The organism is Streptococcus suis, assembly GCF_002960445.1.
Classification (GTDB): domain Bacteria; phylum Bacillota; class Bacilli; order Lactobacillales; family Streptococcaceae; genus Streptococcus; species Streptococcus hyiners.
The window spans coordinates 288,198-344,919 of sequence record NZ_POJD01000142.1; the positions used below are offsets into that span (position 1 = coordinate 288,198).

Sequence of the window (56,722 nt, forward strand, 5' to 3'; positions counted from 1 at the left end):
CGATTTCAGAAAAATCAAGAACCCCCTCGGAAACAGCCTTAAAGATTGCTGTTCTTTCCGCACAATTGGTAAGACCAAAGCTAGCGTTTTCGATATTTACTCCTGTAAATATTTGACCATCTTTAGCAACCAAGACTGCACTTACTGGGAAGTGGGAATAGGGAACATAGGCCTGACGGCTATTTTCTACAACCAAATCAATCAGTTTAGTAGTCGCCATCCGCCTTTTCTCCCTTCATGATTGCAACACCTGATGAAGCACCAATACGAGTTGCACCTGCTTCAATGAAGGCAATTGCATCTTCATAAGAACGAGCACCACCTGAAGCCTTGACACCCATATCTGGTCCAACCGTTTTTCTCATGAGTGCAACGTCTTCAACAGTTGCACCACCTGTTGAGAAGCCTGTTGAAGTTTTGACAAAATCTGCACCCGCTTCTTTTGACAATTGGCAAGCTTTTACTTTTTCCTCTTCTGTCAAGAGGCAGGTTTCGATAATCACTTTGACCAGCTTATCACCGCTAGCAGCCACTACAGCCTGAATATCTTCTAAGACCAATTCATCGTTTTTAGACTTCAAAGCACCGATATTGATGACCATATCAATTTCATCAGCACCGTTTTCAATAGCATCTTTGGTTTCAAAGGCTTTAACAGCTGGTGTGTTTGCACCCAAAGGGAAGCCGATGACGGTACAAACTTTTACGTCACTATCCTTCAATTCTTGGGCTGCGTAGGCTACCCAAGTTGGATTGACACAGACACTAGCAAAGTCATATTCTTTGGCTTCTGCCAAAATCTGAGCAACCTGTTCTTTAGTGGTTTCTGGCTTTAAAATGGTATGATCGATATATTTATTAAGTTTCATACTTTCTCCGTACATTATGAAATAATCTCGATGATTTCTTTCGTTTTTACACTTACTTTATCTATTTTAACATTTTTCTTGAAATTTGTAAGCATATTTTCCGAAATATTTTCATTTGCGTAAATTGTTGCGATTTTTTCACCCTCGGCAATCGCTTCTCCGACTTTCTTATGGAAGACAATTCCTGTTTCATAGTCCAAATCGTCTGTCTTAACAGCCCGACCAGCACCAATTCTCATAGCAAATAGTCCGAATTCCAAAGCAGGAAGTCCAACGATGTAACCATCTTCATCAGAGAGTACGTCAACCTGATTAGAAACTTGAACCGGACGGTACAAGTCTTCCAAATCTCCGCCCTGAGCTACAACCATTTCTTCAAATTTCTTGAGGGCTGCTCCGTTTTCAATATGCTGGCAAACTTCTTCAACCGTTTTTTCAACGTTTGCTAAACTGAGCATGATTTGAGCCAATTCACAGATAAATTCTGTCACATCTGCTCTGCCATTTCCCTGAAGAATTTCCAAGGCTTCCAAAATTTCCAAGCGATTACCAATTGAGGTACCTACTGGCTGGGACATATCCGTCAAGACGGCTACTGTCTTGCGACCAACAGCTTTTCCAAGGTCAACCATGGTTCGTGCCAGAACACGCGCATCTTCGATGTTTTTCATGAAGGCACCTTCGCCAACCGTTACATCGAGAAGAATAGCGTCCGCACCAGCCGCAATCTTTTTAGACATGACCGAACTTGCAATCAAAGGAATGATATCCACAGTTGCCGTCACATCGCGCAGGGCATAAAGTAATTTATCAGCCTTAACCAGATTGTCCGATTGACCGATAACAGCCACACCCGTTTCCTGAACTTGCTTGATAAAGTCTTCTTGACTTATTTCGATTTGGTATCCTTTAATGGATTCCAACTTATCAAGTGTTCCACCTGTGTGGCCCAGACCTCGACCGCTCATCTTTGCAACAGGAACACCAAAACTTGCCACAAGCGGTGCCAAAATCAAGGTAACCTTATCACCTACACCACCAGTTGAGTGCTTATCAACCTTAACACCTGCAATCGCTGAAAGATCAATTTCCTCACCCGAATGCACCATAGCCATGGTCAAGTCTGAAATCTCTCTGGTAGACATTCCTTTAAAGTAGATAGCCATAGCCAAGGCTGACATTTGGTAATCAGGTACACTGCCATCCACATAACCATCAATCAACCACTGGATTTCCTCTGTAGTCAACTCTAAACCATCTCGTTTTTTCTGAATTAAATCAACTGCTCTCATTCTTTCACACTTTCAAGGATATAGTATCCCTTATCCTTTTTAATAATCTGGCAATTTCCAAACACTTCTTCCATCCGTTTTTTAGCGCTCGGTGCCCCTTGTTTTTTCTGGATAACTATTGTTAAGCTCCCACCGTCAACCAAGTGTTCCTTGGCACCTGTAATCACTTCATGCACAACTGATTTGCCAGCTCGAATGGGAGGGTTAGAAATCACATAATCAAAACTACCCTCAACTGCTTCATAGACATCGGATTGGAAAATCGTCGCAGAAACACCATTTTTCTCAGCATTTTTCTCGGCTAGCTCTAAAGCTCTGCTATTGACATCAATCATGGTAACATTTAGGTCATAAACTTTTGCTAAGGTCAATCCCAGAGGTCCGTAGCCACAGCCTACATCCAAGAGAGTTTTTCCCTTCGCTAGTTCTAGGGAATTCAAAAGCACCTGACTTCCATAATCAACCATTTTCTTACTAAATACACCAGCATCTGTTAAGAAAGTCATAGGAGTATCCAGCAAGCTGACACGGAGTTCATGAATATCATGTGCTGCACTTGGATTCTTTTCATAATACATATTAGACATACTCCGATTATACCATTTCTTAAAAACGTTTTCAAGAGTTTTGCAAGATTGGAAAATATGATAAAATGTAAGTATTATGTAAAACGCTTACTTCTATTAGAAAGAGTAAACTATGAAGAATGAATTTTTAAATTTTGAAGAAATCGACCGAAAAACCTGGCAACAGCTCCATCGTAAGACCACTATTCCCCTGAGCCAAAAAGAGCTCAATTCAATCAAGAGTTTCAATGACCGTATCCAACTGCATGAAGTATCTGATATCTATCTACCCCTTATCAACCTTATTCATATTTATCGGAAGGCTCGAAAGGACCTCAATTTCACCAAGAGCCTCTTCCTGCAAAAATCCATCAAACCTCAGCCTTTTATTATCGGTGTTTCTGGTAGTGTGGCCGTAGGAAAATCCACCACCAGCCGCCTGCTTCAAATCCTAATCGCCCGTACCTTTAAACACGCCAAAGTTGAATTGGTCACAACAGATGGATTCCTCTATCCAAATGCCATTCTGGAAGAGCGCCAGATATTGAACAAAAAAGGATTTCCAGAGTCCTATGATATGGAAAAATTGATTGATTTCGTGGACAAGATTAAAAACGGCTACGATTGTCAAATCCCTGTCTATTCTCATGAGATTTATGACATCGTACCGGATCAGCTTCAGGAAATTAAGGCCCCTGACTTTCTGATTGTGGAGGGTATCAATGTGTTTCAAAATCCACAAAACCAACGACTTTATGTCAGTGATTATTTCGACCTGTCCATTTACGTTGATGCCGATGTGGAACATATTGAAACCTGGTACCTAGAACGTTTCCAAAAATTATTAACTCTGGCAAAGAATGATCCCAACAACTACTACCATCGTTTTACTCAGATGACCTATCCAGAAATCATTGCCATTGCCCAAAATACTTGGAAAAATATAAACCTAGCTAATTTGGAAAAGTTCATCGAACCTACCCGAAACCGTGCAGACATTATTCTCCATAAGGCTGATAACCATGAGATTGATAAAATTTATCTAAAAAAATAAATTTCACTTGTCAAAACCTATCTTTTCAGATATAATGGTATAGTTAGTACAAGAAAGGGTGGAGGTGAAACCATTGGCAAACATTAAGTCAGCTATCAAACGCGCTGAATTGAACGTTAAACAAAACGAAAAAAACTCAGCACAAAAATCAGCTATGCGTACGGCAATCAAAGCATTTGAAGCTAACCCATCTGAAGAGCTTTTCCGCGCTGCTAGCTCAGCAATCGATAAAGCAGAAACTAAAGGTTTGATTCACAAAAACAAAGCAAGCCGCGACAAAGCACGTCTTGCATCAAAACTTGCTTAATAAAAAAAGAAACCTTCGGGTTTCCTTTTTTTATCCTCTCATTCTTACCAGCCAGTCACTTCAAACGTATAGGTCTGGTCATTGTAAAAATACTGATAGGTATATACATCTCCCAAGGCATAAAAGAGATTATTGTTGTCACTGCCTGCTAAATTCACCATTTCTTGCAAGGCTTGCTGGTTTGCAAATTGCAGAAAAATCCTCTCTGCCCCCTGCTCTTTCTGCTGACGAACACTTTCTAAGATAGCTAGCTCATCAAAGCTTGGGAAATAGGCTCCCATTTGCATATAATAATTAAGGGAATTGTCTTGAGCAGATGGATAGGCCAAGGGCCTTGACTGAAAAGGGTATTCCTTGCCCCAGTAAGCCAGTAAATCACTATCAGCCTTTCTACTTCTATTTAAAAATTCATCCGTAACACAGAGATAGTCATAAGAGATATCTGATTTCGCTTGACCACCCATGGCTTCTTCAAAGACAGGATCACCCCAGGTCGTGTCAATACCGTAGTACTGACCATCAATCTGAACCAGGTTCCATGCATGGCCGATTTGGTTTCCCTGCTCACTGTTAGCCATGCCACTAACATAGATACAATCTATACCAGCTAATTTACATAAATACTGAAAGGTTCGGCTATAGCCTGCACATACAGATTTCCGTTCAAGAAGAACACTAGTAATCCCCTGTTCTTTCCAAGAAAGACTGTCATTGGACAGGGCCTCTAAATCATAGTCAGTTTGTTTGATAATAGTTTCGTAGAAAAACTTGACCATCTCATAATCTGAACCTTTAGGAGCTTGTTCAATAATAGCTCGGGCAAGATTTTCAAGTTGCCAACTGACTTGCTCAACATCATCAGGATAGATAGGATTTGATAAGTCTGAAAAACCAATGCCATCAACCATGGCATCCGTTAACCAATAGTATTCTGGGAAATCATTGGCAACAGAAAAATAGACACGAGTATAGGTTTCCTGATTGACCGAATCAATCTCAATCCTGCTTTCTCTTTTTCTCAAGCCATTAACAAATTGGAGATAGACACGCTGTTCCCTGTCTGTATCCAACTCTTGAAAATAAAAATTCCCCGCAACTTCTTCCCTTAGCGCAGACAATTCTGCCTCACGTTCATTCTTCTCCTGAACAAATTCAAATTGTAGGTCTTTTAGTTTGTCTGCTACTTGATTAGTTGAACAAGCAGTCAAAGTGATTACCGAAAGACTGAGGAGGCAAATAAGGGTTGATTTTCGGGTATAGAAATACTCTTTCATGGTTCACTCCTAACAACAATTTGCTCTTGAACTAGGGAAAGAACAGAGTTCAGAGCACTTACAGATTAGTATATCATACTTGACAAAAAAGAGGAGTAGGAAACCTGTTTAAAGGTTCCACTACTCCTCTTTTTTATCTCATCTAATAAAATCAAGAACTAATCTAATTAGTATTATTTAGGAAGATGGACTTCAAAAATACTCCCTTTTGGTTGATTATCTTTGACAAGAATTTGACCATTGAGGGATTTGATAATCTGTTGAGCCAAAGAAAGTCCCAGACCAAAACCACCTTTTTGGCGTGTCCGTGCCTTATCAACCCTATAAAAGCGGTCAAATATTTTCTTCTTATCTGCATCTGAGATACCTAGACCATTATCAGCTACAGCGATGGAAACATGGCGCTCCTTCATAGTAGCCGTAATGTGAATGTCACCATTCTCATCCGTGTATTTCATTGCATTATCAAATAATATCGTTAATAATTGCTTCAACAGAACCCTGTCCGTTCGGAAGGACTTTTGAATGAGATTATCAGCCCTAAACTTCTTACCATTTTCCTCAGCAATGATACGGTAGTTTTCAAATACTTCATCCAAGTAGGCAGGGCTCACCTCTACTATATCTAGCTTAAATCCATCGTCACGCCGAGCAAGATTGAGCAGATTGGTCGTCAGTAGGCGCATATTTCGTACTTCTTCCAGACTAGAACCAATACTCTCACTACTGTCCAAAATCGTTGCTTCTGGATGACGGAATAGACTTTCCAAGCGATTTTGCAATACCGCCAGTGGTGTACGCAATTCGTGGCTAGCATTCTCGACAAAATCCTTTTGCTTTTGATAGCTTATTAAAATAGGTTTCATGCTGAGATTAGCCAAGTAAATACTAGCGACAATAGAAATTAACCAAGCTGAAATCATAACTACAGCTACAGTCGATTCATAAGTTCCAATAGAAGACTTTATCTGGCTGACATTGACCAAAATCGTTGCGCAGGTAATGTCATAGTTAGAATAATAGCCCAAATCCTCTGCGGATAATTCAACCGTGATATAGCGGTAATGTTCCTCAGAACCAAATGGAGTTTCAACCGTCAACTCCTTGATTTCCCCCAACTTTTCTTTATCGACTTTCAAATCGGATAAACCTGTAAAATTATCCGGGTTCAAAAGTGCACCACTCTTGCTATAGAGCAAAACATGGGTATTGGTGCCTAACCTCATTGGTTGATCACCTTTCTTATCCTTTGGTGGTGGATCCTCCGATGAAGCAGTCGTTGAGGAGGAATTTGTTGCAGAATGTTGCTCACTTTCATCATGGATAATAAATTCAGAATCTGGCTCATAGGTCCGCGCAATTGCAAAACCAATCATCATAGAGGGTTCATCCTTAATCCGACTTAGTGTATCATCTGTCGTCTGATACATAGTGGAGCGCATGAGCTGAAAGATGATGGCTGTCATCAAACCAAATATCAGGGTAAATACAGCAAAATAGCGAATGAAGAAGGAAAAACTTTCCGTATTGACAATCTTTTTATATCTCTTAAACATTCTTTAGAATGTAGCCGACACTGCGAAGGGTTTGCAGATTTTCCCCGAAGGCCGTTCCTTTCAATTTTTTACGAACTTTTGACACATAAACTTCCACTACTGAAATGGTCGTATCGCTGTCAAATCCCCACAGGCGATCGAAAATCTGTGTCTTAGGTAGGATAACATTTTGATTTTGTAGGAAATAGACCAATAGTTCAAACTCTTTGCCCAGTAGTTCAACTTCTTTACCATCTACCTTTGTGGAATTAGTCGCAAGATCAACTGTCACATCACCGTAGGTCAATTGATTGTCGTTGAATTTACCTGAACGTTTAAGGAGGGCTTGAATACGCATTTTCAACTCTTCCAAATAGAAAGGCTTGGTCAAATAATCGTCCGCACCCAATTCAAATCCATGACCTTTATCTTCAAGACTTTCCTTGGCTGTTGTAATCAGAACAGGGGTTGTCACTCCTTTTTCACGCAATTCTTTCAAGACTTGGAAGCCATCCTTCTCAGGCAACATCAAGTCCAAGAGAATAAGGTCATACACACCTGACTCAGCCTCGTAAATTCCTTCTTCTCCATCAAAAACCTGCATGACATCTGCAAAATCATCTAGGAAGTCAAAAACTGAATTGGATAGGCTTAAATCGTCTTCTACTAACAAAATCTTTATCATGTTTATCTCCTTTTTCTACTATGTGAAATCGTTCAAGGAACTAAGGAAGAACTTGAACTTTGATTTTCTGTCACTTTTATCGAGTTCATTCTGTATGACCAACAAAGCTGGGGCAATTATACCACTTTTTTCTTATTTTTCCTATTGGTTTGATGTCACGGAACTACCTGAAATTTGTGCTTTTATTTCTTTATTTTTCTCTTTTAGGGCATTGACTTCATCAGAGGAAGTATTCGACTGACTAGAACCACTTGTAACATCGGGTGGTATTGTAGCTTGATTAGGTGACATTCTATTGGTATTAGCATTGTGATCAGACGGCACTCCTCGCATTGCTCCATTTTTTCCAGGAGGCATACCTCGTAAACGACCATTAGGTGCTGGAGGAGTTTGGTTTCCAAGGATTGAATGATCTTGGTTTTGCGCCAAAGTGGCTTGACTTTGACTAGTCGCATTTCCTACACTTTTTGCAACTGACATCCCACCAGCAAATCCTACAGTGGCCGCAGTTATAGCAACCGCTGCCAATACTGTTTTCGATTGCGACTTTAATAGATTGATGATTGACATGAAATCCCTCTTTTCAATTTATATTTATCAGAATAATGGTAACCATCTGATGATAAAAATAGTATAAAATGAAAAACTTAAAGCAAACTAAAGGTCGGTAGCACATTCTTATACCATACAAAAAGAAGCCCTTTCGGACTTCCATCTTACAATTCAGTGATGTCGCCTGTTCGTAGGTAAACAACCCACTCACAGATATTTTTAGCATAGTCACCAACACGTTCCAAGTAAGTCAACACTTGGAAATAGTCACGACCAGCAACCAAAGAATCTGGATTTTTCTTGATTTCCTCAGTTGTCAATTCTTGGATAGATGAGTAAAAACCATTGACCACTTCATCACGTGCCGCTACTTCATAAGCACGCTCCATATCCGCATCACCAAGGTAAAGTTCCAAGGTTTGCTCTACTAGTTGACGAACCTCGCGCCCCATTTTCTTGATTTCTTCTTCAACAACAGGAATGCGAACTTCCCCCTTCATACGAATCGCAGCCTTGGCAACTGAAACAGCATGGTCACCCATACGCTCCAAGTCACTAGTAGCCTTCAAAACAGTGATAACACGACGAAGGTCTGTTGAAACAGGTTGTTGTAGGGCAATGATTTCAAGTGATTTTTTCTCTAGTTTCACTTCAAAAGCATTGATTTTCTTATCCGCTTCAATCACTTCTTTTGCTAACTCACGATCATGAGTGGTGAAAGCACGAACAGCATTATTGATTTGTGCCAACACTTCGTTACCCATGGCATAAAATTGATTATGGAGTTTGCCTAATTCTTCTTCAAACTGAGCTCTTAACATACGAACCTCTTTTCTATTTCTTACGGCCTAGCCGAATTTACCTGTGATGTAGTCCTCTGTTTCTTTACGTTTCGGACTGAGGAACATTTCTTTGGTCAAGTCATACTCGATCAAATCTCCGTCCAAGAAGAAACCAGTTCTATCTGAAATACGTGACGCTTGTTGCATCGAACGCGTTACCAAGACCATGGTATATTTGTCCTTCAAACCATAAAGCGTATCTTCAATCTTACCAGCTGAAATTGGGTCCAAGGCTGATGTCGGTTCATCCAACAAGATAATCTTTGGACTGGTTGCCAGTACACGGGCTACACAGACACGTTGCTGCTGACCACCTGACAAACCAACGGCTGAATCATGCAAGCGGTCCTTAACCTCGTTCCAAATAGATGCTCCAATCAAAGAACGTTCTACTGCTTCATCCAGAATTTGCTTATCCTTAATACCGTTAATACGAAGACCGTAAACAACATTCTCATAGATGGACATAGGGAATGGGTTCGGTTGTTGGAAAACCATACCGATTTCCTTGCGAAGGTCTACTGTATCTGTACGAGGACTGTAAATATTTTTCCCATTGTAATCAATGGCACCAGTCAAGGTCACTTCTGGGTTCAAATCGCCCATGCGGTTAATAGCACGCAAGAGGGTTGACTTACCAGAACCTGACGGACCAATCAAGGCTGTAATTTCATTTGGATAGAAATCAATTGAAACGCTATTCAAGGCCTTTTTCTTATTGTAGTAAACAGATAAATCTTTTACTTGTAAAATAGGTGATGTCATAGTTTTCCTTTCTATCCAAAGTGACCAGAAACATAGTCGTTAGTTGACTTGAGTTTTGCATTTTGGAAGATATTCGCTGTCTTGTCATACTCGATTAGGTCGCCAAGATAGAAGAAAGCGGTGTAATCACTTGCACGAGCAGCTTGTTGCATGTTGTGCGTTACGATGATAATGGTGTAGTCTTTCTTCAACTCAAACATGGTTTCTTCCAATTGCATCGTCGCGATTGGATCCAAGGCTGAAGCTGGTTCATCCATGAGCAAGATTTGTGGTTTCACAGAAATCGCACGCGCGATACACAAACGTTGCTGTTGTCCACCTGACAAGGTAAAGGCTGACTTATGCAAGTCGTCTTTTACCTGATCCCAGAGGGCTGCTTGTTTAAGAGAAGTTTCAACAATCTCATCCAAAACTTTTTTATCTTTCACACCCGCACGCTCATGGGCAAAGGTAATGTTACGATAAATTGATTTTGCAAATGGGTTTGGACGTTGAAATACCATTCCGATATGCTTACGAATTTCGTAAACGTTCATGTCAGGTCTGTTGATATCAATACCTTCATAAAGGATTTGGCCTGTTACCTTAGCAATGTCAATCGTATCATTCATACGGTTTAGACTGCGAAGATAGGTTGATTTACCACAACCCGATGGACCAATCAAGGCTGTAATTTTATTTTTTTCGAACTGCATATCAATGCCCTTGATGGCTTCATTTTTACCATAGTAAACATGAACATCTTTTGTCGAAAGGGCAATATTTTCTTCTGGGAAAGTAATGATATGGCGTTCATTCCAGTTATAATCTGCCATTTTTTCTCCTTATAAGTCAGACTTCTAAGCTGCTGAAGTCATTTTCGCATGAAGTTTCTTACCGATATAACGAGCAGAAAGGTTGAAAATCAAGATGAATACCAAGAGGATGGCTGCTGAACCAGCTGACACTTGAGTTGCATCTGGGATTGTCCCTTCGCTGTTGACCTTCCAAATGTGAACCGCAAGGGTCTCTGATTGACGGAAGATAGAAATCGGGCTCGTAACACTCAATGGATTCCAGTTTGACCAGTCAAGGGCTGGTGCTGATTGACCCGCTGTATAGATAAGGGCAGCCGCTTCACCAAAGATACGACCTGATGCCAATACAATACCTGTTACAATACCAGGCAGTGCTTCAGGAATAACTACGTGAAGAACCGTTTCCCAACGAGATAAACCAAGGGCCAAACCAGCTTCACGTTGTGTATGGTGAACGTGACGAAGGCTGTCCTCAACGTTACGGGTCATCTGTGGCAGGTTAAAGACTGTCAGAGCCAAGGCTCCTGACAAGATGGAGAAACCATACTCAAACTGTACAACGAAAATCAAGTAACCAAACAAACCAACGACAACTGATGGAAGAGATGACAAAATCTCAATACAGGTACGGATGAAGTTTGTCAAAGGACCTTTCTTTGCATATTCTGCCAAGTAAATCCCTGCACCTGTTGACAAGGGAACAGAAATCAAGAGCGTTACAACCAATAGGAAGAATGAGTTGTAGAGCTGAATTCCTATACCACCACCAGCTTTATATGAAGATGATTTGCTAGTCAAGAAATGCCAGTCAACATGTGGCAAACCGCGGAGCAAGATATAGAGAATAAGTGATGTCAAAATAACGACAATCACCGTAGCGATGGAGTAAAGAATACCAGTCGCCAATTTATCGAATTTTTTAGCGTGCATAGTTTTTCTTACCCTCTCTCGTAATAAATTTCATAATCATGTTAAAGATAAGGCTCATCAAGAGCAAGACAAGAGCCAAGGACCAAAGAACGTTGTTTTGAACTGTTCCCATAACCGTATTACCAATACCCATGGTCAACACAGAAGTCAAGGTCGCTGCAGGCGTTGTGAGAGAAGTTGGGATAACCGCTGAGTTACCAACTACCATCTGAATCGCCAAGGCTTCACCGAAGGCACGCGCCATTCCGAAGATTACGGCCGTGAAAATACCTGGTTTAGCGGCATTCAAGATAACGCGCCAAATTGTCTGCCAACGAGTTGCACCCATTGCCAAACTTGCTTCACGGTAGTGACGAGGCACCGCACGCAAACTATCGACCGTCATAAAGGTTACTGTTGGTAAAATCATGACAAAGAGGACAAATACCCCTGACAAGATACCAAAACCAGTACCACCGAAGATTGAGCGTACAAAAGGCACAACCACTTGCAAACCAATGAAACCATATACTACTGACGGAATTCCGACTAGAAGCTCGATAACAGGTTGCAAGATCTTAGCACCACGCTTAGGTGAAATTTCTGTCATGAAAACTGCTGCACCGATAGCAATTGGTGTTGCTACGATAGCTGACAAAATCGTAACGATGAAAGAACCTGAAATCATCGGCAGAGCCCCAAAGATTTTAGAGCTTGGTTCCCACTTGCTTCCAAACAAGAAATCAGTGATACTCACACCATCCACAAAGAAAGTCGATAAACCACGCTGCGCAACGAAAATCAAAATCATGGCAACGATAAAGACAATCAGCGATAGGCATAGGAAGGTAATGACCTTACCAAACTTCTCCAAGCGGGAGTTCTTAGACGGAGAAGATAATTCTTTAGCTAGTTGTTCGTTTTTCATGCTTACTCCTTCTCTGTCACTGTGCCATCAGCACTCTTTTCAACCTTCATATCATTGATAGAGATATAGCCCATGCTTTCAACGATACCATCTTGAACTTCGTCTGACATCATGTAGTCCAAGAATTCCTCCGTTAATTCAGTTGGCTCACCCTTGGTGTACATATGCTCATAAGACCAGATCGGCCAAGCATTGGTTGCCACGTTTTCTGCAATTGGCTCAGCACCGTTTAGCTTGATGGTTTTTACTGAGTCATCAAGATAAGCGAATGACAAGTAGGAAATAGCACCTGGTGTTTGAGCTACGATAGACTTAACCATCCCGTTTGAATCCTGCTCTTGGCTTTGTGCCGCTGTATGACCATCCATAATGATACTATCAAACGTCGCACGAGAACCAGAACTTGCTGCACGGTTGATGATGGAAATCTCCAAATCCTTACCACCAAGCTCCTTCCAGTTGGTAATCTCACCAGTGAAAATCTTACGAAGATCTTCTGTAGTAATATCGGCAACTGTTACCTTTTCATTGACAATAACGGCTAGACCTGCAACGGCAACCTGATGGTCGACCAATTTGCTAGCATCGATACCATCCTTCTCTTCCGCAAACACGTCCGAGTTACCAATCTGAACAGCTCCAGACTGGACCTGGGACAGACCTGTACCTGATCCACCGCCCTGTACGTTAATAGATTTTCCGATATTGACACTACCGAATTCATCTGCTGCGGCTTCAACTAGAGGTTGAAGGGCTGTAGAACCGACTGCAGTAATAGACTCTCCACGGTCAATCCATGAGGAACAACCAGCAAGAGCTACACTACTCAAAAGAAACAAAGCTGCAATTCCAAGCTTCTGCTTTTTTTTCATTTCGTTTTTTCCTTTACATTTTTCAGTGGAATCTCCTTATGATTTCCTTGTATTTTACAAGGAATTTACAAGTTATTTCCACTCATCCACTATATCATATAAAAAGACAAGTTGCAAAAAAAATCTGCTTAATTCAACTAAAATCTCAAGCCCTTAGGAAAGGCATTTTTAAGGGTACCAGAAACAATTTTCGCAAATCCTAGACCATTTCCCTGAACTGCTACTTGATACCAACCATTAGGTAGGTCCTTAGAAACTGCAACAGTCTGTCCAGCCACATATGCTACAAAATCATCTGAACTGATATCTACTCTATGCTTGACTTCTGAACTGTGCAGCGCCAGACCCAAGGCGAAACTAGGTTCAAAGCGTTTCTTCTTGAAAGTGCCCAAATGAAGTCCATTCCGTGCAATCTTAACTTTAGACAAATCTGGCAATCCATCAGGCAAGAGATAGAGATTATCTCCAAAAACCTGTAACAGACCGGACAATTGAACAGTTAAATGCTTCTGCTCAAATTCTTTCCAGAGAGCTTGTTGCTCTCTATTTAGGTTTGATTTCCCTGGCTTCATTTTTTTCTGCTTGGCTTCACCTCTATATCTAAACTTGGCTACAAACTGCCCCTCTCCTGCAAAATAATGGGGGTACATGCGAGCCGTTTGAGGGTAGCCAATCCCTTCTGCCATGCCATTGATTTTGGGAATATCAAGCAACTCTAGCTCATAATTCTCCAATAGCCAAGCGACAATTTCTTCATTTTCCTCTGGTGACCAAGTACAGGTCGAGTATATCAACTGACCTTCTGGAGCCAGCATTTCTAAAGCGGATTCTAAAATTTCTCGCTGTAGGCTAGCACACTGGGCTGGATAATCTTTTGACCAATACTGAATAGCAGCAGGATCCTTTCTGAACATACCTTCCCCGGAACAAGGAGCATCTAAGACAATCATGTCAAAATAAGCTGGAAAGACCTTGGCCAAGCGGTCGGCAGACTCATTTGTCACGACTACATTTCTTGCTCCAAACCGTTCAATATTTTCTGCTAGAATTTTTGCCCGTTTGCTTGAAATTTCATTACTCACTAGTAGTCCGGTATTGTCCAGATAAGAAAGCAGGTGGGTTGATTTTCCACCCGGTGCAGCAGCCAGATCCAAGACCTTCATTCCCTTTTCAGGACTAGCAACCTGTCCGACTACTTGGGCAGCTGGTTCTTGTGAATAGACCAAACCAGTCACGTGTTCTGGCGATTTACCTGAAACTTTACCATAGTAAGACCAAGGCATATCTGGAATTGGTTGGTCAAAAGTGACTTGATGTTCCTTCAAGGGATTTGTCCGAAAACCTGAAATAGCTGGCTCATCAAAACTCTCAAAAAATGCTTGGGCTTCTGGACCAAGCAAATCACTATATTTATCAATAAAATCCTGTGGTAATTGCATTAAAATAAATACCTCTTCACTTCCTCTAAGTGTTGATTGGCAACGAGGACAACATGTTCTCTCTTATCAAATGAGGGGACTTCTGCTTCCAAGCTCAGCAAACTAAATCCCAATCCTTGACCTAAGATACTGGCCGCAGCATAATCCCATGGATACAAATAGGAAGCGTAGGCAAATAGCCTTCCTTCTAAAACATGGGTGAAACCAATACCTGCACTGCCAACTGATCGTGTGCCTAAAGTCTGATTTGCTAGGTCAGCCAAGCCATGTTGATTGGCTGCGTAGAGTTGAGCATTCAAGCCCATCAGACTTTGCTGGAGGGGAGCAAATGTCTGTTGCTTTAACGGCTCCTCATTGCAACATACTAGAAAGTTTCCGCCTCCGCGAAACAATTTATTCTGTATAACATCATAAATCAGACCAAACTGTCCAACTCCGTTTTCAAAATAGGCGACCATAATAGCAAAATCATTTTTCTGTGCAATAAAATTGCTAGTTCCATCAATCGGATCTATAACCCATACATTTCCCTGTGAAATAGAACTGACGTCGCCACCTTCTTCACCAAAAATGAAGTCATTGGGATAATTTGTTTTAAGTTTATTAGTAAGGTAATCTTGAACTTCCTTGTCCAAGTGGGTCACCAAATCTCTGGCACTAGCCTTTTCTTCAATTTCCAATTGATCATCTAAATGCTGACGTAAAAAATCCCCTGCAGCCAAAACAAGTGATTGGGCTAAGCGATACTTAGTTTCCAAGACGGACAACCCCTTTCCCTTTCTCCTTAGCAGCCTTGATAACTTGATAAGTGGAATAGCCAGATACTTCTTCAAATTCGCGATCAATCTGGCGCTCCTGCCCCTTACTCTTTACAACATCCTTAAATTCTTTATAGCTGGTAAGGATAGCACTTGCATCCGCACCTTTTTCATAGGCTGCCTCCACCTGATTTAAAAAAGAAAGCACGGAGGAAATCTCCTCTGTGCTCCACGAAAAATCAAGTGGATATGAATAATTTTTGTTCATATCTTCTAAATCTATCTTTCTTATCCGATTTCTGCCCTCAATGTAGCATTTTTTAGTTCTTGCTTGCGGTATTTGCGTGGTAAGAATGCACGAATTTCATCTTCATTGAAACCGATTTGCATCCGTTTCTCGTCCAAAATAATGGGACGGCGCAAAAGACTTGGGTAAAGTTCAATCAGCTCAATCAACTGTTTAATGGACAACTCATCTACATCAATATTCAGCTTTTGAAAAACCTTGGAACGAGTAGAAATCAAATCATCTGTTCCATTTTCAGTCAAAGCCAATATCTTTTTCAGTTCATCCGCCGTCAAAGGGCTGGTCATGATATTGTGTTCAACAAAAGGGACTTCGTGACTGGTCAACCAAGCACGCGCCTTACGGCAACTGGTACAACTCGGTGATAAAAATAACGTAATCATCCACTAATCCCCCCTTCTACATTATCCTACAAGTCTATTATAATGCATTTTAGCTCAGTTTTCAATAGGAATTTTAGTCTAATTCTCTTAATTTTTCTAAAGCTTCTATTTTAGCTTCTAATCGCTTGATTATCTCTGTTTGTTCATCCATTTTTGAAAGCAATAAATCCAACTTGGTTTCTTTTTCTGTTTCAGAGAAAAAGCGGGTAATGGTCGAAGTCACCATACCAAAGGTACTAATTCCGACCAACATCAAGAGGATGGCAATTACTTTTGAAATGGTATCTTGGGGAACAATATCCCCATAACCCACGGTTGTCATGGTAACAATAGACCACCAAACTGCGTCAAAAAAGGATTTGCCTTCAATGGCTGATAACAGGACGCTAGCAGTCAAAACGGCCGAAAGGTTTAACATCAAGACCTTAGACAAACTGTTGGTATGCAAGAGCCTGTTAACCGTATTCCAAAAACGATTGGAAAGGGCAAAAATGCGAGCTACCTTGACCAACCTAAATAGCCGAGCCAAACGCCCCAAACGAAGAAAACTAAAGACGGAATCGAAAGGAATAATCGCAATCAATTCTAAGATATGGGTTTGTATGTAGTCCATACTATCATCTGCATAATAGAGGTTGACAAAGTAGTCACAGACGAAGATAAACCAAAGTAGCCAGTCTAAGGCGTTATAACCAGCCGAACTTGCAATACTGGCATCTATCAGCTCAAGAATAATCAAAAAAACATAAACGATAGCTAGATAGGTCATCCCTTTTTCATATCGGGGATCTTGAATTATTCTTTTAATCATTTTTCCCCCATTGCAAAGCGAATACTTCATCCAACTTCATCTGTTCCATTAGGCTATCAATTCCATCAAATTTGACCATGTCGCGAATTTTTTCGAGCCAGAAAATAGTGATTTTTTCACCATAAATAAATCGGTCAAATCCAAAAATATGGGCCTCAATCCGCATGTCAGTTCCGTCAAAAGTGACATTTTTTCCAACGCTTGTCATGGCACGATAGCGTCTGCCATCCACTTCAACATCGGCTACATAGACCCCTTCTGATGGCAAATGTACTCGGTCAAATGGAGCCAGATTTGCTGTAGGATAGCCAATTGTGCGGCCTCTGGCATCTCCATGCACCACAATTCCTTCCGTCATAAAAGTATAGCCTAACAGACGATTGGCTAATGCAACATTTCCTGCTTGAATGACTTGTCGGATACGGGTAGACGATACCTTTTCTCCATCTAGACCGACTTCTTCTACGATTTCAACCTGCCCATCAAATAGACTGGTCAAATCCTGGACATCTGCTCTGCAATTGCCGAAATGATAATCAAAACCAGCCACCAAGACCTGGGCATTAAGACCTCTTATGTAGCGGTCCAAAAACTGCTGGGGGGTGTTACTGGCAAATTCACTGGTAAATTTGGTCAAAACCAGCTGGTCCACACCGTATGTTTCTAGGAGGCGATAGCGTTCCTCTTGACTGGTTAAATGGAGCAAGAGCTCTGGAGCGAAACGAGCAAAGGCTAGGCGAGGGGACTCTGGAAAGGTCAGTACGGTCACTGACAAGCCCTTTTCATCTGCCACTTTCCTTGCTCGATCCAGGAGCGCCTTATGACCTAGATGAATGCCATCAAAATAACCTAATACCAAAACAGTCGGCTCTTCCTGATGGAGTTCTTGATAATTTTTAATCGTTCTAATCTTCATAGTGTTTATTTTATCACAACTAGGCTAAAACTTCTTCAAGAAAAACCTTCCGAGGCTTATAGACTTGGTCACGTTTTTCTAGGATAGCCGCCAGTTTCTCCTTATGAAAACCTGCCAACAAATTCGCCTGACTATCTAAGGTGATAAAACGACCAAATCTGGCATCAATAACTTGCTCAATCGTCAAATCAACAATAGGCAAATCACCAATTCCTTGTTCAATGGGACGAAGGAAGGAATAATCAGCTTGAGCTACCTTGTCAGCAATTTCGTCAATAGTCAGGGCATCTGATAAATGCATACCAGCTGATCCTGTCCGCTCCAGCTTGGACATATGGCTGGCATAGCCTAATTTAGCTCCCAAGTCAACAGACAGGGTACGGACATAGGTTCCCTTGCCACAACGAACTCGAAAGGTAAATCGGGCACAGTCATCTGCTAACTCAATCGGGCTGGTTCGCTCAAAACTGTATATGTCGATTTGGCGTTGAGGACGTTCGACTTCTTCACCCGCCCGTGCGTATTCGTAAAGTTTGCGGCCCTTGACCTTGACGGCTGAGTACATGGGCGGAATTTGGGTAATGGTCCCTACAAAGCTAGTCATGGCCTCATCAACTGCCTGCTCTGCTATTTCCCGAACAGGGGTCCGCTCGACGATATCGCCCGAAGCATCTTCTGTCGTGGTTGAGTAGCCGAGGGTAATCTCCCCCTCGTAAATCTTGCCCTCTTCCTGCATATACTCAATCATGCGCGTGGCCTTGCCGACTGCGATGGGCAGAACACCTGTCACATCTGGGTCCAAGGTACCACCATGCCCAACCTTCTTCTCCTGCAAAATCTTGCGGAGCTTAAAAACAACATCGTGCGAGGTCATGCCCGCCTCTTTTTTTACGTTAATAATTCCTGAAATCATTCTTCCATTATATCACAAAGGACCGCTCTTGTGGGCGGTCCTGTATGATTTAGATATCCCGATGAAAATCGCTATCAATCTCAAAAAATGGTTGAATATCCTGAACATACTCCAAAACGCCTTGAACCTCTCCTTGGTCATCACGCACTGCCTTATAGACCACATAGACAAATTTGCCCATGCTCTCGGACTTGAACCACATGGTGACCTGGTCTTTTTGCCCTGTGCGGAGTAATTCAAAAATCTTCTTGACCTTATCCACTATTTTGGGAGGATGGCAGAGCTCCACATGACGTCCAATCTGGCTTGGCGTTCGTTTGAAAATCATGTCTTCAACAGGGTGGCTATCATTGTAGTATTGGAAAATATCATCCTTGTTGACAAAGGTGAGTTCCAATGGTAAATGATTGAGGATAAGATTAGCTTGCTCAACAGATAAATAACCGTTGCCGAAGGTCTGCGGACTGGTTCTGTCCTGAACAGTTTCTGACTTTTCCTTGGGTGTGAAGGTAATGGTAAACTGGCCTTCTGGCGTGTCGATAATCTGCTGATTCGGTCCTGCTGGCTGCGGAAAAATGCTATCTGCTACCTGCTCTGCTATTTCTCCAAAAACCTCCCGATGAGGCACCCACTTGGCTGTCGGTTTGACAATGGCGTAGCCGTAGGCATCGCTGTCCGCTGCCACTTGGAGCCAGTCGTCCTGGGTGAAAATCTCCAGCAAAATCATGAGAAGGATGGCCTCTTCCTTGAAAATCATCTCTTCAAATTCCTTGGCAAAGGTTTCAAGATGGGCTTTTGTTGCTGCTAGGTCGCCTGTTGCAAGGGTTTTGCGAGCCGTTTTGAAGAGGTCGCGAATCTCGTCGTCCACACCCCACATGACCTTGGGCGGTGCATCATGACCGTACCGCTCCATAATCGGAAAGAAGACTTTTTCCTTGCGAGTGTAGTGGTTTTCAAACTGCCCCAAGAGGTCAAACTGGCGTGTCAAACCTTGCAGGAGCTGGTCTTTCAGCTCCGCATCCTCTATCTGCTCATACTGGTCAATGATACGGCGGATGCGTAGAAGAGCTGCCCGCAGTGCCAGATTTTCCTGCTTGAAGACATAAACAGGGTGCCCTTCCTGGTCCATATCCGCCACTTCCACATCTGCAATGGCTCCTTTGAAGAGGTTGGCATGGATATTGCAAAGGCTCATGACGTCTTCAAAAGTGATGCCCGTATCACTGGACATGAGCTCATGCTCCATCATGGAGATTTCCAGGGCAGAAACTCCCGTGAAATGCTGATTAAACTGGTCCTGAACAGACTCTGGACTGGCACCATTGTGCAGGTCCAAGAGAATATTCTTCAAAATGTCAATCCGTTGGTCTGTCATGCTTCTCCTCCTATTACCTCATAGCCGTTGCATTCCAAGACCTGTTGAATACGGTCTAACGGAATCTTAGTCATCTTGGAGCCTGTCTTCAGACTGGTCACCTTACCAACAGTGTTGAGCATGGCTGGATTAGCCAAGGGCTTGAAACCAAGCTCCACCAGAATATCCTTGACTTCTGGGTGCTGATTGATAATCTCTGCAACAGGCAGATTTAGGTCGATGGTGTTCATTAAAAATTCCTCTTGAAAAATTGCTTGATAGCTTGAGCCAATTCCGCTGGTTTATGAACATTTAATTCATGTCCTCCGCCCTCTATGATAACTAGTTCAGCCTGTGGTATTAATTTGTTCAGTTCATGTGCAGGTTTCAGATTGGGTTTGTCCGTTGAGCCACAGATTAGCAAGGTGGGCCGACTGAGTTGACTAATTTCTTTCCTTAAATCAAGCTGACGCATGCTTTTCTGCAATTCTAACAACTGAGCCTTATCTAGTCCTTGTTTATTGTAAAAAGACTTGGGAAGCAAGGACATAATCGCGATTTGAAGACCAAACAACCAATTCCCCTCTAAGCGATACTGGGTACCTGAAACAACCAGCCCTCGGCACTTAGGCAAGTGATTGGCTAGTGACAAAGCTAGAACACCGCCTAGCGACAATCCAAAAAGTACAAAAGGACTGCTTTCCTGTCGCAACCTATCCAACAATAGACCACGTAAATGCTCAAAAGTATCTGCTTTTGGAAATTCCAACACATCAACCTCAAAATCGGTCAAAGAGTTTTTCAAGTCATCGTAACTGGCCACAGTCTGACCTAGACCATGTAAAATAATGAGTTTCATCTGATTTTCTCCCGTATTTGCCTCATCTGCTCTTCCACAAATCGTTTTGCTAACTGCCTATCAATTACTGCCTCTAATCGTTCTCCATTGCAAACTGCTAAAGTATCTTCTAGCAGAGTTTGGTACATAGGATGACAAACTGTAAGTTCCCACACCCCACCTTCTCTTTTGGATAGAATGGTATTTTCATCAAGATAGGCAAGCGTTCGACAAAGATTTAGTACCGCGTCAACAGGTCGTTCCAAGACTTTATTCTCGTAATCTTGAATGTCAAACCAAATACTGTTCAAGTAATCTTCTCGCCTTGGTTCTTCAAACAGTTGTTGTATATCTGGACAACATAAATTAATTCCTCTATGCCAGATAACCATAATATGTGCAGTTAAATCTTCGTCCCTTCCCTGCATATTATCACAATATTTTTCTTTATTATCATGGATAGCCTGAATATGCATATTTGAAAAATGTAGTTCATATGGGACAGGATAATCACATGGTTTAAGACAACTTTTCAATACAATACTCATCTCCAACCCTTTAGGAGGAGTTTGGGGCAACAAAGTATAAAGAGATTGAATTATTCTTATTTTTTCTATCTGTGTTAAGGAATGTTCAACAACTACTAGAAAATCTACATCACTATTCTCCCAGATAAAGCTACCTGTTGCAAGAGAACCATGCAGATAGATACCAAGTAAATTCTCTCCTAATTCATTTTGGAATATGGTACAAATTTCATTCAGTAATTCTTGAATATCATTACTCTTTATCATCTTTCAACGCCTCAAACTTCGCCTTCATCGTAGGGTTATTGCGGGTTAGTTTTTTGACAGAAACGTCTTCCAGCTTATTGTTGGCCAGTCGGAGCTGGTTTTCGCTGGTAGTCAGGGCTGCCTTGACCGCCTCCATTCGCTTGATTGCCTTGTCAATTTCATCAATAGCCTTTTGGAAATTGGTGCTGGCTGACTGGTAATTCTTGGCAAAGGCTGTTTTGAAGGTCGCCAAATCTTCTTCAAAATGAGTTATGTCGATATGCTGTTCTCTGACCAAAGCCAACTCCTGCTTGTACTTCAAGCTATTGAGCGCAGCATTTCGCAAAAGCCCTATCAACTGAATAAAGAACTGGGGACGAACCACGTACATCTTCTCGTACTTGTGGCTGACATCCACGATACCTGTGTTGTAGTAGTCGTTGTCCGCCTCCAACATGGTCACCAAAACCGCATACTCGCAGTTCTTCTCCCGACGGTCCTTATCCAGTTCCTTGAAAAAGTCCTCGTTCTTGTGCTTCTTGACCGTATCGTCCGCCTCGTTCTTCATCTCAAACATAATGGAGATGATTTCCACCCCATTCTCGTCCAGCTCCCGATAAATGTAATCGCCCTTGGAACCACGTGCCGACACCTGATTATCCTTCTCAAAGTAAGCATTTGGAAAGGCCAACTGCCGCACCTTATTAAACTCCGCCTCGGCATAGAGCTCCAAACTCTCACCGATCGCCTTGGTCGATTGCTGGGCCTTGAAATTCTTGTAAAATTCCACCTGCTCATCCGCCGCCTTGAGCCGTACCTCGTACTCCTGACGGGTGGTCGCCAGAGCCAACTCCTGCTTCTGCTCCTGCACCGCCAAGGCATTCTGAGCCGCGTCTCGCTCTTTTTCCACCTGAGCCACCGCCTGCTGCAACTCCAAGTCCTTGGCTAGCTCGATTTGCCCCAATTGAGCCTTGAGTTCTTGGATTTCTTGGTCTTTTTTGGACATAGCAGAGCTGATTTCAAATTCTGTCTGACTAGCCAACTTGTCCAAGCGTGCAGTCAGATCAAGAATTTCCTTGTCCTTGTCACCCAGTTTGGCCTGTAAATCATTTTCAGCCTTCTGGGACAATAATTCCCGTTCCCGCTCCAAACGGTCGTGGATTTCCTTATCAAACTCCGCACCACGTACCTGGGCTAAAAGCTGACTGTATTCTGTTTCATTGACCGTAAAAACGGTAGCGCAATGAGGGCAAGTAATATTGTGCATAATTTTTCCTTTCATCAATCAAGCTGCAACAGTTGCAACTATTTCCTCTTCCTGCATATCAACCTTATCAAATTATAACAACCATATACAAGTCCAAGGACAAAAATAAAATAGAAGAAGCGAAAAATATTTCGTGGTTCTAGCCAAAACAGTCGATAGAGGACACAAATAGCCACGACTAGAAACCACCGCCAGCCCCAGGTCATTTTTCTCTTTATAAACCACTCCAACCAATCCTCACCTGAATTGTAGCGTGTTTCATAATATTCTTCTCGTATTTGAGCCCACCATCTCTTCATTTGATGCACCTCATTTTCTACAACTTCAATTCCTTTTCTAAGAAAGCCAACCATTTTTCCTGTAATGGTTGACCTGCAGGCAGGTCCTGACCTTCTAAGAGGTTTTTGATACATTCATTCTGCACCAACCAACCTGTCATATCTTTTTGAGCATCCGCATACTCGTTACCAAAATCGACTGGGATTTCTTCCTCAAAGACAATCAAGGTTCCTTGCTCCTGCTGGCTCAAACCGAAAGAAACCTTGGCAGTGTCCCATGTGTAAGCAATTTTTTCCTGTGGTTGATAGGCCAGCAAGCCCATGGTTTCACGGAAGTCTTCCATTTCAAAAACCAACTTGTCACCCTCAACCCTCAACTGCGGAAACCAGCGAGCAAAGCCACTATCCGTCGCCAACAAATCCCATGCCTCCGCCAAATTAGCTGGAACAGTGTAGCAAATGTTGAGCAGATATTTCTCTGCCTCTTTTTTAACAGCAATCTTCATACGAAACTCCTATTCTATCCTTCTATTATACCAAAAAACACCGGTCTATAACCGATGTTCTCCATTGTCTATAATTTTTTAATCATCAGCAAGCAGGGATTCCATTCATCCCAGAGGGTCGGAAATACCTCTAACTTGACAAAACCACAGGATTTATAAAAAGCAATGGTCTGGTCGTATTCCTTATAATGCCCTTCATCCACTGTCTTGACTTGCAAGTAGGCATAGTCCTTCCGAGCCTCTTCCTCCAAGGCTTGCATGAGCAAACGTCCAATTCCCTGGCGATGATAGGCTTTCTTGATGCCCATACAATGAACATCTCCGCAAGCCTCCGAAGAATTAGTCAGGGTCACAAAACCAACAGCTTCATCAGCATCATAGGCAGCCCATAGCGGCAAGGCAGAGCCATCTTGAATGTAAGCTCTGGTACTCTCAGGCAAACCAAACCATTCTGGCAAGTCCGCCAACACCTCCTCGATAATCCTTGCCTTGTCAGCGACAGTTGATACAGTTACAATCTTCATTTTTACTCCTTTTGGGAGATTAGTTTCTGATAACCTCCCCTTGATACATTTTTTCTACAGCAATTCTATTTTTTAATACTTTCATCTCAATCGCCCCCTTTCTATTTTGTTCTATTATATAGCATTTCTTTTAGTATTTCAATCCGTCCTCTCCCGATTTGTGCTATACTAGATGTATTGGAAACAAGGAGGAATATATGATTAAATTACTCGCCCTTGATATGGACGGAACGCTCTTAAATGAGGAAAAAGAACTGATGCAACCGCAAATCGATGCCATTCATAAAGCGGTTAAAGCTGGTGTGACAGTTGTGCTCTGTACAGGACGGCCTTTGGTTGGCGTCAAACCCTTTGTTCAACAATTAGGATTTGATACAGAAGACGAATACATCATTGTTAACAATGGTTGTTCAACGCATTCGACAAAGGATTGGAGCTTGATTGACTGGGAAGAACTGTCTATTGCTGATATTGACTATCTTGCTACTTTTATTGAGAATGACCATGTACAGATTTCCCTCTTCGATGAGGAAGACTATTTCGTTCTTGCGGAAAAAGCCAATGACCGAGTGAACTTGGATGCTAGTTTAGTCGGTATGACACCTCAGCCAATTGACTTGGACGAGGCAACATCTGGTAAACACCGCTTCTTTGAAGCCATGTTTGTCGGTGAAAAAGAGCATATCGATATCTTTGAAAACCAACATAACTCTGTACTCAGTCAGAAATACTCCACCGTTCGTTCACAAGACTATCTCTTGGAAATTTTACCAAACGGTGCCAGCAAGGCTTCTGGTCTTAAAAAATTGGCAGACCGCCTGGGGATTTTACCTGAGGAAATCATGGCTATGGGAGATGCCAACAACGACCTTGAAATGATTGAATTTGCTGGACTTGGTATTGCCATGGGCAACGCCAATGAACATGTCAAGGCTATCGCCCAAGACATCACAGATACCAATGAAAACAACGGCGTTGCCAAAGCCATTGAAAAACATATTTTAAACAAATAAGGAGACACTATGAAATACCCAACACTCTTAGACCGTTTTTTAGTCTATGTCAAAGAAAATACTCGCTCAGATGAAAATTCGACAACTACACCTTCTACCCAAAACCAAGTCGAGTTTGCACAGAATATCCTTCTGCCTGAAATGAAACGCATCGGCCTGCAGGATGTTCACTACTTACCAAATGGTTTTGCAGTGGGAACACTCCCTACCAACGACCCGAGTTTGACACGCAAGATTGGTTTTATCGCCCACATGGATACAGCTGACTTCAACGCAGAAGGTGTCAATCCACAAATCATCGAAAACTACGACGGCAATCCTATTGCCTTGGGAACTTCTGGCTATGAATTGCATCCAAAAGACTTCCCACAACTGGCTAACTACCAGGGGCAAACCCTGATTACCACTGACGGTACTACCTTGCTAGGCTCTGATGACAAGTCAGGAATTGCAGAGATCATGACGGCTATCGAGTACCTAGTCCAAAATCCCGACATCAAACATTGCGAAATCCGTGTCGGCTTTGGTCCTGACGAAGAAATCGGTGTCGGTGCGGACAAGTTTGATGTGGAAGACTTCGATGTGGACTTTGCCTACACCATGGACGGGGGACCGCTGGGGGAACTCCAGTACGAAACTTTCTCAGCAGCTGCTGCCAAGATTGACTTCCTTGGGCGCAACGTCCATCCAGGTTCTGCCAAAGACCAGATGATCAACGCCTTCCAGATGGCTATTGATTTCCACAATGCCCTTCCAGAAACAGACCGCCCAGAAAAAACTGAAGGCTATGAAGGTTTCTTCCACTTGATGAACATGGAGGGTAGCGTTGATACTGCTTCTACCACCTACATCATCCGCGACTTTGAGGAAGAGGATTTCCTTGCCCGCAAACAGCTCATGCTGGACATTGCTGACAAAATGAATGCCAAGTTTGACACGCCACGCGTTATCGTCAACCTGCATGACCAATACTACAACATGAAGAAAATCATCGAAAAAGACATGACCCCAATCAACATCGCAAAAGATGTCATGGAAAAGCTGGATATCAAGCCACTGATTGAGCCAGTTCGTGGAGGAACAGACGGCTCTAAGATTTCCTTCATGGGCATTCCAACGCCAAATATCTTCGCTGGTGGTGAAAACATGCACGGCCGCTTCGAGTTCGTCAGCCTGCAAACCATGGAAAAAGCTGTTGATGTGATTTTAGGTATTGTAGCTTACAAATAAAAAAGAAAAGTAGGTTTTCTGAAAAAATCTACTTTTTTTGAAAATTGTTCGACATAACTATTGTATTATTTAAATAATACTGCTATAATAGAACCATCAAAAAGAAATGGAGTTTTATTATGACAGAAGAAACATTTGCACAAGGTATTTTAGTTGGGCTTTGGGGAGCCGGTATGATTTTTTCACTCATTTGGTATGTCCTCGTAACTATTTCCAACTTCATCCTCTTTAAAAAAGCTGGCTATGCTGGTTGGAAATCTCTCATTCCTTTCTACAACCTATACGTCCAACAATGTATCACATTTGGCGAAGACAAGGGTTGGTTTATCCTCTTCTTACTCATCCCACTTGCTGGACCACTTTATGGTATTTATTTGACTTACTGCTATGGTAAAGCATTTGGTTTGTCTGATATTCAAGCCATCTTCTATGTCTTGTTTACACCACTTTTCAATGTCTACATCGCCTTCAATGACGGAAGCCGTTACCAAGGTCCACAAACTTTCTTTATTGACTAATATCAAATGAAGCAACTTTTCCTAGCTGGAAGGGTTGCTTTTACTTTTTTAAAAAATATATAAAAAATTTATATAATTACTTGATTTTAGTAAATGATAGGTATATAATTTATATATAAAATAATTACATAAAGATAAAGAGGTGATTTCATGTACTACCCCGTATCCTCTATCTTGATTGAATTTCTGATCTTGGCCATCGTGGAGAAACAAGATTCTTATGGCTATGAAATCAGTCAAACCATCAAGATAGTTGCTGATATAAAGGAATCCACGCTCTACCCTATCTTGAAGAAACTGGAAAAGGCGGGCTACGTCACCACCTATACCCAAGAATTTCAAGGGAGAAAGAGAAAATACTACACCATCACACCTGCTGGACGTGAGCACATCCCCTTCCTGCAAGGTGAATGGAATACCTACAAAGACCATATCGACGGAATTATAGAAGGGAGCCTACGAAAATGACACGCGCAGAGTATTTGAACAAACTAGAACAAGCACTGACACAACTCCATCCAAGTGCTAGACAGGAGGCTTTAGACTACTTCAATGAATATTTTGATGAAAAAGGTGATGACCAGACAGCCATTGCTGAACTAGGTAACCCCCAAGAAGCAGCAAAAGAAATCATCGCCAACCTACCCGAAGATGCCCTAATTGCTAAGGAAGACCAGACCGATCAACATTCATCCAAACCATTTGATTTCAACTTTGATTTTGACTTTCAATTTGACTGGGAGAATTTTTTCAACAATTTCAAACACTCAGCCTATCAAGCTAGGGAAAGAATGGAATTGAAGGCGAAATGCGAAGAATTACCTGATTTTTCAAATCTACTGATTTCGCTCGAAGATCAGGCTCTTAGTGTTCAAACTTATGACGGAGAAACTGTCTTATTGCACAACCCTGTTTCAGAAGATGGCAACTACCAGGCTTTTGACTATCAACTGGTTCAGGATAGTTTGTACCTAACAAGCAATCCTTCCCCTAATCACCTCTTCTTCTCAAATAATCAAACTAGCTCTGCTATTCTCAAAATCCCTAAAAAACTCCTGCCCCTTACCAATCTTAATCTACACACAAGAGATAGCAGTCTAACCATGGTAGATGTGCAAGTAAGTGAACAGTTGGTCCTTAAGGCAACTGACACTAGTCTGACAATGTCGGATCTACAAAGTCCTCTAGCTTCTCTACAGCTAGAAGATACTACCTTATCTATTTCAGGTGGGCAATCAAGGGATTTGACACTGAAAGCTAGTGATTCTATCATCAATCTGACAAGTCTTAACCTGTCACATGCCCGCATAGAATTAGAAGATTGCGTCTGGAAGTTGAAGGATTTTGTCCTTGAAAAGAGCCTAAACTGTCAGGCTGAAGATTCTGTCCTAACCTTTAAACCAAATACAGACATCAGTTTGGACATCTGGGAGGAAGATTCTAGCCTCAAACTTCCAAAGGATAAGGCGTTTACCATGATGAAAGAGGATAACACCACTCATCTCAGCTACAAGCAAGAAAATAGCCCTGCTCAGCTAGTTATTCATTGTCAAGACTGCCAGCTAAATATGGGATAAAGGAGGTTCCTATGAATCGCAAAGAATATTTACAGAAACTTGAAAAACATCTCAAACACTTGCCAAAAGAAGATTTTCAAGATACCTTGGACTATTTCAATGAATTTTTCGATGAGAAAGAAAACGACGAAGAAGCTATTCAAGAATTAGGCAGTCCAAAAGAGGCCGCCCGTGAAATTCTAGCAACCCTCTACGAAAAAGAGCGGACGGAAGATAAGCCAAATACCCGCAATATGGTCTGGTTGACCATCCTCGCCATCCTTGCCGCACCAATAGGCATCCCCCTAGCAATCAGCTTGGTCGCCCTCTTCATTACCCTTCTCATACTCATCTTCAGCGCCTTTCTACTCCTAATCTCACTCTGGATTGTCCTCCTCAGTCTAGCAATCGCCCAGCTTCTCCTCGCCTTCGACCTCTTTACGCTCTCATGGTCCTCCTCCCTCCTCTTCACAGGGCTAGCCCTCGTCTGTTTGGCACTCACCCTCTTGGGTAGTAAATTCACTCTAGACCTTGGAAGCAAAACCTTCTTGCTTGTTTTACACTGGATACAAAGAACCATTCGCAAAGGAGATTATCATGAAAGAGCTTAAACCATTTACGAAAATCATTCTGAGCCTGCTCACTCTTGGAGCCATTCTCAGCCTCATCGGTTTCCTAGCTGGCGGATGGACAAATATGAGAACTGTCTCAGAAAACTACTTCCAGCCACAAACAGCCAGTTTTAGTGACATTAGGGAAATAGAAGTTAATGAACGACTGTCCATCATGCCTTCGCCTGACAACCAATTCCACCTCCACTACTATCGAAATCAGCATAAAGACATCGACCTCCTCAGCCACCAAGTTCAAGATGGAAAGTTAACCATTTCTAGTGCATTTCAAGGTATCGTTTCTTATGATGGTTTACTCGAACCAATCTTAAATCTTGTCAATGACCAAAATGTCGCCTACCACCAACCTGTTTTAGAGGTACCAAAAAATAGCACAATTGAAACACTTTCAGGCAACCTTCAAGGAGATCTGTATCTGGATAAAGTGACCATTCAAAATCTTGATCTCACAGTAGAAGATGGGGATATGTTGATTGAAAACAGTCACATCAGCTTTACTCATTTATCACACCTCAATGGAGAAGTAGCAATCAATCATTCCACATTAACAAGTCCGAAAGACATTTCCAATACTGTTGGCAGTAGCCTAACGATTGAGGATGGGGATTTTAAAGCAGAAAATCTAAAACTAGAAGGAAGACATGACATCAGCAATTACAATGGCTCAATCGACATCTCTCTTCATTCACAAACAAGAACGGACCTCTACATAGATGCCAGTCAAAATAATCTGGGAATTGACCTTCCAACTTATTCCAATCCCCAAGCCACTAATTACCTCCACATCTCTACACTAGATGGTGAATTGAGCATTCGGTAATTGCTAAAAGCCCTCCTGACGGAAGGCTTTTTCGTTTATTTAAACAACAAAATAGAAATTAAGGCCAAGATTGCTGGTCCACCTTGGGTTAAGATGATTTTTGGACTTGCTGTAATAGCACCATAAGCTGCTGCAGCAATAACATATAGAACAAAAATGCTTGTAATTTCTAGATTACCAGTAAAAATACCGTAGAACAAGAAAACCGCCAATAAGCCATTATAAATTCCTTGATTTTTGAACAAGGCAGTCACAGACTTACGTTGTAATTCTTCCTTCTCCATATTGAATACGCGACTGGTAGAGTCTGAGTGGGTTGCAAAAGTTTCCAAATACATGATATATAGGTGCTCAAGCGCTACGATACTCGCTAAAATAGTTGTAAAAATTGACATAAGTTTATTCTCCTTTTTCTTCAATGACAGTTTCAAGCGGCAGGTCTTGAAGACCAGAAACTAATTTCTCCAAAAGATTGCTCAATTGCTCTTCTTCCCTATCAGACAAAATGCTTTCCATTGCAGCTTTCACGGCTAGGTGATGGGCTGGTGGACGAACCTGTAGTTCATTTACTGCATACTGGGTGGGTTGAACCAGCATTTCTCTTTGATTTTCAGGATTGCGCTCCCTTTGAATATAGCCCTTGTCCTCCAAAATTTTTAAATGTCGAGTTATGGCTGCACGGTCAATGCGAAGTTTTTCCTGTAAATCTTGTTGTGAGCAGGGAGCTTGGTCAAGCAAGTTGGTCAAAAGCTGATAACGGGTCAGACTAATCCCCAACCCCTTTTCAAACAAACTAGTGACTGCCTCATCTGCAAGTTTTACCTGATAGAGTAACTGAGAAAGATGTTTCATATTTCTACCCCTTTGTTGACTTGTCAACTGTTGATAAGTCAATTATACCAGAATACGAATAATTTTCAAGAATTTTGCTTAACTTTAGAAAACTCTGTTATGTAAAAAGCAAGTTTTGGTATAATGGTTTTATAGTAGGAAACGGAGGCTACCATGAACGATTCAAAAGAACTCAACTTAGCGATTGATGTGCTCATGTTAGCTGGTGCCATTCTCTTACAAAGTGGTGCTGAAATCCACCGAGTAGAAGATACCATGGTTCGGATTGCCCGTTCACAAGGAATAGAAAATGCGAATGTCTTAGCCATCCCAGCCGCCATCTTCTTTTCTATTGACCATACCAATATCTCTCGAATGAAACGGATTGTCAATCCAGTACACGATATGCAAAAAGTTTGTCTGGTCAATCAGGTTTCTCGTACCTTAACCGCAGGACAAATGAGCCTTGAAACTGCACAAAATGAATTGAAAACTATCCGAAACCTGCCCCTGCCCTATACACAACTCCAAACGATTTTAGCAGCCGCCCTAGCTGCCCCCTTTTTTACCATTATGTTTGGTGGGAGTTTGTTGGATGCAATAGCGACAGTCTTTGCGACCTTGCTGGCTTTTCCCTTCTCCCTCTTGGTAGACCGTCTCATTCGAATTGAGTTTGTATCGAAATTTGCTGGAGCTTTGGCTTTTTCCCTATTCTCTTTACTGCTTGCAAAGTATTCTGACCTACCTATCAATCCCAATATGATAAATGCTGGTGCAGTTATGCCGTTTGTCCCTGGGATTGCCTTTACAAATGCTGTACGGGACTTGATGACCAACCATCTCAATACTGGAATGACAAAAATCTTCCAAACCTTGCTTGTTATCCTCTCCCTAGGAGCAGGAACAGCTGTTGCACTCTTAATTTTGGGGTAAATCAATGAATATACTTTATTTTATCTTGCAAGCTATTGCTTCTCACATTGCGATTGCTGCCTTTCTTATTGTTCTCAATGTTCAGAAACAGTTGCTTATTCCAGGCGGGATATTGGGTATGTGTGTCTGGTTGCTCTACCTACTCCTTCTTGGTCCGACCAATGTTATCATTGCAACACTTATAGCTGCTATTGTAGGATCCTGTATTAGTCAAATATTGAGCATTCTGTATAAAACACCATCCGTTATTTTCTCTTTAGCCATTCTTGCCCCCTTAGTTCCTGGCTATCGAGCCTATTTGGCAACTACGCAATTTGTATCAGAAAACTATAAAGAAGCCTTGGTAAATACGACTACCGTGCTTATGCTCGCACTGGTTATACCAATTGGCATGACCAGTGGAACCATCCTGATGCAAATTTATCGCTATCTTCAAACTAAAAAGTCTATCTGAGTTTCTTGAAAGCAGGTAGACTTTTTGTTAGAATAAATGAATATGTTTAGGAGGAGCTATGAAACAACAAATTCAGAACTTAAAACTTGCCGAACGTGGTGCCATCATTTCCATCACAGCCTATATTGCCCTCTCAGGTATCAAGTTGGCTGCTGGTCATATTTTTCATTCTGATGCACTGACTGCCGATGCCTTTAATAATATTTCGGATATTATTGGCAATATCGCCGTCCTAGTCGGTCTGCGAATGGCTCAGAAACCAGCGGATACGGACCACAAGTTTGGCCACTGGAAAATGGAAGATTTAGCTAGCCTCATTACATCTTTCATCATGTTTGTAGTTGGTTTCCAAGTTCTTTACTCCACCCTTATCAAAATCATGAGCAACCAAACTGTAGAGATTGATATGACTGGTGCAATAGTTGGTATTTTCTCAGCACTTGTAATGGTAGGTGTTTATATTTACAATAAATCACTCGCTAAGAAGGTTCATTCTAAAGCCTTAGAAGCAACTGCAAAAGATAACCTCTCCGACGCCGTGACTTCTATTGGAACATCTATCGCTATTATTGCAGCAGCCTTCAATTTCCCCATTGTCGATAAAATTGCTGCTGTTATCATCACCTTCTTCATCTTGAAAACAGCCTACGATATATTCATGGAAAGTTTCTTTACACTTTCAGACGGCTTTGACGAGGAACTCCTACATAAATATGAAGAAGATATTCTTAAACTCCCCAAAATTGTTGCCGTCAAATCCCAACGAGGTCGAACATACGGCGCCAATATTTATCTGGATATTGTCCTGGAAATGAATCCTGATCTGTCAGTCTATGAGAGCCATGAAATTACCGAACAGGTGGAGCAACTTCTCACCTTAAAACATGGTGTTTTTGATGTTGATATCCATGTCGAACCCTCCGAAATTCCACATGACGAAATCTTTGAACATGTCTTCGACAAAATTTACCGCTTGGAATCAGAAATTCAAGCTCATGAACCTGGTTATGAAGATTTAATTGATGAGAACTATCTCTTGATTGATGCCAAAGGTCGTTACCTCAACAAGGCTGAGATGCTCCAAGTCCATCCAGTCCAATCCACCTACCTCTCCAACTATCAAATGACCTCTGTTAGCCAGAAATCCAAACTAGTCACCTTCGAAATTGGCGACTACGTCCACACATCCCTCTGGCGACGCCATGAAAATTGGACAGTTGTATTTCATCAAATATCCAAAAAAGCCTAGTCATTTCGACAAGGCTTTTCGTTTATTATTATTTATACTCAATGAAAATCAAAAGTAGCCTAGGAAATAAAGCCGACGATAGAACTGAAGTTCATCTAGGCTCTTGACAAGGGATAATGTTGATTTTCGAAGAGTATTAGTTCTTCACTGCGTCTGTAGCAATATCTTCACCGAACCATTTTTGTGAAATTTCTTGGAATTTTCCTTCTTTATACAGTTCAGTAAAGGCTTTATTGATGTTCTCAACTAGTGTCGTATCTGACTTACGAGCACCTACTCCGAAGGTTTCATTTTCAAAACCAGCATCAATAATGTTGTAGTCTGCAATAATTCCCTCTTGTTGCAAGTAATAGTTTGCATAAACACGGTCAATCAAAAGACCATCGATACGATCGTTTTTCAAGTCAATCAAGGCTTCATTAAATGTCGCATACTGACTTGCATCATTATTCTGAACGATGTCTTTCAAGATTGCTGGTTGAGATTCAAAGACTGAGTAACCAGAAGAACCTGCTTGCGCACCCAAAATCTTATCTTTCATATCCGAAACTTGACTGATATTCGAAGATTTTTTGGTCACAAGTACTTGTTGGTTATCCATATATGAATCCGTAAAGAGTACTTTCTCCTTGCGCTCATCAGTTACAGAATAACCGTTCCAAATCAAATCAATATTGCCATTGTTCAATTCAGTTTCTTTCAAATCCCAGTCAATAGGTTGCCATTCAATCGCAATACCATATTTGTCAAAGACTGCTGTTGCCAAATCAATATCAAAACCAGTATATGTACCATCAGCCTCTTCAAAGCCCATTGGGACAAAGGTCTTATCAAAACCAATAGTAATAGACTTCTCAGATTCATAAGTTGACCAATTGTCAGACTTAGTTGTTGACTGGCTAGAGCCACAAGCAACAAGAGCAAAACTGGTTACAAGAGCCGCAGCTCCAAGCATCATTTTTTTCATATTCATCATCATTTTATTCCTTTTCTTAATGTTTCGGTTCAATCTTGATGATTTCATCTGCGATATTTTCAGCAAATTGCATATCGTGGGTGACCACAATTTGCGTGATTCCAGTAGCCCTATTTTCAAGAATAAGTTTTTCAACTTCTTTTCTCAATTCAGGGTCTAAGGCCGAGGTTGGTTCATCATAGCCGATAATCTCAGGATCAATCATCATAGCACGCGCCAAAGCCACACGTTGCTTTTGTCCACCCGATAGTGAAAACGGATAGGCAGTAGCGTGGTTAGCCAGGCCAAGAGTATCCAAGAGTTTAAGGGCCTTGTCTTCCGCCTCTGAACGCGACATATTCTGCGTTTTCACAGGAGAGAGAACCAAGTTTTCCAAAACGGATAGGTGTGGGAAAAGCTGGAAGTCCTGGAAGACAAAGCCCAGCAGATGTCGTTTCCCCAATTCCTCAAGTGGCAGTTCTTGACCATTATAAATCAAGGTTCCTGAATCAATGGTTTCCAAACCTGCCAACATCCGTAAAAGAGTAGTCTTACCGCCACCAGATTGACCGACGATGGCAATAATTTTCCCCTCTGGAATGACCAAATCATAGTTGGAGAAAATCTGTTTATTATCAAATCGTTTGGATAGATTGCGTAGTTCTAACATGACTTCCTCCTATCTATAATAGTCAAATTTCTTTTCTACTTGTTTAGAAATAAGTGTAACAGCTCCAATCATCAACAGATAGATTGCTCCTGCAATAAACATAGGTGCCAAACTGGCATCACGGTTGGCCGCAGTTCGGCTGGCAAGCAAGAGATCGCTAACACCTAAGGCATATACCAAAGATGTATCCTTGACCAAGGTCATAACTTCGTTGAACACACTTGGCAAGACAATTTTCACCACCTGTGGCAAGACGATAAAACGAATGGTCTGAACGGGTGTAAATTTCAATACCTTTGCCGCCTCATACTGACCTTTTGGAATGGCTTCGATACCACCACGGAAAATTTCTGAAAAATAGGCCGCATAGTTAAAAGTAAAGGCTAGAATGACTGCTGGCATACGGTCAAAAGTGATACCAACACTTGGCAAGACATAATAAACAAATATCAATTGCAAAAGCAAGGGAGTTCCACGCATAATTAACACGTAAAAATGCAAAAGCCACTGCAAGGGTTTAAACTTAATCTGCATTAAAAAGGCAAAAACAGCTCCCAGGGGCAAGGATAGTATCAAAACTAGAAAAAATACTTGCAGGGAAACTACCGCACCATTTAATAGACTGGGCAGAACTTCCAAAACATAATCCATAAAGTTCTCCTAAAAGAATGATTAGGTTCTAGTATAGCAGAAAATATCTTGTATTACAAAGAAAAGTTTTCAATTTTCTAATAATTTACCTATAAATTGTATAAAATTGCAAAAAAAGGTCGATAAATTCGACCTTCCTTCTACTCAACAGTAACCGATTTTGCCAAGTTACGTGGCTTATCAACGTCCAAACCACGTTGTAAAGTTGCATAGTAGGCAATCAACTGAGTTGGAACAACCATTGCAATAGCTGACAAGAATGGATGAACTGTTGTAACAGTGATATCATCATCTTCTTTAGCTACTGCTTCATCTACGATTGTTAAGACATTGGCACCACGCGCCACTACTTCCTGAATATTGCCTCGAGTATGACTTGCGAGATGTGGATGATTTGAAATTAAGGCCAAAACTGGAACACCGTCTTCAATCAATGAAATGGTACCGTGTTTCAATTCACCTGCCGCAAAGCCTTCACATTGGATGTATGAAATTTCTTTCAATTTCAAGCTGGCTTCCATAGAAACGTAGTAGTCACTACCACGACCGATATAGAATGCGTTGCGAGTAGTTGATAAGAGTTTTTCAACTTTTTCAGCAATCACATCTTTTTCTGACAAGCTGGCCTCAATAGATTGAGCTACGATGGACAATTCATGTACCAAGTCAAATTCTCTCGCGTAGGCATTGCCATTGGCATCACCGACAGCCTTAGCCAAGATTGCCAATGTCGCAATCTGTGCAGTATAGGCTTTTGTTGAAGCTACCGCAATTTCTGGACCTGCATGGAGCAACATGGTGTAAGTCGCCTCACGTGATAGGGTAGAACCTGGAACGTTGGTCACAGTCAAGCTTGGGATGCCCATTTCATTTGCTTTCACCAATACCTGACGGCTATCAGCTGTTTCACCAGACTGGCTTATCATGACAAAAAGTGGCTTTTTGCTCAAGAGTGGCATGTTGTAGCCCCACTCAGAAGAGATACCCAATTCCACTGGTGTATCGGTCAACTTCTCCAAGAAATCTTTAGCGGCAAATCCTGCGTGGTAAGATGTTCCAGCAGCCAAGATATAGATACGGTCAGCTTCTTGTACCGCCTTGATAATATCCGCATCAACTGTCACTTGACCTTCTTCGTTTGTGTATGCGCTAATCAATTTACGCATAACAGTTGGTTGCTCGTCAATTTCCTTAAGCATATAGTAAGGATAAGTTCCCTTACCGATGTCTGACAAGTCCAATTCAGCTGTGTAGCTACCGCGCTCAATAGCATTACCATCATAGTCCATAACTTCTACGCTATCTTTCTTCACGATAACCAATTCTTTGTCATGGATTTCCATATATTCACTTGTTTCACGAATCATCGCCATGGCATCTGAGCAGACCATGTTGTAACCGTCGCCCAAACCAATCAAAAGTGGCGACTTGTTTTTGGCAACGTAAATAGTATCTGCATCATTAGCATCAATCAAGGCAAAAGCATAGGAACCTTGGATGATATGAAGAGCCTTTTTGAAAGCTTCCAAAGTAGACAGACCTTCCTCAGCGAATTGACCAATCAAGTGCACAGCAATTTCTGTGTCCGTCTGACCTTTCAAGTCATGACCTGCAAGATATTCCTCTTTGATTTCCGCATAGTTTTCAATCACACCGTTATGAACAAGGATATGTCCAGCAGTTTGAGAAGTATGTGGATGAGCGTTGTTCTCAGTTGGTTTACCATGAGTCGCCCAGCGAGTATGCCCAATTCCTGTTGTTCCTTCGGTCTTATCGCCAACTTTTGCTGATAATTCTGCAATGCGACCTACTGCTTTTACCAAGTGAGCCTGCTCCCCACCTGTTACGAAAATACCTGCTGAATCATAGCCACGGTATTCTAATTTTTCAAGTCCTTGAATTAAAATATCAGTTGCGTTTGTATTTCCAACAACCCCAACGATTCCACACATATCATTTCACCTACGATGTTTCTTAACATCTGCTTTCATTTTTTCATAAATTGGTCTAGTCAACTTTTTTAAGAAAAAGACCAGTGAAATCAGTATATAACAAGTCATATCTATTGTCAAGAAAAAAATTGGTCTAGTCAGATTTTGAAAATAAACCAGAAAATTGATTGAAAAAAGACCAGCCCTACTGGACCAGTCCTGTCTTAATAAAACCAAATTCTGAGAGGGGACTTAAACGGAAGGTCAGTCGCCCAATAATCTGTTTTTCAGCAATTAAACCAAAGCTACGGCTGTCCTGTCTATTTGTCCGAACGTCGTTCAGAACCAGATAATGCTTTTTTGGAATACTGATATGTTGGCCACCAGTCAAGGTTGTGAGATTGAAATCTTCTGTATAACTCTCTTGAGAAGACGGAGTATGCAAATAATTCTCTGCAACAATCACATCGTTTTTATATAAGACATCATCCATATATGTAACTGTTTCGTCTTCTATGGCTATAATTCGACTGACGTATTCTTTACCTTCATGCCTATAGAGAACGAAATCCCCATGTGTTAAGTCAGCCTTGCGAACAGTTACAATAAAGTCGCCTTCTTTGATATAGTCATTTGCCATCTGGGATGTGATGGTTACTGGTTCAAAAAACCATACTCTCAAACCAATCAATCCTAAAATCAACAGAATGACCAAACTTATCTGCTTTACTAAATCTCTCTTTACCATAATCTCTCCAATCAATACTATTATACCATAAATTCAGGCTATCCATTGATAAGATGATGGTATATTTCCTCTGCAATAACTTGATTTCCAAGAGGTGTCAAGTGCAAGCCATCGCTATAATATTCCAAATGGCCCTTGGTTAAGGGATAGAGGTTGATAACTGGCACATCCAATTCCTGACCAATGGCTGTAATAATGGTTTGCAATTCGTCTTCTATAATTTGATTATTGAGCCCGAAGCGACTGGTTGGCACGAAAGGTGGAATGACCAAGTAAAGATCTGGTTGGCTAGGTAAACTCAAGTACCGCTCTGCCATTTCCTTGTATTCGCTAATAAATCTCTCCTTATTCCAGTATGGACCACGGCTGTCATTACTGCCGATCATGATAATGACAATGTCCGCCTCGCTCTCAAGAGACAACTGGGCATTTTTCTCTTTAAAATAGGGATAATCCGACGTCGACTGAAGCGAACGGCCGCTCAAACCGAAATTGGACACCTGATAAAGATGCCCCAGCTTCTCTGCTAAAATACAGGGATAGGCATCTTTTTCACGGTTCTCCAGTCCGTAACCGTAGGTCAGGCTATCGCCAACTGTTGCAACTTTTATGGCCCCACTTCCGACTGTCAGGACCTCTGGATACATAATATCTGACACGTGAACTCCTCTGTTTTTCTTATTTATCTATTGTACCATCTTGAAAAAAATAAATAAACCCATGAATTTGTGATATAATGAACATATGAAAAACGTGATGATTATAGGCGGAGGGATTGTCGGCTCAACAGCCGCCTTTTACCTCTCCCAAGATGAAACTGTCAACCTCACCCTCATTGACCATGGTGTCGGCACCGCTACCCGTGCTGCTGCTGGGATTATCTGCCCTTGGATGGCTCAAAAGAAAAATAAAGATTGGTATAAACTGACTTCCGAAGGCGCAGTCTTCTATCGCAAATTAGTCGCAGATTTAGAGGCTACTGGAGCCAAGGATATTCCTTTCAAGCAAACTGGAACAATCGGCTTGAAGAGCAAGCCAGAATTGCTAGAAAAAATCCAAAAGATTGCGGAAGACCGCCGAGTTGACACTCCAACCATTGGTCAAATTACAAGCTTGCAAGGCGAAGAAATCAGCGATTATCTCCCACCGCTCAAACCAGACTTTTACGGCATTCATTTAGAAGGAGGCGGCCGTATCGATGGTGGGCGTTTGATTGACATTTTGCAAGAAGAAGTTTTGAAAAATGGCGGAGCGCGTCTACAAGGACAAGCAAAACTGCTAGACGCTCACACTATCCAACTAGATGGACAAGAGCTGACAGCCGACCACATCATCCTGGCTACAGGTGCCTGGCTACCACATATCCTAGAACCTCTTGGTTATCAGGTGGACGTCCGACCACAAAAAGGACAATTGTTGGAATTAGACACCCAATACGACACTAATAACTGGCCAGTCTGTATGCCCTATGGGCAAATTGACATCTTGCCTTTTGAAAATGGTAAAATCATTGTTGGAGCTACACACGAGGATGATATGGGTTACGACCTGACACTTGACCCGGAAAAAGTCCAAGCTATGCAAGATAAGGCTGCTGAATTTATGCCAGACCTAGCCAACTATTCCGTTGCCAGAACACGGATCGGAACCCGTGCCTACACTTCAAACTATGCACCCTTTTATGGCAATATCGGAGACATGAAGAATGTTTGGGTTGCTAGCGGTCTAGGCTCCTCTGGTTTGACAAATGGTCCATTCATCGGCTGGCAAATCGCTCAAGAAATTTTAGGGAAGGAAACCAGTTTCGACCGTACAGCCTATTCACCTAATAACTATATACAAAAACTATAATATAGCTAAAAGGCCACTCATTCTGAGCAGCCTTTTTATTTACTGTTTCCTTTTTAAAAATGATGAAGCCAATAACCAGTAACTCATTAAGCCCGTCACTAAGAGAGCAAAAACAGCCAAATAAGGCAAGGAAACATGGCTACTCTCCATTTCATCTTTTGAGTCTATCATTACTTTTACTAGTTTTTCCTGTGTAGATGTATCTTGTTGTTGGGACAGTGTACTTCCAATTTTAGCAAGGCTAGCATCTTGTTGTCCATCTACTGTTTCATTTTTGAAAATCATCTCATCATGGCTTACGAAATGCCTGCTATAATTTATAAGTTCGAATCTAGTAGATTCTTGAGAGGCTGTTTCCAAATGATTTAAATGTTTTAACTGAAGAGAAGGAAATTCATTATCATTAACACTAGTTATCACATGAACTGTCTCCGCCATCCTATTCCTTGATTCACTTACATTTTCTATTTTTGTAACTTTCTCTTTGATAGTACTGCTAAAAATTGAAATGTATCCTACTTGAAAATCATGTCGAACTGAATCACCATGAATAGATAGATGACCTAAGGGCAAGTCATATTTAACTGAATCACCATGAATAGATAGATGACCTGAGGGCAATTCGTGTCGAACTGAATCACCATGTATAGATAGATGACCTGAGGGCAATTCGTGTCGAACTGAGTCACCATGAATAGATAGATAACCTAAAGGCAAATCATATCTAACTGAATCACCATGAATAGATAGATGACCTAAGGGCAAATCATATCTAACTGAATCACCATGTATAGATAGATGACCTGAGGGCAATTCGTGTCGAACTGAATCACCATGAATAGATAGATGACCTAAAGGCAAATCATATCTAACTGAATCACCATGAATAGATAGATGACCTAAGGGCAAATCATATCTAACTGAATCACCATGAATGGATAGATGACCTAAAGGCAAATCATGTCGAACTGAATCACCATGAATAGATAGATGACCTAAGGGTAAGTCATATTTAACTGAATCACCATGAATAGATAGATGACCTGAGGGCAAATCATGTCGAACTGAGTTTCCATGAACAATAAGATTCCCAAACGGTCTATCGTAAGCTAGAGCTTGCCCAACAGATTTCATGGGAAACCGTAAACTTTGCAGAGCGGATTGCAAGATTTCTGATAGTTCCTGCTTTTCCCTAACTTGATTGATTTGCTCCAGACCCTCAAGATATGTTTCTTCGATTAGGGCAATATAAGACCTTTCTTCCTTCTCCGAAAAACCCTCTTGATCACGAATAGCTTGGTGTAAGACTAATTTAGCTTCAGAAAGCTTCTGTCTGGCAGTCTGTTTTTCATCTTCCAATCCATTGAAATAAGTTTCCCAGTGCTTCCTACCAAGATTGATGGTATGAACGTAGTCCAAGTGTGAACCAAAAGAATTTCTGACAACATTATTATTCAGACGAGGATTTCCAGAAGTATCCTGAGTAATACCCATTCGTTTCAAGCCAATGGGACCATGCTGATCATCAGAATCCGTAATGTAAACCGCACGAATTTGCCCTTTATCATCATACTCTGCTCCCCATACCGTTACAATATGAGTAGTCGTCCCAAAGGTTCTATAGGACAGGCCAAGCAAGCTTTGATTTTCTAAGTTGGTTCGAACCAAATTCCCAAAATAGCGGTAATCTCCACTAAACATTCGGTCAGTCAGCTTTTTCTCGTGAAAGACCTCATGGAAAAAACCACCCCGTTTATCTGGCACTAAATCTGGATTTTCTAAATTGACCCCTCCATGATTTTTAGGGGAATAGCCATTGATAAATAAGTCCACCAAAGCATCAGACACAAAGCCATTCAAGCGGTGCCCATAGTAGGTCTTGAAAAGGTTAAAAATACGGCTATTTTGTTGGTCTTCAAAAGAATTTGGATAGCGTCGTACATCCGTCAAAGGATAATCTTGCTGATTTTCTGCTGAACTATATTTTTCCTCAATGAAACGCTGAACATAAGGACCATTCTGTTCCAACCACCAATGCAACATATTAGAAGAAACAGCAGCAAAACACAAGTTCAAATCTTCTAAGGAAGCATCCAAGCTCTTATTTGCATCATAATAACCCTTTCCGGCTTCATAAGGCATGGTATACTCAATGAATTCTCCCGTTACTTCTTTTTTAAAATCACCGCCTTGCCCCATGCTAGGAGGCGTTATACCTTGTGCCCAAATAATTTCTCTGTACTGACCATCTTCGCTAGTATAAAGACTGATAGGCTGTTCAACCACATCTTTCTGGACTGCTACTGGTAGATTAGAAGGGAGGCTACTATCTTCGTACTCAGGGATGGCCATCGTTTCCAAGTCTGCACGGATTTCGATACTTGTAGGATCTAAAAGCTGTTCAACATTCGGTTCAAGCAACTCATTTTCCTGCTCAGAAGGGGCTACTTCATTCTCACTAGCTTGAGCTAGGTTGTCACTTCCCACTAAAATATTCAGACCTGTAAGCGCGCCATCATTCTCTTGCTCTTCTTCTGCCTCCTCTATGATTTCAATCGCATGTGGAACCAAGCCTTCCTCCACCTGGACAGCTTCTCCTTCCAAAGCAGAAATCATTTCTGCCTTGGCAGATAGAACAAATTGATTGGTAAGAAAAAGAAAAGCTACTGGAACTAAACCAACTTCTAGTTTTCTCAACGAAAAACGAATGTGAATGCCCATATGTCCATCTCTTTCAACTTATTCACCTTATATTATATCAATACAATTTGAATTTTGCAAAATCATACCATATATTAAAAAAGCCTATCATTCAAGCTAAGGAGCTTGATAGAATAGGCTTTTTCTTTATACATTATTTTACAGTGCGGATACGCATAGTGTTTGTTGAACCAGCAACACCTACTGGAACACCTGCAACGATAACAATATCATCGCCTGCTTCAACCAAACCTTGCTCTTTAGCAACACGCTCAGCCAAGTCAAACATATCATCTGTAGAAGCTGGTTTCTCAGTCACAACTGGAATGACACCCCAGTTCAACATCATTGATTTTTGAACTTTTTCAGTGAAGGTTACAGCCAAGATGTCTGAATCTGGACGGTATTTAGAGATAGCACGTGCTGAATAACCAGTTTCAGTAACTGTTACAACCAACTTGATATTCATTGAGTGGCAAGCATCCTTAACTGCTGATGCAACAACCTCTGTCTTAGAAGCACGATTGAAGTTATCTGAATTCAAACGACCGTATTCGTTCAAAAGAGTTTGTGCATTCTTAGCGATTGCTGCCATTGTACGAACAGACTCAACTGGGTATTTACCGTTTGCAGACTCACCAGAAAGCATTGTAGCATCAGTACCGTCGATAACAGCGTTAAAGACGTCTGAAACTTCTGAACGAGTTGCACGTGGTTTTTCAGTCATTGTTTCCAACATGTTTGTCGCTGTGATCACTGCTTTACCAGCCGCATTCACTTTCGTGATGATCATTTTTTGATAAACTGGAACCATTTCAAATGGAACTTCGATACCCATGTCACCACGAGCAATCATGATACCATCTGAAGCTTCAATGATTTCATCAATGTTGTCGATACCTTGTTGGTTTTCGATTTTTGAGAAGAGTTGAACGTGCTCATTACCTGTTTCTTTAAGGATGTTACGCACTTCTTCTACGTCTTTTGCAGAACGAACGAATGAAATAGCGATAAAGTTCAAACCTTGCTCCAAACCGAAGCGGATGTCTGCGTTATCACGATCTGCAAGCGCTGGGAAAGGAATTTTAGTGTAAGGGATGTTTACACCTTTTTGTTTAGCAATAACGCCGTCGTTTTCAACAACTACTACAAATTCACGTTTTTCAGCATCTTTTTCAACAACAGTCAAGCCAAGCTTACCATCGTCAACAAGAACTTGTTTACCAACTTCAACATCATCAAAGACATCCAAGCCACCAGCAACGTTCAAAGCGATTACTTCGCGAGTTGACTTGATACCTTGCTTAGTTGCAACACGGATTTTCTCACCAGTTGTGTAAGCAAACTCTTTAGCTTCACCTTCAAACAATTCTGTACGGATTTCTGGACCTTTTGTATCCAACAAGAAACCAACTTTTTTACCAGCGATTTCTTCTGCACGACGTACAGTCGCCATACGATCACCTTGCTCTTGGTGGTCACCATGTGAGAAGTTGAAACGGAATACGTTAGCACCTTCAGTAATCAATTGGGCAATATTTTTTGCTGAAGCTTCAACATCTAGTTTTTCACCCCAGTAACCATCTTCACCGAATTTTTTACCGCCACGGATTTCTACCGCAGGACCAAGGGTTGCAACGATTTTTACACGTTTATTCATCTAACAAAAACTCCTTTTAAATATACTGGTCTTATGACCCTAGTTAACAAATGTATTCAGAAATTAGAACGAGATTTCTCTGTTCAAGGTAGCAAGACCCAAGTCAGCCTTGTGTGGGTTGTTGACAATGATCTTACCATCTTCTGTCAAGCTGAACAAGGCTCCTTCTTCAGCTGTACCAAGGATTGGGTTTTCAACCATTTGCTCATTTCGGATACCAACAGCAAGACCACCGCGACCTTCTTTGAGCAATTTAACAGCATGAGCACCCATGCGTGAAGCAAGGACACGGTCACGCGCAGTTGGTGAACCACCACGTTGGATGTGACCTAGTTCCGTTACACGAAGATCACTCACATCACCAGCAGCCTTCAATTCTTCAGCGAATTGGGTAACAGGCATAACACCCTCAGCCAAAACAACAATACTGTGTTTCTTACCAGTTTCATAGCCTTGCTTGATTTTAGCAACTACATCTTTGATATCAAAGTCTTCCTCTGGAACAACGATAACATCTGCACCAGCAGCGATACCAGACCAAAGAGCGATATCACCTGCATGACGACCCATTACTTCGATAACGAAAGTACGACGGTGACTAGATGATGTATCACGGATCTTATCAATAGCATCCATAGCAGTTGTAACAGCTGTATCAAAACCGATTGTGAAATCTGTACCAACGATATCGTTGTCAATTGTACCAGGTACACCGATTGCAGGGAAACCATGCTCTGTCAAACGCATAGCACCGTGGTAAGAACCATCACCACCGATAACAACAACACCTTCAATACCGTGTTTTTTCAACTGCTCAATCCCTTTAAGTTGGCCTTCCAACTTGGCAAATTCTGGGTAACGAGCAGAACCAAGGAAAGTACCACCACGAGAAATGATGTCACCAACTGAACGGATTGTCAATGGGTGAATATCACCAGCTACCATACCAGCGTAGCCTTCGTTGATACCATAGACCTCCATCCCTTCTGAAATTGCTTGGCGAACAACTGCACGGATGGCAGCATTCATACCAGGGGCATCGCCACCACTGGTCAAAACACCAATACGCTTCATTTCATTTGCTCCTTTTACTTTTCAATTTAACTGCCTTATTATAACACACTTAGGCAGAACTTGCTTGACTTTTTGCCATTTTTTAACGAAAAACCGTTTTCATGACAAATTCTCTCAACTCTTCCTCTAATTGAGGCGTTTTCATAACCTTATAGTGCTCCGCTTGAATAGTCTGATTGGAGTCTTGATAGTGGAGAATAACCGGAATACTTCCCTTATATTTTTCCAAAATCCGAGCAACTGCATGGTCATGCTCCCTGTTTTCCAACAAAATCCAAAATTTTTCCAGACTGACTGGCTCCATTTGTTCTAAAACCAGTTGCATTTGTCCATCTCGTTCCTGTACCCTTCCTGTCATGTAGGCAATTGTCCCTTCTCTCAGGTCTTGAGAAAATTGACGATAGCTTTCTGGAAAGAGCGTCACATCTAGCTTTCTCTTAGTATCGGTTACCTGGAGAAAGGCCATCTGTTCACCCGTTTTCTTAGTCCGAATCAAGCGGATGGATTGAATTTGCACCAGGATGGTCACCCGACTAGCTACCACCAAATCAGCTAGGTCTGTAAGAGCTCGCTTGGACTCACGGCAGATGTTGACCAAGGGATGTGGACTAATGCCAACTCCAAGTAAACTTTGTTCTAATCCAAATTTTTCAGCCTCACTAAAATCCTCTGCCTCTGTCCAGCTATAATTTTCCTCCGCAAAAAAGGTCCCAAATGCCTCAGCAAAGACAAAGAGATTGTCTAGGTTTTCTAGAATTTTCTTTCTATTGCTTTCAAACTCATCAAACAAACCAATTTGAATAAGAGGGACCAAGAGTTCTTTCTTCTTATAATTGTCAGGAAGCTTCAAGACAAAATCTTCCACTGACTTGTATGGACGTTGGTCCAGTATCCAGAGGGCAAAATCCTTAGGCAGACCCTTCAAGGTTTTCAAGCCCAGAAAAATCTGGTCCTTGTCAAACTTATCATAGTAGGGCACGGTATTGATAGATAACTTGGCAACTTTAAAGTCAAATTGCAAGGCATCCTCGATGTAAGCACTGCTTGAATGATTGAGCATAACGTCAAAAAAGACATCTGGATAATGGCTCTTAAAGTAGGCCATCTGAAAGGCTAGGGCCGAATAGGCATAGGCATGACTGCGGTTGAAACCGTAGCCTGCAAATTTGGCCATCATGGCAAAAATTTCTCTGGCTTTTCCTTCCTCATGCCCCCGCTCACGCGCACCTGCCAGAAACTCGTTTTCCATGGCCTGCATTTCTTGAGCATTTTTCTTGGACATGGCCCTACGAAGCAAGTCGGCTTTCCCCAATGTAAAACCCGCATAGACCTGAGCTATCTGCATAACCTGCTCCTGATAGAGCATGATGCCGTAGGTCCCTTCCAAAATCGGTGCAATGGATGGATCCAGCAGGTCAATTCTTTCCTGCCCATGTTTGCGTTTGACAAAATTATCCGAGTAATCACTGGCACCAGGTCGGTTCAAACTGGTAGTGGCTACCACATCCTCAAATCGCTCTGGGCGAACCCGTTGTAACAGGCTAATGGCACCCGGTTGTTCAAACTGGAAAATCCCCTTGGTCTTACCTGCCGCAAAAAGTTCCAAGGTTTTTCTATCTTCTAAATCAATCTGGGCAATGTCAATTTCTTTCTGGTAGCGTTCTCGAACCCCTTCTGCCATTTTTTGCACAAAGGTCAGATTTCGCAGACCAAGAAAGTCCATCTTGAGCAAGCCATTGGCCTCTACTGCATGGGCGTCATACTGGGTCACCAGCATATCATCCCCTATTTTCAAGGGAATGGTATTTGTCAATTCCTCGTCACTCATGACCACACCGGCTGCGTGAATGGAAGTCTGACGAGGTTGGCCCTCGATTTGCTGGGCAATGGCAAAGGCTTTTTGGTACTCGATTTTACTATTGATAATCTGTCTGAAGGCTGCGTTACGTTGATATGCTGATGAAAGATTATCCTTAAATGAGATTTTCTTGGTAATATTGGTCAACTCATACTCAGGAGTTCCAAAGCGTTTGAACACATCGCGGATAGCCTGCTTGGCACCAAAGGTTGAATAGGTCACAATCTGGGCAGCGTGGGTAGAACCGTAACGGTCCCGCACATAACGAATAAAGTCAGGGCGATGAATATCTGGAATATCAATATCAATATCCGGCATGCTATAGCGTTCATTATTTAAAAAACGTTCAAAGAGTAGCTGGTGTTTAACGGGGTCGATACCTGTAATATTCAAGGAATAGGCAACCAAGCTCCCCACCGCAGAACCACGTCCCATGCCCATATAGTAGCCTTGACTACGTCCAAATCGGAGCAGGTCCCAGACAATCAAAAAATAATCATCAAAGCCCATCTCATGAATAATGGACAGCTCTCTTTCCAGCCGTTCCTGATAGACAGCCCCCGTCAATCCTTTTTCTTCCAAGCCCTGATAGGCTTTCTCCTGCAATTCTTCCACCGCAGGTCGCTCACGGTTGAAACGAGGTAACTTCAAGTCTGTATTTAATTGGTAGGAAATACCTGCTAGCAAATCACGCAGATTGTCTACCGCCTGAGGAAAACGACTGGAAAATAGACTGGTTAAACTATCCGCAGATAAAAGAATTTGTTTCTTATCCAAATCCGCCACTTGATTGAGCGGAACATTGTCTCGAATGGCATGAAGAACCTGCAAGCTCTCCAACTGTTCCTCTTCAAAGAAGCGAACGGTATGTATAGGAAGAATTGGGCCATGAAAATCTTGAACAGGTGTATCCCTTGTTACTCCAACATAATAATCCAGCCCAATATCCAGCTGTTCAATCCCTGAAAAATAGGGAATGATGATAGCGATATCCACTAAATACTGGCGAATATCTTCAAAGTTATCCTGTCCAGTCATTTTTGCAGTCGATATTTTCAAGAGATTTCGATAGCCCTTGGTGGTCAAAGCAATCAACTGAGTTGTCAATTCTCGCTCTCGCCCCTCCAACTGCCAGTCCAATTCACAGCCGATGATTGGCTGTATTCCTGCCTTCTGACAAGTTTCCATAAAACTGTAAGCCGCATATAGACTATTCTTATCCATCATCCCCAAGGCTTGGTAGCCCAGCGACTTGGCTCTCTTTACATATTCTTCAATGGTCACCATGCTATCCATAAAGGTATAGACGGTTTTTGTATCTAGTTGTGCCAGCATGGTCTTCTCCTTTTTATTTCTTCTATTATACCAAATATTCTAGGAAAATATTTTTAAGAAATTCAATCAAAAGACTTGCAAATTATCATGTTTTATTGTATTATTTAGTTAGAACATAGGTGTTGGCGAAAATGCCTAGAAAGGAAAGAATAATGGCTTGGAAATTTGACAACAATATGCCCATATATATTCAAATCAGTAATACTATAAAATTACAGATTGTGACCAATCAATTGAAATCGGGAGATAAGTTGCCAACCGTGCGTGACTTGGCTGAAACAGCTGGTGTCAATCCAAACACGGTGCAACGGGCCCTGTCTGATTTGGAAACAGAAGGATTTGTTTACTCGGTCCGCACAACAGGACGTTTCGTCACAGACAATCAAGAATTGATTTCACAGACCCGTCTTCATTTGGCACAGAAAGAGCTTGAAAACTTTGTGACCAATATGCTGGACTTGGGCTTCAATCAAGATGAATTAACCCACCAGTTAGATGATTATTTGAAAGGAGTGTCTTATGAATAACGCATATACCCTGGTCGAATTACAACAGGTTTCAAAATCCTATGGCGGTGCTGTAGCTCTCAATAATGTTAACTTGAAATTGACTGCTGGTAAGATTATTGGACTTTTGGGACCAAATGGTTCTGGTAAGACGACGTTAATCAAACTCATCAATGGACTATTGCAACCTGAGTATGGTCAAGTCCTTATCAACGGTCGCACTCCTTCACCTGAAACCAAGGCAATCGTATCCTATTTGCCAGATACGACCTATCTTGATGAAAGCATGAAGGTTTCTGATGCTATCACCTTCTTTACAGATTTCTATGCGGACTTCGATAAAGAACGGGCTCTTCATCTCTTGCAAGACTTGGGAATTGATATAAACAGCCGCATGAAACACCTGTCAAAAGGGAACAAGGAAAAGGTTCAGCTGATCTTGGTAATGAGCCGTCAGGCACAACTCTATGTCTTGGATGAGCCAATTGGTGGTGTTGACCCTGCTGCTCGTGATTATATTTTAAAAACCATCGTCAACAACTATTCGCCTACTGCCTCTGTTATCATCTCCACGCATTTGATTTCAGATGTTGAACAAATTTTGGACGAAGTAATTTTCCTTCAATATGGTAGCGTTATTCGCCATGAAAATGTGGATGACCTTCGTATTGAAAGTGGCGAGTCTATTGACGAACTCTTCCGCCAAGACTTTAAGGCTTAGTTAGAAGGAGATTGTTATGTTTAAGAAATTAATCAAATATGAATTTCAATCCGTTGGAAAATGGTATCTTGGGGTTTACCTAGCTGCACTGCTCCTATCAGCCGTGCTTGGAATCTGGCTTCAATCCTTAACTCTGCGAGTACAGACCGGAAATACGGAGCCTGGTGGTGCGGAGATGGTTCTTTTAGGAACAATCTTTATGACCTTTGGTATCCTGATTGCAACACTCTTCTTATCTACATTTTTCCTAGTCGTCAATCGTTTTAGGAAAAATGTCTATGGCCGTCAGGGCTATTTAACAATGACCTTGCCTGTAAACAGCCACCAGATTATACTGAGCAAACTCCTAGTTTCACTCGTATGGTACTTCTTGGCTGCTATTACTGTTTTACTGTCTATCGGTATCCTATTTGCTCTCATCATGATGAACAATGAGGATTTCCTAATACCAGAATTGCAGACATTCATCCAGCAATTAGACTGGTCTGTGATTTTTGCTCATTTATTTTATTCACTTATCGAGTCAACAATGGGAATCTTGCTCATCTACTTCTCCATCTCTGTCGGTCAACTGTTTAAAGACCACCGACTACTGTTTGCCATTTTAACCTATATCGGCATTTCAATTGTAGTTGGTGTGTTTGGAACTCTCGTTTTTACCAACAACCTTGAGAACCTTTATAATGCAGCACAACCATTATACCCAAGTCCTATCTTGGCCTTGGTCAATATCATTCTGGCCTTTGCCTACTATTTTGGTACACACTTTATCATGACCAAGAAATTGAATTTGCAATAAGAAAAAGCTCTTTGCCGGTCGTTCTGACATGGCCTAGAGCTTTCTTTTTACAAATTATACTTTTGAGCTAGGACATCAAGTAAGTTTGCCTTTTCTTCTTCACTGGCAAAGCTTGCTTGAATAGCATTTCTGTTGAATTGATAAAATTCTTCCTTGGTCGTTCCAAAATACTCTACAAATAGCTGATATTCTTTATTTAGGTTTGTATTGGAAACCGTTCGATTATCAGTATTGATGGTAATCTTTGCTTCCGCTTGAATCAGCTGTTCATAGGGGAAGTCTGCTAGAGTTTGGGCAGCTCCGGTCTGGAGATTTGAAGTCAGGCACATCTCAAGCGTTGCTCCGCTATTGACAAAAGCCTGAATAGCCTCAGCGTGACCACTAAGAGCCGTTCCGTGTCCAATCCGCTTGATACCCAAGGCCAGAGCTTGGGCTACATTGGTCACGCAACCACACTCACCAGCATGGAAGGTCATGGGGTAACCTAGAGATCGAGTGTAGTCAATCAACTCAGCCAGCTCTTGAGTTGGGTAGTCTACCTCGTTTCCGGCAAAATCAAAGCCAACCAATCCTTTGGGTGCCAAATCAGCAACAACAGAAAGGATTTCTCTGGTCTGACTTGGATCAGTTTGTTTCAAGCCACATACCAAGAGCTTGGCAACTAGGCCAAATTCCTTCTGAGCCTTTTCCATCCCACGCAAGACGGCTTTCACAGCTTCCAGGATAGTCAAGTCCTTGTCAGTTGATAATTCAGGTGCAAATCGTAGCTCAATATAAATAACCCCATCCTCTGCTGCTTGACCTAGAACATCGTAGGTTGCTATTTCCAGCGCTTCCGCAGTTTGTAGAAGAGGTCGAACAAAATCAAAGGTTTTCAAATAGGTCATCAGGCTATCAACCTTACCCTCTATACTGACCAATTTTCTGAGTTCCTCATCCTTGTCTGGAATGGAAATTCCTGCCAGTTGGGAAAGTTGTCGGATTGCCGATAAAGATAGGGAACCATCTAAATGGCAATGCAATTCTGTCTTGGCTAATTCTTGTACATTCAACATCAACACTTCCTCTTTCGTAAGTATATTGTTAACTATCATATCACATTTTTGACAAATTACAAGATAATTTTCGCAAAAAATGAACATTATTCTTATTGGATAGTTTTAAGTGCAAGAAAAAAAGAACGATTTTCATCGTTCTTGCCATACGGAAGACATGGGATTCGAACCCACGCACGCTGTTACACGCCTACCGCGTTTCCAACACGGCCTCTTGAGCCTCTTGAGTAATCTTCCATATATGGAGCTGGTGGGAGTCGAACCCACGTCCAAACACCTGCTAACTTATTCGTCTACAACCATAGGTTATGTCTTGCTTTAACTTGGGCTCGATACATAACTCAAATCCAGACCAAGCGAGTTAGTATATCTCTTTTGGGACAGCCTAACTCAGCCCCAACGTAGCTTGTTATTTTAAGACCAATCAGCAAACACAAGCAATTCGCGACTGGTCACGCAGGCAGGTTATTAAGCTGCTAATGCGTAAGTGTTTGTATTTTTTGCAGTTATATTTAACTGGCATTTTTACATCTGCCGATGGGTTGCAGAACAAGCCTCATAATGCCTGTCGAATCCGTAACAACCCCTTAGGTTTGATACGAGAATTATTATAGCAGATTTTTTCATAAATAGCAAAGCTATTTTTTACAATTTTAAAATTTTTTGAAATATGGTACAATGTTATTATGTATAAATTTTGGCAAAAAACGATCCAAGTATTGAGTGTTATTACACTTATCGGGACATTTGTTTTCCTTTTTTGGTTATATAAAATTGGTATTTTAAACGATCAGAATGCACTTTCTGAGTTCATCAAAGGACATGGAGCTTTTGGCAGCTTATCATTTTTAGCTATTCAGATTGTCCAGGTTGTCTTTCCAATTATTCCAGGCGGTGTTACTACTGTTGTCGGATTTCTAGTATTTAATTTTTGGTGGGGCTTTTTCCTAAACTATGTCGGCATCTCCATCGGAAGTATTATTCTCTTCTGGTTGGCTCGTCGGTATGGAAAAAAATTCTGCTTATTGTTTATGAGTGAAGAAACTTTTTACAAATACGAAAGCAAAATTGATAACAAACGTGGTTATGAAATTTTCTTCATATTATGTATGCTCTCACCTATTTCACCTGCTGATATTGTTGTCATGATTTCAGGCTTAACCAGTATGAGTTACCGAAAATTTATCACTATCACACTTCTCTGTCGTCCATTTTCCATCGTTGCCTATAGCTTCTTTTGGATTTATGGCAGCCAATTTTTGCAACAATTCTTACAATAAAAAAATCCTCATCTATGCGTTTAGATGAGGATTTTTTAGTGATGACCTTAGTTATAAAAGGTTCCATTTTTTGCGTATACTCTGTAAATTCCATCTTTTTGTCGAATAAATCGAAAATCTACTCTAGATTGCTTTGAACCTGAGCCATTTTTGTAAAATATTTGTAGTTCTTTTTTTTCTTCCCAAAAAGAACCTCCACCATAAGCAAACACAGAAGCTTCATAAGGAAGACCTCCCAAAGCAATCACCTCTTCATAGCTCATCCCGCCTTGTCCTGTATTGCTATCTCCCACGATAACTTGCTGAAACACTTCTTTGGTCCACAAATTCGTATTTGGATCTGCTTCCTTCGTTGGGAATTGCTCGTCTGGTAAGTTGTAGACATCCTTACTTGATAAATAGTATTCTGAACCATTTTTATAGAAGGCTAATTCAAGCCTTCGCCAGTCTGCATAAATATCATAGTTCGAAGGAGCATAAGTTAAGTATAAATATTCTTCTGAATATTCGCCGAATCTAGCTGATGAAGGTTTCCCATATTTCTCAATGATATCCGACAAACTGTCCCCTGTAGCATCCTCTTTCATCCCAATTACCAAGCTATCATAGTCTTTCAGTGTCCAATTAAAGCTAAACTCTTCTTTTGTAGCAGTCAATCCACGCGTAAAGTCTGTCACGCCTGTGTCACTAGCTTCTGTCCAAGTTTGACTGATCGTTGATGATAACTGTAGATCCGTACTCTCAGAACTTGGAGAATAGGTAGCAACTTCTTCTTTTGCAGGTTGTTGGGCAGTCCACACTAACCCTGCTAATACCAACAATACGAACGCTATCAAAAGATAATAAGTAGCCTTCTGCTTTTTCTTGAGCGATTCTTGGTACTCTCTTTCAAACTCTGCTTTCACTGCTTCTGATAGTTTGGTATAGGTATCCTGTTTTACACTCTTTTTTTGTTTGTTCTTCAATCTCTAAAGACTCCTTCCTTGGATTTTAATCTATACTCTCCTTGATCATTTTGCATAAAAACTAAATGGACGGAATTTATAGTAGATTCTGGATCATTATCTTCCTGATACAACATCCCTAATTGACGATAGTCTTGCAGCCCATTTTGTCGAGCATAGGTCGGCAATCCATATTGTTCCATGATTTCTTCTGGACTTTGATCCAAGGCTAGTGCGTCAATTGTGGCTTGATCCCACTTAAATACAAAATTTTCATCCGTGGCTTCTGGATAGTTTTCATCCACTAAATTATAGAATTTTTTTTGATAAATTCGATAAGCTCCATTTGACATGTTGAACCAAAAAGTAACGTATTGACCAAAATCTTCACTGTGGTAAGTAGCTGTAACAACTGAACTACCATCACTGATTATGGTAGACTCCTCATAACTATCCGCCAGTCCATACTCTTTTGTGAATTCTGCCAACGTCATAGAGTTCTCTACTTCTGCATCAATTTTCACAGCATCATATTTCCCAACGGTCCAATCAAATAGCTTAGCTGGCTTTGCTCCTTCAATCTCATCTAGGTAAGAATGCGTTCGTGAAACAGATTCCATAACCTGCTCCTCAACCTGATTATTTTTGTTCCTTGTTGCAGTCGAGTTCCCAATCAATAGATAGAGGATGGCTGCACTAATCAATACAAGCGGTAGTCCAATTTCAAGCCATTTCATCCACTGAATACTGGCTGACTGATCTACCGTATTCTTACTAACCCGCTCCAATTCTTCTTCTATTTTCTTAAATCTCGTATTCTTTGTCATTCACTTTTACCAATTTCTGACATCTTTGTGTTTTTGAGACAATTGATATTCCCCTTCCCCATCTTTTGTAAAACTAAGAAAAATGTTATCACTTGTTTCATGGTTTAGATACTGAATCCTGATAGTCCAATAATCAACCGTACCGAAACTTTGCGCAGCATAAACAGGACCATATGTAGAAAGGACTTCATCCAGCGAAACACCTCCCTCACCATTGCTTGCACCGACACGCAAGTTATTAAACTCCTGACTCGTCCAGTCATGACTATTCTCCCCAACTATATCTTCGTAAGGTTTAGGAAAAAGATTAATGCTATTTTTTGAAGCAAGAGTTAATTGCCCTCCAAAATCAACAAAAAGCAATTCAACCTCACGAAGAGGCTGTTCCGTTTGGTATAGTAATCTCAGCGATTCATATTCACTGGCGTATATAGAAGTTTCAAGCGATGTCGGAGACCCATATTTTTCGATAATATCCTCAACTTTTGTTTTTGAAGCTGCAGAATGATGCACATCAAGTGCTTCAAATTCCTCGTAGGTCCAGGAAAATGGCTTTGTTTCTACTTGACTGATATATTCAACATAACTTGTTAGATCCTTATAGGTCACAACAGGTGTATCAAGACTCTTGTAGAGAAATCCACTAATCACTAGAACAAGGAAACCAATCATCAAAAACAAGTAGCTGGACTTACTTTTCTTATCATCTAGCTCTTTTCTTTCTAGATATTTCCCAAGTTCACCTTCTAAATGCTGAAAATTTTTTTCATTCTTTCTATCTTTAGACATTCCAACCTCCTTCAATTATCATTATTATAGCATATTTTCAATTGTTAGACTATAGTCCTAAAGAAATCAAGTCTTGTATCATTTCTTATATTCGATAAAAAACACTTGTCATAAGGATAGTTTATAGGATACAATGGAATATATCTACACCCTCTAGAAAGGAAAATCCATGGCTAAGAAACTTCCAACGATTCGCCACCACGAAACCAATCCAAAACAGACTCAGACAAATAATAATCTATTTGTTGGCCTCGGTCTACTCGGTGGAATTTCCATCCTAAGCGGCCAAACTCAATTTTTGTTTCCTATACTAGTCCTTTCAGCCCTGGCTTATGGTGCGTTTTTTCTTATCCATCGTAACACAGCCAAGTCTACAAAGAATACGGCTCTTCGATTGCAAAATCTTAAGGAAAGCATTTCACATATCGAGCAGGAATTGAAACAACTGAACAACTATTTAACATCAAAAAATTATAGTCAGTATGCGCTTCTTGCCCAAGAGTTGTTACCTCAGTTAACCATGATTAAAGAGGAAACATCGGAACTTAAATATCAGTTGGATACCGATATTTCTTCGGCGATTATCCAACAAACCATTCAAGAAGAGGAAAAAATTTTAAAGCAGTTAAAACTACTTGATTTGATAGCTCCGTCTTCCTTCATTTCAGAAGAAACAAAAAAAATCCTAAGTATTGCACCTGAATTAGCTACTACCTATCAGAATGTCCAAAATGATCATATTGAAATTCTTGAACAATTGAAGAATCTTGAAAATGCGGAAGAATTGAGAGTCATCCACGAGATTAATATGAAACATT

62 protein-coding genes, 1 tRNA gene and 1 other RNA gene (2 of these 64 only partly in view) are annotated in these 56,722 nt (G+C 41.3%); 18 read left to right on the forward strand and 46 right to left on the reverse strand.

Going from position 1 to position 56,722, the window contains the following annotated elements:
- The 4 genes in view from C1G53_RS05250 to C1G53_RS05265 are tightly spaced (at most 14 nt apart) and all read right to left on the reverse strand, a layout consistent with a single transcriptional unit that may run on beyond the window.
- Positions 1–220 carry the 5' portion of a cytidine deaminase gene (locus tag C1G53_RS05250; RefSeq protein ID WP_105117936.1) on the reverse strand. Its footprint begins 170 nt before the window's first position, so 220 of the gene's 390 nt are visible here — the first part of the coding sequence; the start codon lies at positions 218–220; its stop codon lies beyond the left edge, outside the window.
- On the reverse strand, positions 207–869 hold the full coding sequence (gene deoC / locus C1G53_RS05255; RefSeq protein WP_105117937.1) for a deoxyribose-phosphate aldolase: 663 nt from the start codon (positions 867–869) through the stop codon (positions 207–209). The genes C1G53_RS05250 and deoC overlap by 14 nt, the downstream gene beginning before the upstream one ends.
- A gap of 14 nt (positions 870–883) precedes the next feature.
- Positions 884–2,161: a pyrimidine-nucleoside phosphorylase gene (locus C1G53_RS05260; protein ID WP_105117938.1), complete on the reverse strand. Its 1,278-nt coding sequence runs from the start codon at positions 2,159–2,161 to the stop codon at positions 884–886.
- Positions 2,158–2,748 carry a class I SAM-dependent methyltransferase gene (locus C1G53_RS05265; RefSeq protein WP_105117939.1) on the reverse strand — a complete coding sequence of 197 codons (591 nt, stop codon included), beginning with the start codon at positions 2,746–2,748 and terminating at the stop codon, positions 2,158–2,160. Before C1G53_RS05265 ends, C1G53_RS05260 begins: the two co-directional genes overlap by 4 nt.
- A 112-nt stretch (positions 2,749–2,860) precedes the next feature.
- Between C1G53_RS05265 and coaA the strand changes: the two genes are divergently transcribed.
- Positions 2,861–3,781: a type I pantothenate kinase gene (coaA, locus tag C1G53_RS05270; RefSeq protein ID WP_105114818.1), complete on the forward strand. Its 921-nt coding sequence runs from the start codon at positions 2,861–2,863 to the stop codon at positions 3,779–3,781.
- A gap of 58 nt (positions 3,782–3,839) precedes the next feature.
- Complete coding sequence (gene rpsT, locus C1G53_RS05275) at positions 3,840–4,088, forward strand: 30S ribosomal protein S20 (RefSeq protein ID WP_012027069.1); 249 nt, start codon at positions 3,840–3,842, stop codon at positions 4,086–4,088.
- A 44-nt stretch (positions 4,089–4,132) separates the two neighbouring features.
- Here rpsT and C1G53_RS05280 read toward each other — a convergent pair whose 3' ends face one another.
- The 24 genes from C1G53_RS05280 to C1G53_RS05400 all read right to left on the reverse strand — a co-directional run bounded on the left by C1G53_RS05280 (position 4,133) and on the right by C1G53_RS05400 (position 24,314).
- Positions 4,133–5,362 (reverse strand): transglutaminase domain-containing protein, encoded by a 1,230-nt coding sequence (locus tag C1G53_RS05280; protein WP_105117940.1) that lies wholly within the window; start codon positions 5,360–5,362, stop codon positions 4,133–4,135.
- Between the two features lie 173 nt (positions 5,363–5,535).
- Positions 5,536–6,918, reverse strand: a complete 1,383-nt coding sequence (locus tag C1G53_RS05285; RefSeq protein WP_105117941.1) for a sensor histidine kinase — start codon at positions 6,916–6,918, stop codon at positions 5,536–5,538.
- Entirely contained in the window at positions 6,911–7,582 is a 672-nt protein-coding gene (locus C1G53_RS05290; RefSeq protein ID WP_105117942.1) for a response regulator transcription factor, read from the reverse strand. Before C1G53_RS05290 ends, C1G53_RS05285 begins: the two co-directional genes overlap by 8 nt.
- Before the next feature lie 141 nt (positions 7,583–7,723).
- Positions 7,724–8,152, reverse strand: coding sequence for a hypothetical protein (locus C1G53_RS05295; RefSeq protein WP_105117943.1), 429 nt, complete (start codon positions 8,150–8,152; stop codon positions 7,724–7,726).
- A 146-nt stretch (positions 8,153–8,298) separates the two neighbouring features.
- A complete protein-coding gene (phoU, locus tag C1G53_RS05300; protein ID WP_105117944.1) occupies positions 8,299–8,955 on the reverse strand; it encodes a phosphate signaling complex protein PhoU in 657 nt (218 codons plus the stop codon).
- A 27-nt stretch (positions 8,956–8,982) separates the two neighbouring features.
- Positions 8,983–9,741 (reverse strand): phosphate ABC transporter ATP-binding protein PstB, encoded by a 759-nt coding sequence (pstB, locus tag C1G53_RS05305; RefSeq protein ID WP_105117945.1) that lies wholly within the window; start codon positions 9,739–9,741, stop codon positions 8,983–8,985.
- Between the two features lie 11 nt (positions 9,742–9,752).
- A complete protein-coding gene (gene pstB, locus C1G53_RS05310; RefSeq protein WP_029173634.1) occupies positions 9,753–10,556 on the reverse strand; it encodes a phosphate ABC transporter ATP-binding protein PstB in 804 nt (267 codons plus the stop codon).
- Between the two features lie 24 nt (positions 10,557–10,580).
- Positions 10,581–11,468 carry a phosphate ABC transporter permease PstA gene (pstA, locus tag C1G53_RS05315; protein WP_044758719.1) on the reverse strand — a complete coding sequence of 296 codons (888 nt, stop codon included), beginning with the start codon at positions 11,466–11,468 and terminating at the stop codon, positions 10,581–10,583.
- Positions 11,458–12,375: a phosphate ABC transporter permease subunit PstC gene (gene pstC / locus C1G53_RS05320; protein WP_029176378.1), complete on the reverse strand. Its 918-nt coding sequence runs from the start codon at positions 12,373–12,375 to the stop codon at positions 11,458–11,460. The genes pstA and pstC overlap by 11 nt, the downstream gene beginning before the upstream one ends.
- Before the next feature lie 2 nt (positions 12,376–12,377).
- Positions 12,378–13,247: a phosphate ABC transporter substrate-binding protein PstS family protein gene (locus C1G53_RS05325; protein ID WP_105117946.1), complete on the reverse strand. Its 870-nt coding sequence runs from the start codon at positions 13,245–13,247 to the stop codon at positions 12,378–12,380.
- Positions 13,248–13,384: 137 nt separating this feature from the next.
- A complete protein-coding gene (locus C1G53_RS05330) occupies positions 13,385–14,686 on the reverse strand; it encodes an RsmF rRNA methyltransferase first C-terminal domain-containing protein (protein WP_105117947.1) in 1,302 nt (433 codons plus the stop codon).
- Positions 14,686–15,444 (reverse strand): inositol monophosphatase family protein, encoded by a 759-nt coding sequence (locus C1G53_RS05335; RefSeq protein WP_105117948.1) that lies wholly within the window; start codon positions 15,442–15,444, stop codon positions 14,686–14,688. Before C1G53_RS05335 ends, C1G53_RS05330 begins: the two co-directional genes overlap by 1 nt.
- On the reverse strand, positions 15,434–15,712 hold the full coding sequence (locus C1G53_RS05340) for a UPF0223 family protein (RefSeq protein ID WP_105117949.1): 279 nt from the start codon (positions 15,710–15,712) through the stop codon (positions 15,434–15,436). Before C1G53_RS05340 ends, C1G53_RS05335 begins: the two co-directional genes overlap by 11 nt.
- Before the next feature lie 20 nt (positions 15,713–15,732).
- Positions 15,733–16,134: a Spx/MgsR family RNA polymerase-binding regulatory protein gene (locus C1G53_RS05345; RefSeq protein ID WP_105117950.1), complete on the reverse strand. Its 402-nt coding sequence runs from the start codon at positions 16,132–16,134 to the stop codon at positions 15,733–15,735.
- Positions 16,135–16,207: 73 nt separating this feature from the next.
- The gene (locus C1G53_RS05350; RefSeq protein ID WP_105117951.1) at positions 16,208–16,945 is read right to left on the reverse strand and encodes a potassium channel family protein; all 738 of its coding nucleotides are present in this window, start codon (positions 16,943–16,945) and stop codon (positions 16,208–16,210) included.
- The gene (locus C1G53_RS05355; protein ID WP_105117952.1) at positions 16,938–17,861 is read right to left on the reverse strand and encodes a bifunctional riboflavin kinase/FAD synthetase; all 924 of its coding nucleotides are present in this window, start codon (positions 17,859–17,861) and stop codon (positions 16,938–16,940) included. The genes C1G53_RS05350 and C1G53_RS05355 overlap by 8 nt, the downstream gene beginning before the upstream one ends.
- A gap of 19 nt (positions 17,862–17,880) precedes the next feature.
- The gene (truB, locus tag C1G53_RS05360) at positions 17,881–18,771 is read right to left on the reverse strand and encodes a tRNA pseudouridine(55) synthase TruB (RefSeq protein WP_161941381.1); all 891 of its coding nucleotides are present in this window, start codon (positions 18,769–18,771) and stop codon (positions 17,881–17,883) included.
- A gap of 52 nt (positions 18,772–18,823) precedes the next feature.
- Positions 18,824–20,149, reverse strand: a complete 1,326-nt coding sequence (locus tag C1G53_RS05365; protein ID WP_105117954.1) for a DUF438 domain-containing protein — start codon at positions 20,147–20,149, stop codon at positions 18,824–18,826.
- On the reverse strand, positions 20,146–20,379 hold the full coding sequence (locus tag C1G53_RS05370; RefSeq protein WP_012027094.1) for a DUF1858 domain-containing protein: 234 nt from the start codon (positions 20,377–20,379) through the stop codon (positions 20,146–20,148). Before C1G53_RS05370 ends, C1G53_RS05365 begins: the two co-directional genes overlap by 4 nt.
- Positions 20,379–20,987: an alpha/beta fold hydrolase gene (locus C1G53_RS05375; protein ID WP_105117955.1), complete on the reverse strand. Its 609-nt coding sequence runs from the start codon at positions 20,985–20,987 to the stop codon at positions 20,379–20,381. The genes C1G53_RS05370 and C1G53_RS05375 overlap by 1 nt, the downstream gene beginning before the upstream one ends.
- Positions 20,984–21,760, reverse strand: coding sequence for a nucleotidyltransferase domain-containing protein (locus C1G53_RS05380; protein WP_105117956.1), 777 nt, complete (start codon positions 21,758–21,760; stop codon positions 20,984–20,986). The genes C1G53_RS05375 and C1G53_RS05380 overlap by 4 nt, the downstream gene beginning before the upstream one ends.
- Complete coding sequence (locus tag C1G53_RS05385) at positions 21,747–23,006, reverse strand: DUF2130 domain-containing protein (RefSeq protein WP_105117957.1); 1,260 nt, start codon at positions 23,004–23,006, stop codon at positions 21,747–21,749. Before C1G53_RS05385 ends, C1G53_RS05380 begins: the two co-directional genes overlap by 14 nt.
- A 316-nt stretch (positions 23,007–23,322) precedes the next feature.
- The gene (locus C1G53_RS05395; RefSeq protein ID WP_105117958.1) at positions 23,323–23,790 is read right to left on the reverse strand and encodes an ATPase; all 468 of its coding nucleotides are present in this window, start codon (positions 23,788–23,790) and stop codon (positions 23,323–23,325) included.
- Between the two features lie 68 nt (positions 23,791–23,858).
- Positions 23,859–24,314, reverse strand: coding sequence for a GNAT family N-acetyltransferase (locus C1G53_RS05400; RefSeq protein WP_105117959.1), 456 nt, complete (start codon positions 24,312–24,314; stop codon positions 23,859–23,861).
- Positions 24,315–24,511: 197 nt separating this feature from the next.
- Between C1G53_RS05400 and C1G53_RS05405 the strand changes: the two genes are divergently transcribed.
- From C1G53_RS05405 to C1G53_RS05435, 7 genes are all read left to right on the forward strand, one after another.
- Positions 24,512–25,327 (forward strand): Cof-type HAD-IIB family hydrolase, encoded by an 816-nt coding sequence (locus C1G53_RS05405; RefSeq protein ID WP_105117960.1) that lies wholly within the window; start codon positions 24,512–24,514, stop codon positions 25,325–25,327.
- 9 nt (positions 25,328–25,336) lie between these two features.
- A complete protein-coding gene (gene pepT / locus C1G53_RS05410; RefSeq protein WP_105117961.1) occupies positions 25,337–26,557 on the forward strand; it encodes a peptidase T in 1,221 nt (406 codons plus the stop codon).
- Positions 26,558–26,676: 119 nt separating this feature from the next.
- Positions 26,677–27,075: a DUF5684 domain-containing protein gene (locus tag C1G53_RS05415; RefSeq protein ID WP_105117962.1), complete on the forward strand. Its 399-nt coding sequence runs from the start codon at positions 26,677–26,679 to the stop codon at positions 27,073–27,075.
- A 150-nt stretch (positions 27,076–27,225) separates the two neighbouring features.
- Positions 27,226–27,543, forward strand: a complete 318-nt coding sequence (locus tag C1G53_RS05420; protein ID WP_105117963.1) for a PadR family transcriptional regulator — start codon at positions 27,226–27,228, stop codon at positions 27,541–27,543.
- Entirely contained in the window at positions 27,540–28,652 is a 1,113-nt protein-coding gene (locus C1G53_RS05425; protein WP_105117964.1) for a DUF4097 family beta strand repeat-containing protein, read from the forward strand. The genes C1G53_RS05420 and C1G53_RS05425 overlap by 4 nt, the downstream gene beginning before the upstream one ends.
- A gap of 11 nt (positions 28,653–28,663) precedes the next feature.
- On the forward strand, positions 28,664–29,242 hold the full coding sequence (locus C1G53_RS05430; protein WP_105117965.1) for a DUF1700 domain-containing protein: 579 nt from the start codon (positions 28,664–28,666) through the stop codon (positions 29,240–29,242).
- Positions 29,229–30,083, forward strand: coding sequence for a DUF4097 family beta strand repeat-containing protein (locus C1G53_RS05435; RefSeq protein ID WP_105117966.1), 855 nt, complete (start codon positions 29,229–29,231; stop codon positions 30,081–30,083). The genes C1G53_RS05430 and C1G53_RS05435 overlap by 14 nt, the downstream gene beginning before the upstream one ends.
- 35 nt (positions 30,084–30,118) lie before the next feature.
- Here C1G53_RS05435 and C1G53_RS05440 read toward each other — a convergent pair whose 3' ends face one another.
- Both C1G53_RS05440 and C1G53_RS05445 read right to left on the reverse strand, forming a co-directional pair.
- Positions 30,119–30,478 (reverse strand): DUF1304 domain-containing protein, encoded by a 360-nt coding sequence (locus C1G53_RS05440; protein WP_024394145.1) that lies wholly within the window; start codon positions 30,476–30,478, stop codon positions 30,119–30,121.
- Between the two features lie 4 nt (positions 30,479–30,482).
- A complete protein-coding gene (locus C1G53_RS05445; RefSeq protein ID WP_105117967.1) occupies positions 30,483–30,935 on the reverse strand; it encodes a MarR family winged helix-turn-helix transcriptional regulator in 453 nt (150 codons plus the stop codon).
- Positions 30,936–31,088: 153 nt separating this feature from the next.
- Here C1G53_RS05445 and C1G53_RS05450 point away from each other — a divergent pair, with 153 nt between their 5' ends.
- The 3 genes from C1G53_RS05450 to C1G53_RS05460 are packed head-to-tail and all read left to right on the forward strand — an operon-like array spanning position 31,089 to position 33,550.
- On the forward strand, positions 31,089–31,847 hold the full coding sequence (locus C1G53_RS05450) for a threonine/serine exporter family protein (RefSeq protein WP_105117968.1): 759 nt from the start codon (positions 31,089–31,091) through the stop codon (positions 31,845–31,847).
- Between the two features lie 4 nt (positions 31,848–31,851).
- Positions 31,852–32,301: a threonine/serine exporter family protein gene (locus C1G53_RS05455; protein WP_105117969.1), complete on the forward strand. Its 450-nt coding sequence runs from the start codon at positions 31,852–31,854 to the stop codon at positions 32,299–32,301.
- Positions 32,302–32,359: 58 nt separating this feature from the next.
- Positions 32,360–33,550 (forward strand): cation diffusion facilitator family transporter, encoded by a 1,191-nt coding sequence (locus tag C1G53_RS05460; RefSeq protein ID WP_105117970.1) that lies wholly within the window; start codon positions 32,360–32,362, stop codon positions 33,548–33,550.
- A gap of 136 nt (positions 33,551–33,686) precedes the next feature.
- Here C1G53_RS05460 and C1G53_RS05465 read toward each other — a convergent pair whose 3' ends face one another.
- The 6 genes from C1G53_RS05465 to C1G53_RS05490 form a co-directional block, all read right to left on the reverse strand.
- Positions 33,687–34,517, reverse strand: a complete 831-nt coding sequence (locus C1G53_RS05465) for an amino acid ABC transporter substrate-binding protein (RefSeq protein WP_192873107.1) — start codon at positions 34,515–34,517, stop codon at positions 33,687–33,689.
- A 25-nt stretch (positions 34,518–34,542) separates the two neighbouring features.
- Entirely contained in the window at positions 34,543–35,175 is a 633-nt protein-coding gene (locus C1G53_RS05470) for an amino acid ABC transporter ATP-binding protein (protein ID WP_029173294.1), read from the reverse strand.
- Positions 35,176–35,184: 9 nt separating this feature from the next.
- Positions 35,185–35,826 carry an amino acid ABC transporter permease gene (locus C1G53_RS05475; RefSeq protein WP_029178317.1) on the reverse strand — a complete coding sequence of 214 codons (642 nt, stop codon included), beginning with the start codon at positions 35,824–35,826 and terminating at the stop codon, positions 35,185–35,187.
- Positions 35,827–35,966: 140 nt separating this feature from the next.
- Positions 35,967–37,778, reverse strand: coding sequence for a glutamine--fructose-6-phosphate transaminase (isomerizing) (gene glmS / locus C1G53_RS05480; RefSeq protein ID WP_105117971.1), 1,812 nt, complete (start codon positions 37,776–37,778; stop codon positions 35,967–35,969).
- A 184-nt stretch (positions 37,779–37,962) separates the two neighbouring features.
- Entirely contained in the window at positions 37,963–38,505 is a 543-nt protein-coding gene (gene lepB, locus C1G53_RS05485) for a signal peptidase I (RefSeq protein ID WP_105117972.1), read from the reverse strand.
- A 38-nt stretch (positions 38,506–38,543) separates the two neighbouring features.
- Entirely contained in the window at positions 38,544–39,164 is a 621-nt protein-coding gene (locus C1G53_RS05490) for a GDSL-type esterase/lipase family protein (RefSeq protein WP_105117973.1), read from the reverse strand.
- 97 nt (positions 39,165–39,261) lie between these two features.
- Between C1G53_RS05490 and C1G53_RS05495 the strand changes: the two genes are divergently transcribed.
- On the forward strand, positions 39,262–40,356 hold the full coding sequence (locus C1G53_RS05495; protein ID WP_238139108.1) for an NAD(P)/FAD-dependent oxidoreductase: 1,095 nt from the start codon (positions 39,262–39,264) through the stop codon (positions 40,354–40,356).
- A gap of 39 nt (positions 40,357–40,395) precedes the next feature.
- Here the strand turns inward: C1G53_RS05495 and C1G53_RS05500 are convergent, their stop codons facing one another.
- The 4 genes from C1G53_RS05500 to C1G53_RS05515 all read right to left on the reverse strand — a co-directional run bounded on the left by C1G53_RS05500 (position 40,396) and on the right by C1G53_RS05515 (position 48,983).
- Positions 40,396–43,077: an IdeS/Mac family cysteine endopeptidase gene (locus C1G53_RS05500; RefSeq protein ID WP_105117975.1), complete on the reverse strand. Its 2,682-nt coding sequence runs from the start codon at positions 43,075–43,077 to the stop codon at positions 40,396–40,398.
- Positions 43,078–43,210: 133 nt separating this feature from the next.
- Complete coding sequence (gene pyk, locus C1G53_RS05505; RefSeq protein WP_105117976.1) at positions 43,211–44,716, reverse strand: pyruvate kinase; 1,506 nt, start codon at positions 44,714–44,716, stop codon at positions 43,211–43,213.
- Between the two features lie 63 nt (positions 44,717–44,779).
- Positions 44,780–45,790 (reverse strand): 6-phosphofructokinase, encoded by a 1,011-nt coding sequence (gene pfkA / locus C1G53_RS05510; protein ID WP_105117977.1) that lies wholly within the window; start codon positions 45,788–45,790, stop codon positions 44,780–44,782.
- Between the two features lie 82 nt (positions 45,791–45,872).
- Complete coding sequence (locus C1G53_RS05515; protein ID WP_105117978.1) at positions 45,873–48,983, reverse strand: DNA polymerase III subunit alpha; 3,111 nt, start codon at positions 48,981–48,983, stop codon at positions 45,873–45,875.
- A 152-nt stretch (positions 48,984–49,135) separates the two neighbouring features.
- Here C1G53_RS05515 and C1G53_RS05520 point away from each other — a divergent pair, with 152 nt between their 5' ends.
- From C1G53_RS05520 to C1G53_RS05530, 3 genes are read left to right on the forward strand one after another with little or no spacing between them, the layout of a single operon-like run.
- Complete coding sequence (locus C1G53_RS05520; protein WP_044689247.1) at positions 49,136–49,510, forward strand: GntR family transcriptional regulator; 375 nt, start codon at positions 49,136–49,138, stop codon at positions 49,508–49,510.
- On the forward strand, positions 49,503–50,210 hold the full coding sequence (locus C1G53_RS05525) for an ABC transporter ATP-binding protein (RefSeq protein WP_105117979.1): 708 nt from the start codon (positions 49,503–49,505) through the stop codon (positions 50,208–50,210). The genes C1G53_RS05520 and C1G53_RS05525 overlap by 8 nt, the downstream gene beginning before the upstream one ends.
- A 16-nt stretch (positions 50,211–50,226) precedes the next feature.
- Positions 50,227–51,009 carry an ABC transporter permease gene (locus C1G53_RS05530; protein ID WP_105117980.1) on the forward strand — a complete coding sequence of 261 codons (783 nt, stop codon included), beginning with the start codon at positions 50,227–50,229 and terminating at the stop codon, positions 51,007–51,009.
- A gap of 47 nt (positions 51,010–51,056) precedes the next feature.
- Here the strand turns inward: C1G53_RS05530 and add are convergent, their stop codons facing one another.
- The 3 genes from add to ssrA all read right to left on the reverse strand — a co-directional run bounded on the left by add (position 51,057) and on the right by ssrA (position 52,651).
- Complete coding sequence (gene add / locus C1G53_RS05535) at positions 51,057–52,064, reverse strand: adenosine deaminase (RefSeq protein ID WP_105117981.1); 1,008 nt, start codon at positions 52,062–52,064, stop codon at positions 51,057–51,059.
- 149 nt (positions 52,065–52,213) lie between these two features.
- Positions 52,214–52,301 (reverse strand) — tRNA-Ser (locus C1G53_RS05540).
- Between the two features lie 2 nt (positions 52,302–52,303).
- Positions 52,304–52,651: a transfer-messenger RNA gene (gene ssrA / locus C1G53_RS05545) on the reverse strand.
- A 99-nt stretch (positions 52,652–52,750) separates the two neighbouring features.
- Here ssrA and C1G53_RS05550 point away from each other — a divergent pair.
- Positions 52,751–53,344, forward strand: a complete 594-nt coding sequence (locus tag C1G53_RS05550; RefSeq protein ID WP_105117982.1) for a TVP38/TMEM64 family protein — start codon at positions 52,751–52,753, stop codon at positions 53,342–53,344.
- A gap of 47 nt (positions 53,345–53,391) precedes the next feature.
- On the opposite strand, the gene C1G53_RS05555 is transcribed toward C1G53_RS05550, so the two are convergent.
- From C1G53_RS05555 to C1G53_RS05565, 3 genes are read right to left on the reverse strand one after another with little or no spacing between them, the layout of a single operon-like run.
- Positions 53,392–54,309 (reverse strand): hypothetical protein, encoded by a 918-nt coding sequence (locus C1G53_RS05555; RefSeq protein WP_105117983.1) that lies wholly within the window; start codon positions 54,307–54,309, stop codon positions 53,392–53,394.
- Positions 54,306–55,115: a hypothetical protein gene (locus C1G53_RS05560; RefSeq protein ID WP_105117984.1), complete on the reverse strand. Its 810-nt coding sequence runs from the start codon at positions 55,113–55,115 to the stop codon at positions 54,306–54,308. Before C1G53_RS05560 ends, C1G53_RS05555 begins: the two co-directional genes overlap by 4 nt.
- Positions 55,116–55,121: 6 nt before the next feature.
- Complete coding sequence (locus C1G53_RS05565; RefSeq protein ID WP_105117985.1) at positions 55,122–55,904, reverse strand: hypothetical protein; 783 nt, start codon at positions 55,902–55,904, stop codon at positions 55,122–55,124.
- 169 nt (positions 55,905–56,073) lie between these two features.
- Here C1G53_RS05565 and C1G53_RS05570 point away from each other — a divergent pair, with 169 nt between their 5' ends.
- A protein-coding gene (locus C1G53_RS05570) for a hypothetical protein (RefSeq protein ID WP_105117986.1) crosses the window boundary here: on the forward strand, positions 56,074–56,722 show its 5' portion. It continues 227 nt past the right edge of the window; 649 of the gene's 876 nt are visible here — the first part of the coding sequence; it begins with the start codon at positions 56,074–56,076; its stop codon lies beyond the right edge, outside the window.

Excerpts from the sequence above, each read along its gene's own strand:
- deoC (WP_105117937.1), bottom strand. The coding sequence starts at position 869 with ATGAAACTTAATAAATATATCGATCATACCATTTTAAAGCCAGAAACC.
- C1G53_RS05260 (WP_105117938.1), bottom strand. The coding sequence starts at position 2,161 with ATGAGAGCAGTTGATTTAATTCAGAAAAAACGAGATGGTTTAGAGTTG.
- C1G53_RS05265 (WP_105117939.1), bottom strand. The coding sequence starts at position 2,748 with ATGTCTAATATGTATTATGAAAAGAATCCAAGTGCAGCACATGATATT.
- coaA (WP_105114818.1), top strand. The coding sequence starts at position 2,861 with ATGAAGAATGAATTTTTAAATTTTGAAGAAATCGACCGAAAAACCTGG.
- C1G53_RS05280 (WP_105117940.1), bottom strand. The coding sequence starts at position 5,362 with ATGAAAGAGTATTTCTATACCCGAAAATCAACCCTTATTTGCCTCCTC.
- C1G53_RS05285 (WP_105117941.1), bottom strand. The coding sequence starts at position 6,918 with ATGTTTAAGAGATATAAAAAGATTGTCAATACGGAAAGTTTTTCCTTC.
- C1G53_RS05290 (WP_105117942.1), bottom strand. The coding sequence starts at position 7,582 with ATGATAAAGATTTTGTTAGTAGAAGACGATTTAAGCCTATCCAATTCA.
- C1G53_RS05295 (WP_105117943.1), bottom strand. The coding sequence starts at position 8,152 with ATGTCAATCATCAATCTATTAAAGTCGCAATCGAAAACAGTATTGGCA.
- phoU (WP_105117944.1), bottom strand. The coding sequence starts at position 8,955 with ATGTTAAGAGCTCAGTTTGAAGAAGAATTAGGCAAACTCCATAATCAA.
- pstB (WP_105117945.1), bottom strand. The coding sequence starts at position 9,741 with ATGACATCACCTATTTTACAAGTAAAAGATTTATCTGTTTACTACAAT.
- pstB (WP_029173634.1), bottom strand. The coding sequence starts at position 10,556 with ATGGCAGATTATAACTGGAATGAACGCCATATCATTACTTTCCCAGAA.
- pstA (WP_044758719.1), bottom strand. The coding sequence starts at position 11,468 with ATGCACGCTAAAAAATTCGATAAATTGGCGACTGGTATTCTTTACTCC.
- pstC (WP_029176378.1), bottom strand. The coding sequence starts at position 12,375 with ATGAAAAACGAACAACTAGCTAAAGAATTATCTTCTCCGTCTAAGAAC.
- C1G53_RS05325 (WP_105117946.1), bottom strand. The coding sequence starts at position 13,247 with ATGAAAAAAAAGCAGAAGCTTGGAATTGCAGCTTTGTTTCTTTTGAGT.
- C1G53_RS05330 (WP_105117947.1), bottom strand. The coding sequence starts at position 14,686 with ATGCAATTACCACAGGATTTTATTGATAAATATAGTGATTTGCTTGGT.
- C1G53_RS05340 (WP_105117949.1), bottom strand. The coding sequence starts at position 15,712 with ATGAACAAAAATTATTCATATCCACTTGATTTTTCGTGGAGCACAGAG.
- C1G53_RS05345 (WP_105117950.1), bottom strand. The coding sequence starts at position 16,134 with ATGATTACGTTATTTTTATCACCGAGTTGTACCAGTTGCCGTAAGGCG.
- C1G53_RS05350 (WP_105117951.1), bottom strand. The coding sequence starts at position 16,945 with ATGATTAAAAGAATAATTCAAGATCCCCGATATGAAAAAGGGATGACC.
- C1G53_RS05355 (WP_105117952.1), bottom strand. The coding sequence starts at position 17,861 with ATGAAGATTAGAACGATTAAAAATTATCAAGAACTCCATCAGGAAGAG.
- C1G53_RS05365 (WP_105117954.1), bottom strand. The coding sequence starts at position 20,149 with ATGACAGACCAACGGATTGACATTTTGAAGAATATTCTCTTGGACCTG.
- C1G53_RS05370 (WP_012027094.1), bottom strand. The coding sequence starts at position 20,379 with ATGAACACCATCGACCTAAATCTGCCTGTTGCAGAGATTATCAATCAG.
- C1G53_RS05375 (WP_105117955.1), bottom strand. The coding sequence starts at position 20,987 with ATGAAACTCATTATTTTACATGGTCTAGGTCAGACTGTGGCCAGTTAC.
- C1G53_RS05380 (WP_105117956.1), bottom strand. The coding sequence starts at position 21,760 with ATGATAAAGAGTAATGATATTCAAGAATTACTGAATGAAATTTGTACC.
- C1G53_RS05385 (WP_105117957.1), bottom strand. The coding sequence starts at position 23,006 with ATGCACAATATTACTTGCCCTCATTGCGCTACCGTTTTTACGGTCAAT.
- C1G53_RS05395 (WP_105117958.1), bottom strand. The coding sequence starts at position 23,790 with ATGAAGATTGCTGTTAAAAAAGAGGCAGAGAAATATCTGCTCAACATT.
- C1G53_RS05400 (WP_105117959.1), bottom strand. The coding sequence starts at position 24,314 with ATGAAGATTGTAACTGTATCAACTGTCGCTGACAAGGCAAGGATTATC.
- C1G53_RS05405 (WP_105117960.1), top strand. The coding sequence starts at position 24,512 with ATGATTAAATTACTCGCCCTTGATATGGACGGAACGCTCTTAAATGAG.
- pepT (WP_105117961.1), top strand. The coding sequence starts at position 25,337 with ATGAAATACCCAACACTCTTAGACCGTTTTTTAGTCTATGTCAAAGAA.
- C1G53_RS05415 (WP_105117962.1), top strand. The coding sequence starts at position 26,677 with ATGACAGAAGAAACATTTGCACAAGGTATTTTAGTTGGGCTTTGGGGA.
- C1G53_RS05420 (WP_105117963.1), top strand. The coding sequence starts at position 27,226 with ATGTACTACCCCGTATCCTCTATCTTGATTGAATTTCTGATCTTGGCC.
- C1G53_RS05425 (WP_105117964.1), top strand. The coding sequence starts at position 27,540 with ATGACACGCGCAGAGTATTTGAACAAACTAGAACAAGCACTGACACAA.
- C1G53_RS05430 (WP_105117965.1), top strand. The coding sequence starts at position 28,664 with ATGAATCGCAAAGAATATTTACAGAAACTTGAAAAACATCTCAAACAC.
- C1G53_RS05435 (WP_105117966.1), top strand. The coding sequence starts at position 29,229 with ATGAAAGAGCTTAAACCATTTACGAAAATCATTCTGAGCCTGCTCACT.
- C1G53_RS05440 (WP_024394145.1), bottom strand. The coding sequence starts at position 30,478 with ATGTCAATTTTTACAACTATTTTAGCGAGTATCGTAGCGCTTGAGCAC.
- C1G53_RS05445 (WP_105117967.1), bottom strand. The coding sequence starts at position 30,935 with ATGAAACATCTTTCTCAGTTACTCTATCAGGTAAAACTTGCAGATGAG.
- C1G53_RS05450 (WP_105117968.1), top strand. The coding sequence starts at position 31,089 with ATGAACGATTCAAAAGAACTCAACTTAGCGATTGATGTGCTCATGTTA.
- C1G53_RS05455 (WP_105117969.1), top strand. The coding sequence starts at position 31,852 with ATGAATATACTTTATTTTATCTTGCAAGCTATTGCTTCTCACATTGCG.
- C1G53_RS05460 (WP_105117970.1), top strand. The coding sequence starts at position 32,360 with ATGAAACAACAAATTCAGAACTTAAAACTTGCCGAACGTGGTGCCATC.
- C1G53_RS05465 (WP_192873107.1), bottom strand. The coding sequence starts at position 34,517 with ATGAAAAAAATGATGCTTGGAGCTGCGGCTCTTGTAACCAGTTTTGCT.
- C1G53_RS05470 (WP_029173294.1), bottom strand. The coding sequence starts at position 35,175 with ATGTTAGAACTACGCAATCTATCCAAACGATTTGATAATAAACAGATT.
- C1G53_RS05475 (WP_029178317.1), bottom strand. The coding sequence starts at position 35,826 with ATGGATTATGTTTTGGAAGTTCTGCCCAGTCTATTAAATGGTGCGGTA.
- glmS (WP_105117971.1), bottom strand. The coding sequence starts at position 37,778 with ATGTGTGGAATCGTTGGGGTTGTTGGAAATACAAACGCAACTGATATT.
- lepB (WP_105117972.1), bottom strand. The coding sequence starts at position 38,505 with ATGGTAAAGAGAGATTTAGTAAAGCAGATAAGTTTGGTCATTCTGTTG.
- C1G53_RS05495 (WP_238139108.1), top strand. The coding sequence starts at position 39,262 with ATGATTATAGGCGGAGGGATTGTCGGCTCAACAGCCGCCTTTTACCTC.
- C1G53_RS05500 (WP_105117975.1), bottom strand. The coding sequence starts at position 43,077 with ATGGGCATTCACATTCGTTTTTCGTTGAGAAAACTAGAAGTTGGTTTA.
- pyk (WP_105117976.1), bottom strand. The coding sequence starts at position 44,716 with ATGAATAAACGTGTAAAAATCGTTGCAACCCTTGGTCCTGCGGTAGAA.
- pfkA (WP_105117977.1), bottom strand. The coding sequence starts at position 45,790 with ATGAAGCGTATTGGTGTTTTGACCAGTGGTGGCGATGCCCCTGGTATG.
- C1G53_RS05515 (WP_105117978.1), bottom strand. The coding sequence starts at position 48,983 with ATGCTGGCACAACTAGATACAAAAACCGTCTATACCTTTATGGATAGC.
- C1G53_RS05520 (WP_044689247.1), top strand. The coding sequence starts at position 49,136 with ATGGCTTGGAAATTTGACAACAATATGCCCATATATATTCAAATCAGT.
- C1G53_RS05525 (WP_105117979.1), top strand. The coding sequence starts at position 49,503 with ATGAATAACGCATATACCCTGGTCGAATTACAACAGGTTTCAAAATCC.
- C1G53_RS05530 (WP_105117980.1), top strand. The coding sequence starts at position 50,227 with ATGTTTAAGAAATTAATCAAATATGAATTTCAATCCGTTGGAAAATGG.
- add (WP_105117981.1), bottom strand. The coding sequence starts at position 52,064 with ATGTTGAATGTACAAGAATTAGCCAAGACAGAATTGCATTGCCATTTA.
- C1G53_RS05550 (WP_105117982.1), top strand. The coding sequence starts at position 52,751 with ATGTATAAATTTTGGCAAAAAACGATCCAAGTATTGAGTGTTATTACA.
- C1G53_RS05560 (WP_105117984.1), bottom strand. The coding sequence starts at position 55,115 with ATGACAAAGAATACGAGATTTAAGAAAATAGAAGAAGAATTGGAGCGG.
- C1G53_RS05565 (WP_105117985.1), bottom strand. The coding sequence starts at position 55,904 with ATGTCTAAAGATAGAAAGAATGAAAAAAATTTTCAGCATTTAGAAGGT.